The sequence below is a fragment of the Paenibacillus sp. FSL R5-0519 genome, from assembly GCF_037974275.1.
In the GTDB taxonomy this organism is placed as follows: domain Bacteria; phylum Bacillota; class Bacilli; order Paenibacillales; family Paenibacillaceae; genus Paenibacillus.
Genome location: NZ_CP150234.1, coordinates 3,746,887 through 3,804,557, shown reverse-complemented (window position 1 = coordinate 3,804,557; position 57,671 = coordinate 3,746,887). Strand labels below are relative to the sequence as shown.

Here is a 57,671-nt window from a genome sequence, read left to right as displayed (position 1 = left end):
AGGATATCCATATCGAAGAAAGCGGCTTTATGTTTACGGGAAAGGGCTTTGGCAAGGGTAGTCTTGCCACTACCGGCCCCGCCGAGAAAGAAGATTAGTTTGCTCATGAATGTAATGCCTCCTTAGTATGTTAAAAGAAACTTTTGAACGTAAGTGAATATTATTTTCTTTATCTTAGCACAGTCGACATTGCATTCTCACTTGATTTCCTGGGACGGAAACCAGATATGACGCAGGTTCACCCAGCCTTGGCTGTTGAAAGATAGACCACGCACCGAAGGCAGATAAGCCGTCTCTACCGGTTTTTCAGATAAATGGAACAGCAGGTTTTGGCCGACCAAGAATTGTTCAATTCGGTCTAATGCAGAAGTTCGATCTGCTGCCAATGGTGAGGCGGCAATGGTTTGCAACATCTCATGAATCGTCATTCGAGCAGAATCTTCCAGATGCTCGGATAAGGTGGAGTAGAGATCATACCTGCGCAGTTCTTCGTCCCTGTCCCGAATCAGCGAGAAGAGAATCAGATCGGACTCTAGCCGCAAATCTCCTTTGAACTGCTCTATCGTGCCTGTGCGGACGGTACAGGAGTAACCGCACTGCCCCAATATAGATGCCAGTTGTTGAGCATCCCTGCGGTATTGTGGAATGGTTGCAATGTGCAGGGAAGTGGGACGAGTGGCAGTGAGTCGTTGAGATCTATCGCTGCATCCCGCCGAATGGACCTGGACCATCTCCGTATTCACCTTACTAAAATCAGGTACCACGACCTCAGAGTCATCTGCATGTCGGTCATCTTTATGCATTTCAGCAAGGCATGACTGGATGTGTGCTCTTACTTCCGGATCGTTTAACGGTCCGGTTTTTTGCGTATTACATGTGAGTAATTTATGAACCATCACACCTGCACTAATCTGGGTCCAATCTGCACCCTCGGACGAAGATGGATTATGAACAAGATGGAAGAACGGAGTTTCGATCTCTTGACTATCGTCCATTTTGGCCGAGGCACTCCACGGAATTTGCAGAATATCTACCCGGTCCATATGTGCTCTACCCTGAAAATACGATGGAAAAGCTTCAAGTCTGCACAAGTGATCATCCCAGGCAGTGACCTTGAACGGCCCCGTCCCGACAGGTTTTTGCATCCCGTGCGCATCACCCGCATGCTTTATCTTCTGTTCGTTTTTTCCGGATGAGGGTACAATCGCCGCACGACTTGTTGTAAGAAAGGACAAAAACAATTCATGAGGTTTTTTAAGTAAGAAACACACGGTCAAGGGACTGACCGCTTCAATAGATAGAATCTGTTTACTCACATCACGGTACAGTGTTCGGCGATCTGTAGATTGCAGCCGTTCAAACGTATGCACAATATCATGGGACGTCAGCATCTGACCATTGTGAAATGTAATACCTTTTCGTAAATAAAACGTCCAGGTCTGTCGGTCTGCACTGACATCCCAAGTATGAGCGAGACAGGGGAGAATCTCGCCTTGATCACTACGCTGAACCAACCCGTCAAAGACATGGCTGGTCACAAAGGATTCAGCCAACAGATTAATGTACAGCGGATCAAGCGCATGAAGCTGTTGTCGCAGGGGTAGCCGTAGTGTATCAATCTGCTCATTATTGGTGCCGGCTTCTGTATGATGTCCCGAATACCCGAGCAACCACTGGTTTAGATGATCCTGCATGGTTGTTGAACTGGAGAATGCACTCACCTGCTCGGCAGCTTCCTGCAATTCCCGGCGATTCATGGCTTGCATCATGTATTCAGCCGCGATTTGATCGGCCGGAACAAGCAAAGTCAGTGATGAACGACGACCGCGGCCACGCTGGGAAACCCAACTAATCCAGTCATGAGCAACCATCTTTTTGACAATCGTTAATGTATTACGATGCGTGCAATCGAGCAATTCAGCGAGGTCGGCAAGCGTAAGTTCATGTTCTGTGTGGTGACCGTATTGGCGATGTAACAGCAGATATTGCTGATGTATTTTCAAAGTGATGATTCCCTCCTGGAGGTGAACTCTGACGTATTCCTCTAAAATAAGAAGTTTTATCGTTTTTAATTTCTATTTATATTCCTATTTTATCATCTAGAATATAGCATAGAAAGGTTAATGGAGGTTTTTCCCATGATTGATAAAATATTGGCTTCACCGCACCGTGCTCTAATCACACTACTGTCTGCATGGATACTTGCTATCATTCACCAGTATTTATTCTATGGTAATGATTTGGGCGTATCGTATCCGATCTTTGTCATTCTCTGATACGTGTTTATGTATCTGTTTGCACGGGATCGTATGAGGTCTTTCAAATGGATTGATGCTTTTGTGGCGGGTGTAGTGTTGTTGTTAACGCTAACGTTCCTGTTCTATGACAATGAACTGTTCCGTGTACTTAATTTTCTGGTTGTACCGGGCCTGATCATCTTACATATGACGTATCTAATGGGTAGAAAACAGAAGCAGTGGTGGGAGATCGGGTTGATTGGTACGGCGATTGACCATTTACTGCCTCAAGCCATACGTCATTGGGGGACTGTTGGGGCCCTTGCTGTGAGAGCAGGGGGGCGTGGAATAGGCAAATCACAGAAAACAGTTGTTTTTAAAGTGCTCATCGGTCTTGTGGCATCTTTGCCTATTCTTATTGTTGTGATCACGTTATTGTCATCCGCTGACGGGGTCTTCGATCAATATTTATCCGGTTTCCCGGAGTGGTTAAATCAACTGACCTTTACACCAGGACTGCCAAGAATCATCTGGATGTTCATCGGAGGTATATTGTTATTCGGTTATGTATGGGGATATGTCCAGCCGATGCAATATGAGGCTGAGAAGAGAGAGAATGCACATTGGAAAAATGGAGAACGCACTCCGGTTCTTCGAGGACCATTCAGATTGGACCCCATCATTGTGGGCACCATGCTGATCGTCATCAACTGTGTGTACGTTATGTTCGTACTTGTACAGTTTTCGTATCTGTTTGGCGCGGGAGAGGGGCATCTTCCGGTAGATCTGTCTTACGCTGAGTATGCGAGAAGTGGGTTTGCGGAGCTGATTCTCGTTACGGGTATTAATTTCTTTATTCTTATTGTTGCATTGCAATTCACACGTCCGAGTGGAAAAGTAGGCATGATCGTGCATCAGGCACTTCTCCTGATTCTGGTCAGCTGTTCAGCAATCATGTTGTATTCCGCGTTTATGCGGCTAAATCTGTATGAACAGGCATATGGATATACGTATATCCGGTTCCTGGTACACGCATTTATGATCTTCCTGGCACTTCTGTTGCTGATTGCCGGCCTTCGTATACGTTACACGTCGATTCCGTTGATCCGTTGGTATATTGTGCTCGCACTGACTGCATATGTTGCCGTCAATTATGTGGGCATGGATCGCAGGATTGCCGAATTGAACATAGAACGTTACCGTCAAACTGGCAATATTGATGCATCCTACTTGGCAAGTCTATCGGCAGATGCGACTCCGTTACTTCGAGAGTTTGCTTTGAACGAGTACCCGGATCTCAAGAGAGAAATGCTGGAACGTCAAGCCTATCTGGAGAGGGACACATCCAATCGTTCCTGGCCTTCTTATAACGTTGCAAAACACAGAGCTGAGCTAGAAATGTCCAAATTGAGAACGGAATAGTTGAATACTGGCTATTTTCACGAACGGATTTATGCAAAAACAATATGTAAGTGTTATAATATAAAAAACTAACCTATAAAGGGGGTGAATCCCTTGTTTGAACTGCACGAGTTATTACCATATTTATTCTCGATTGGACTCATCTTCACCGTCAGTTATGCCTATATTGCCCATCTTCATTGTGGCATGACGGAGTACTGGGTGGAAGGTGGCGTCGGTGGTGGACTTGAACCTGTACTTCCCGCCCTGTGTTTGGACAGACAGCACAGACAGGAAGACTGGAGCCGCATGATTAGACGAAGAGAAGCGCCCGATGAAGATGAACCAGATTGTCATTCCTCGTTGAACGATTGGTCAACAAATCAACGAGGAGGATATATATGGAACATAAGACGAACAAGGGATTCACTTTTACATCGGGCAAGGGACGGATCTATGGCCTGATTGCTATTTTGTTTGCAGTCATGCTGCTTGCCGGATGCAGCAACAACGTGTCGGAGATTACCTCATCGACACCGGGATTTTTTAACCATTACATTGTATTTCCACTGTCGTATCTGATTCAGCATATTGCCACCATATTTAATGGAAGCTATGGGGTGGCGATTATTGTGATCACGCTGGTCATTCGTCTAGCACTGTTGCCATTGATGATGCGTCAAGCGAAGTCCCAGCAGGGAACACGAGTCATCATGAACGCCATGAAACCCGAGATGGATGCCCTCAAGAAAAAATATGAAGGCAAAAATGACCCTGCTGATAAGCAAAAGCTGTCTCAGGAAACGATGGAGCTATACAAGAAACATAAGTTCAATCCGCTGAATATTGGTTGCTTGCCGATGCTCATTCAGTTGCCTATACTTTCAGGTATTTACACGGCTATCCGACTTACACCGGAGTTGTCCTCCCATTCGTTCCTGTGGTTCAAACTGGGTGCACCGGATTACGTGCTCGCTGTGGTGGTCGCGGTCATTTATCTGATTCAAGCGAAGGTATCCCAAGCTAATATGGCGCCTGAACAGCGAAAACAGTTTGCCATTATGGGATATCTCTCCCCATTAATGATGGCATTCTTTTCTCTAACAGCCCCTGCAGCCATGCCGCTCTACTGGACGATTGGGGGTTCATTCCTGGTACTACAGACGTTATTGTTCCGCAAAATGTACCCGGTAGAACACCCGCAGGAGCCTGTAATTGTGGAAGTGAGTCAGAAAAAGAATAAAAAATCTGGTTCCTCCAAATCTACTCGGAAACCTGCAAAGTCGTAGGGTAACATATGGACGTTAATTACGGCCGCTTTATGAATGTATGTAGTAATGAACGTGTTATACGTTGCAAAAGCCTAAGAAAGAAGAGGCTGTCTCAAAAGCCTTTAAAACAAACATCGGTGAAGTGAATGAACACCGAGATGCCAAACGGGACCAAGCAGAGGTTCATCCTGCTTGGTCCCGTTTGCGTTTTTCCGCTATTGTCGCTTTTTTGAGCAGATTGTGGGCAAGACAAAGCCACCCGACCTCAAGGCTTACTTTTTGCAAGCCACGAAGCAGGAATCTTCGGAATCCCCGATTATTTTTTATTTGCCCAAACACACTTTCCGGCTCAACCATGCGCCGAACCGATAGCATGTATCCTTCCTCGCTACGTAGGCGTTCTCGCATCTCGTTTTTTTGCCGCATGTAGGTCAAGCTGACCGCAATCTCCCGGTCACCTTGGGCCTTGGTGCACGTCGCTTTCAAGGGACACTGACTACAATCCTCACTTCGATAGTGACGTGTCTGAATCGTGTAGCCGCTTTCCGTCATCGTCCGGCTTTCATACCGAAAAGGTAACGTTTGTCCAGCCGCACAGGTCCACGTATCTGACGTTTCGTTGTAACTCCAGTTGTCCACTTTACCGATGGCTTGCCGAAAAGCACGAGTCTTTTCCTTGTGATATGTCCCATATTTGACGATAGCCTGAATGTTTTGTTCTTCTAAATAGCTGTAGTTTTCTTCGCTTCCATACCCGGCATCGGCAATGATGGTCTTCGGTCTTTGGCCAAGCGTTTCTTCCAGATGATTCAGATGGGGTTTCAGACATTTGGTATCCGTAGGTCGTTGGTGTACGCTGTAGCCCAAAACAAACTGATTTTCCGTTCCGATCTGCACATTGTATCCGGGCTTCAATTGACCATTTCGCATGTGATCCTCTTTCATTCGCATGAATGTCGCATCCGGGTCGGTTTTGCTGTAGCTGTTCCGCTCACCGGCGGTTTGAAGCTGATATTCATATTTTTGCAGCCGCGGCAGCAAGTCCTTCCGCAACTGGCACACAGCTTTCTTGAGCGTTTTGTCCTTGGGTTTTTCAAGCAGTTTTTTCTCCAATTGCTGGACGGCTTGCTCCAGCTTGTCTGCCGTGAGAGCCGAGGCTTCGCCAAGCTCCGGCAGGTCGGTTCTGGTGTGAAGGGCATCTTCGTCGTTTTCCGCCTCTTCGATGGCTTGAAACAGGGTATGTACTTTTTCTTGCAGCTTGGCCTGGTGCTTGACGACGGCTTTTTTCCACACAAAGGTGTAGCGATTGGCATTCGCTTCGAGCTTGGTTCCGTCTAGAAAATAGTGATCCAATGATACATATTGCTCCTGAACCAGCAACTCCAGTACATGGGTAAATACGGTTTCCAGTACCTCTTTCATCCGCTCGGAACGAAAGCGATTGATGGTACGGAAGTCCGGCTGTTGGCGCGCGGCGAGCCACATGAACATGATATTTTCGCGAACCGCCTTGGCGATTTGCCGGGAAGAATAGATGCGCTGGGTGTAGGCATAGATGATGATTTTGGTGAGCATTTTGGGATGATAGCTGTGACGGCCACCACCAGGGTATGCCGCGGAGAAAATGGAGTCGCTCAGGCGATGAACGGCCTCATTCACGACACGCACGAGGTGATTTTCGGGGATATCTGTCTCCAAATCCATTGGCAAGAAAAGTTGATCCATGGTATATTGAATGTACAAAAGAAGCCCTCCTTAAAAGTGGTAGCTCGACACTTCCATTTTACCAAGGAAAGGCTTCTTTTTGTTGTGTAAATTTGGAAAACAGGGCTATCCCGAGTCTTTTTACGACTTATGGGACAGCCCCTTCTTTGTATTCTAGAAACGAAGTAGATTAAATGTACTCGCATTCTATTGAGCAGCTATTCATCTGTTCCGTCACGTCATATTGCCGGTTCATTCGACAGTTGGAAACGGGAAACGAAATACCAGATGAGCTCGCGACGTGAGGATACCTTGGTTTTGGCGAAAATCGATTTCAAATGATCCTGAACGGTGTAGACAGAAATATGCATCGCTGCAGCAATCTCCTTGGACGAATAGCTGCGCAGCACATAACCGAGCAGTTCCCGCTCTCGACTGGATAATCCATGGCTCTCAGCGAGCAAGGGCAGCAAATCTTGTGGCATCGCCTGCTCCATACGAATAGCAATCTGATCTGGTCCTGTAATCTGTTGCATAAGACTGGCATGAAGGATGAGGTAACGCCCATCCGGAAGTTGAATGCAGACTTTGGATGGTGAGTTGATAGCGATCTGAGTATCTTCAGCCCGTTCTGCCCTATTCTTGCGCTGTAAGTGGGAACTGACTGCACGTACCGGACGGGGCAGAACATCCGGCCCTATATGTTCCAGCATACGCAATTGGGACAGCCAATACTCCGCCGGGGCGTTCAGGGATAAGAGCTGGAACGTATCCGAGGTGATCAACATCCCGGGTTCCTCAGGACTTCCACTCGTGATTTCCTCCACAAGGGTCAGACTTGTGGACCGCAGCATCGATGCAATCGAAGCAGTCCAGGTCTGAATTAGCAACCGTTCTTCTTCTGTAAAAAAAGAATTCTCAGTCTTGCGATACAGCGTCAGATATCCCCAACAAGCGTCTCCACTGACGAATACGGCGCGCAGTTCATCACCGAACCCCGCTGGCTGAAGAATGTTGATATAACGTTGGCTTTGTTCAGGCTGTACGTTTATGGCCGTGTGAAGTATAGCTGTATGTTCACCGCTGCGAATTAACTCAGCGTATTTATGTATATCTTCTTCCATGTATTCATTGATGAATAACCGATCATGAATAGCTTCAATGCCTTCTTCTGTCACAGCTCCAGTGGAGAGAAGAGTCAAAGGATCAACGGTGGTGAAACAGTATGCGTCGTACGGTACAACTGATTGGATCTGTTTGAGAACAGCTTCCCGGTAGGTACGTGAGGTCCAGGTTCCTTTTTCAAGAGAAGTAATAAGTCTGTGGCTCCGGTCAATACGTGATGTCAACAAAGTTTCTCCTCTCTCTATGCGCATATCCCAATGTTCTGGGATTGTAGGCTTGGCGTATCCTTCTATAATGAAATTAGACGAACAACGAGTCAAGTCTAACTTCAATTCAAGAGGAGCGCGGTGTCCATGAATCACAAGCCATCACCGATGAGCTGGGAAACAGCAGATGTTCATCGTTACGAACAATCGATAGCCCTGAAAATTCCGGGTTATTCTCATATGCATGATCTGATGGAACGGCTGCTTGCAGCATCATTTGCAGATAACAACGATATTCATATAATTGTAGCCGGAGCGGGAGGGGGAAAAGAATTAGCTCTGCTTGGTTCGCGCCATTCCAACTGGGTGTTCACGGGAGTAGATCCTTCGCTGCCGATGTTGCAGCTTGCTGAGAAACGAGTCGCGGAAGCAGGTATTGGCTCCAGAGTGACGCTGCAACCTGTCACGGTTGAAGAATTGCCGGAGGATATTTTATATGATGGGGCGACAAGCATGCTCATGTTGCATTTTCTTCAAGGGATGGAGGCCAAACGAGCATTCCTGACAAGTCTGGCAGCGAGACTTAAACCGGGTGCACCACTGATCATTGCGGCTGTAAATGCCGATCTTCGTTCTCCGGCACATTCAATCATGATGCAAGCTTGGCAGGATCACATGCTCAGTGTGGGTGTGCTTCCTGAAGAGTGGGAGCGGTTTGCTGCTTCCCTGGGCCGTGAATCCGATCCGATATGCTCTGAAGAGATGACTCAGCTGCTGACGGAATGCGGCTTCTCACATATTACACGTTACTTCGGGGCGTTCTGGGTGGAGGGGTATTATGCAATTCGAAACTAACGTGAAGCCTATGAAAGATCAAATCTGGGTCGTTGGCGGTTATGGTCAAGTGGGCCAGATGATATGTACTCAGTTGGGGAAATTGTTCCCGGGTAAAGTATGGGCTGCGGGTACACGCATGAACCGTGCGGAAGAATTCAGCAGGTCTACAGGTGGTGCGGTACTACCGCTACAACTGGATGTGACCAAACCTGTGGAGCCGTCCATGTTACGGTCTGTGAAGCTGGTCATCATGTGTGTCGATCAGAGTGATACCCGGTTTGTTGAATCCTGTGCACAAGCCGGAACCGATTATATTGATATTTCTGCAAAGTATGATTTTCTCGCTCAGGTTGAACAGCTGCACACCACAATGCAACATTCCAAATCGACCGCGATCCTAAGCGTTGGACTATCACCGGGAGTAACGAACTTGCTTGTACGCGAAGCGACCATGCATATGGATCAGGTGGAAGAAGCAGACATAACCGTGATGCTGGGACTTGGAGAGAAACACGGAAAAGCAGCCGTGGAGTGGACGGTTGATCAGATGAATGCCATCTACCAGGTGATGCAAAAGGGCAAGCCTACGGAGGTGCAAAGTTTCGGAGATGGCAAAAGGATCGATTTTGGAGCGGAATTGGGGAACCGGAAGGCGTATCGATTTAACTTTTCGGACCAACACGTGGTTGCTCGAACTTTACGTATTCCAACCGTATCGACCAGACTATGCCTGGATTCCCGCTGGATCACAACATCCATGGCAATCTCCAAACGTACAGGGCTGTTTTCCCTGCTGCGTATCCCGTCTATTCGGAATGGAACAGTGAGGGCCTTTAGTCTTATTCCTGGAGGAGAGCCGATGTATGCGGTCAAGGTCGATGCCATTGGGTGGGAAAATGGGGAACGAATCCGCGTCGAACAATTGCTTGTTGGCGATAAGGAAGCAGATGCAACAGCAGCCGTAGCAGCGGCTGTGGCCGAACATGTATATAAAATAGAGTCAGCTTTGCCGCATGGTGTGTTTCATATCGAACAGGTTCTCTCGTTGCAGGACATTCAGGATGCACTTCATACGCCACTAAAGGTGACGACCAGGATCACCTAGTTTCATAATCTTTTGCTGGCACCCTCCGATCTGCTATGATGTAACAATAATCATGGCATGAATGGAGGGAGATCATGAACTGCGTTGCTGTATTACCTTATTACAAAGTACAGAGAGAAGTGACGGGTCTCGCCCAAGAGATTGAAGTGAATGCCCGTTCGATGATTCTGTATTCAGATAAAATCGTGACCAAATACCGTGAGTTCAACATCACGGAAGTGTTTGATATGTCATTTCGCCGTATGGGTGATGAAGGTGGATTTTTCTATCTGCACACGAGCACTGGAGTATATCCATATATGGTCGAGATCGATCCTAAACCTTTTATACAAAGTTTCAGAAAGATGACGATTCAAAAATTAAAATGACTTGACCTTGCCGTTACGTGAAGGCTTAACCTCGGATATGGAAGGAACGATAACCAATTCAGAGGAGCTGTGAATGTAATGAGTATACTGATTCAGCAAGCTACGATTCTAACGATGAAAGATGCCGATGCCCCCTTTACGGGGGATATTCGTGTTGAAGGAGATCGCATTACGCAGATTGCTGACCACATTTTGCCTCAACCGCAGGATGAGATTATTGCTGGCCGCCATAAGATCGCCATGCCGGGTCTCATTAATGCCCACCAACATACACCAATGAGCCTGCTTCGGGGATTCTCGGATGATCTGAAGCTGATGGACTGGCTCGAACGCAAAATGCTGCCTGCGGAAGCGCAGATGAACCCGGAAGATATCTATTGGGGAGCCAAGTTATCCATCGCCGAGATGATCCGTTCGGGTACCACTGCCTTTGCGGATATGTACATTCATATGAACGAGATTGCCGAAGTGGTCAAGCAAACAGGTATCCGGGCATCGTTGACACGAGGAATGGTATTCATGGAGGACGATGGGGGACGCAGGTTGCAAGAGGCGATTGATCTTGTGCAACGCTGGTCTGGAGCCGCCGATGGGCGGATTACAACGATGTATGGACCGCACTCTCCCTACACATGTCCCATGGAGCCACTCCGAGAAGTCATTGCTATGGCTGTCACGGAGGATATCCCGCTTCATATTCATCTGGCTGAGACGAAGGAAGAAGTCGTGAAGATTCGAGAACGTTATGGCATGACACCGACAGAGTATTTGGAAGAAGCGGGGATGTTCGAACAGGCACATGTTCTACTTGCGCATGGCGTACACCTTAATCGAAGGGATATCAGCAGATTGAAGGGGATGCGTGGTGGTGTAGCACATAATCCGGTCAGCAATCTGAAGCTGGGGTGTGGAATTGCTCCGATTACCGAGATATTGGCCCAGGGGATTAACGTGGGGATCGGAACCGATGGAGCGGGAAGTGCCACAACCGTGGATATGTTCGAGGAGATCAAAGCGGCGACCTGGTTGCAAAAGCTGGACTATGGCGATCCCACACGCTTGCCAGCCAAGAACGTTCTACAGATGGCTACACGCGGAAGTGCTAGTCTGTTGGGCCTACAGGATGAAGTGGGTGTACTTGAGGTGGGGCGCAAGGCGGATCTGATCCTGATCGATCTGGCGAAACCACATCTTCAACCGGTACATGAAGTAGAATCGTTACTGGCTTATAGTGTAAACGGTGCGGATGTGGATACCACGATTGTGAACGGTCAGATCCTCATGCAAGGCAGGAAGTTGTTCACGATTGATGAGGATGAACTCTACCGTGAGGTGAAGGTTAGAGCCAAAAGGATTGTTGAGGGAATTTAATTTTTAGTGAATTTAATCCAAACTGGAAAAATAGTTGTGCTCAAAACGCTATGGAGGCTTACTCCATGGCGTTTTTTGTCGAATTACAACTGGGAATAGTTCCATGGTCCTGTTCAGAATTGGTTCAGAATGACTCGTTATACTGAGCGTGTAGTTGTTCAAATTAGAAATGTACACGAGGAGGAACATGAATTGAAGGGGAAACAAAACAAAAAACGGCTTAAGCCAATATTGAAAAAAAGCATGTTGACTGCGCTCGGATTGGGCATTGCATTGCCTATAGGTGGAACGCTTCCGCAGGCTGACGCAGGTGCAATTGGTCCGGTAATAAACATTTCACAACCTGTTCTTAATGATGGCATCAACTGGTTAAGTTATTCATCGAAACCAAATGATCCTTCTTTACGCGATGTGCCCATCGAGGTGACCATCAATAATATCATCAGAATCAATCTAAGTACACAATTTCGATCCGATGAGTATAGCCCGCCTACAGCCAGCTCAAGTGATAGCAGTATCGCTGAGGTGTATGTAGAAACCAGACAAGATGAGAATATGCCAACGCCTGAGAGCACATTGGTGGTTATTCCTCGCCAAAGCGGCAAAATCAGCATCGAATTAAAAGCGAATTATATGATCTCTGGTGCACCAGAGACTGTTACGGATAACATTGAACTTTACATTAGTAAAAAAGGGGATGTAAATGCAGACGGAAAAGTGAATTCCCTGGATGCATCTGACCTTTTCAATTATCTTCGTAACATGATGACTCGCCGCAGCTTTTCTTATGTAGAGATGAACCGAATGGATGTGGATCGTAATATGGAACCCACTCTGGGGGACATGGATGCTTTGTTAAAAGGATACAAAGGCAAAACACTTGGCGGAAAAAACAATGACTATGTGTTGACCTTCAAGCAAGTAGATGATGCGCCGTATGTACTAAATGGTGAATTGATGAATGCCATGTTAATTGGAAATGAAATTGGGGTTCGTCATTATATAATGGATATTGATTACAATGATTCCCTTAATACTCCTTCTTACCAGTGGTACCGCGCGACAGAAGCTACGGGAGAAGATATGCTGCCAATCGAAGGGGAAACAGGAGCACAGTATACCGTTAAAGAAGAGGACGAAGGTTATTATCTTGTGCTCGAAGTTATTACTCAGTCCACTTGGGACTCCAATACGGAGCCTAGAAAAGTATACATTGTTGGAAAAGAAAAAATACAACACCTTGATTAATTCATTTTTTTAATTTGGATAAGGACTAACAATACTTTTTCTATCTTTACCATACGATCTATTAATTGATACAGACATGGAGGCTATTACATGTTTCAACCGAAAAAGAAACGTCCCAGAATCAGAAAAACAATGTCGGGTCTCATCGCACTGACATTACTCTCTTCACTCATATTGCCAAATGTAGCTGGAGCAGAGCCGGTAGAAGCAGCTCAAGTACAATTCGCAAATGTAAGCGTACAGGCAGGGCAGAGCGTTCATGTACCTGTTGCATTGAAGAAATCCTATTTCGGAGTGAAAGCTTATAATATGCAGATTGATTATGATACGTCTGCACTGGAAATTGTTCGGATCACGCCTAAATCCATCAACGCCAACACCATATCCTCCAATGAAGAAGGTGTAGCAGATTTCCAGTATGAAATCAATAATGCAGAAGGCTGGGTACGGATCATTTGGGTTGATTTTTCTGGAGGGAACAATCCGATTGTAGATGAACAACAAATGTTTGATATCGAGATCAAAGCCAAAAACAATGCGACGCCTGGAACAAAACAGCTCTCTGTAGATCAAACGGATTCAGAGCATTGGCATTTTACGAATGTTGAACATCAGAGTTACACTGAATTGTCAGGTGGAACAATCACAATTACAGCAGCAAACTCAGGTGGTGACAATTCTGGTTCAACACCTACACCGAATCCTGGTAACTCTTCGGGTGGAGGAGGAGGAAGTGTGTCGCCAACTTCCCCCGTTGTGACCCCTGTTCCAGCAACTCCAGCGGTAACCAAAGGTGTAGACATCTATGTGAACGGACAGAAACAGGAACAATCTGCTACAGCTACCACATCAACGGTAAACAATCTGGTTACCACTACTATTCACGTGGATAATACCAAAGTCATCAATCAGATTGGAAGTGGACTAAGAACGCTTCTTCTGCCGATGACAGGTACTGGCAAGGGTACGGTCGTTGGTGAACTGAACGGCAAGCTGGTCAAAACGATGGAAGGAAGTAATGCCGAAGTTGTCATTCAGACAGACAGTGGTACGTACACTCTCCCGGCAAATCAGATTCAGATTGATCAGGTTCTGAACCAATTCGGAAGCACTGTTCCACTCGAAGATATTACCATTCAAATCGCTATTGCACCTAGTGCTGCATCCAAGCAATCAGCCATTCAGACCGCAGCGGACAAGATGCAGAATACTACGGTGGTTGCAGCTCCAGTTGATTTTGAAGTAAAAGCGATCTGGAATGGACAGCAAGTCAATGTGGACCGTTTCAACTCTTATGTAGAGCGCTCCATCACATTGCCAGAGGGAGTAGATGGTTCAAAGATTACGACTGGTGTTGTGCTTCAGCCAGATGGCAGCCTTCTGCATGTGCCGACGAAGGTTATCAAAGGAATTGGACAAGATTCTGCTATTATTAACAGCTTGACGAACAGTACTTACGCCCTGATCTATCATCCGGCAACATTCAGCGATGTATCAAGTCACTGGAGTCGTGATGACGTACAGGATCTGGCATCCCGTCTGATCGTGCAAGGTACTGGTGAGAACGAATTTGCGCCAGACCGGAGTATTACGCGAGCAGAGTTCACGGCTGTTCTGTTAAGAGGTTTGGGTCTGCACTCCCGGATTAGCACAGAAGCGACATCATTCACGGATGTGAAGACAGGCAGCTGGTATGAGGATGAGGTTCAAACTGCCGTGTCCTACGGCTTGATCTCAGGTTATGCTGATGATAGCTTCCGTCCTAACAGCGAAATTTCTCGTGCTGAAGCGTTGACGATTGTGTCACGTGCGATGAAACTGGTCGGTCTGGCACAGGCCGACGCGTCAGAGACAACAAGTCTGCTGAGCACATATAGTGATAGTGCTAAAGTACAGGCTTGGGCTGCAGAGCCGGTTGCTTCGGCAATTAAACAAGAACTGGTACAAGGTGCTGATGGCAAATTGATGTCAGAAGCAGATATTAGTCGTGCGCAATCCGCGGCGATTGTGAAAAGACTGCTGGCAAAAGCCGGATTAATCTAAACGATATAAGTTGAACTAAAGATTATTTACACAGACACTACGATGACAGAATAGTAACGAAATAAGACAACCCGAGTCCTTATATCTGAGGATTCGGGTTGTCTTGCATCTACACTTACTTAAAATGATTTATTTCAAGCAAAGCTGTAGGTGTTTTTTTTACATATCGTTCTTTTGAACCGCTCCTACAGGCCCATGGCCCAGTTCATTATCAGTTCATACAGATTTGGTACGATATGAACATCAAATAGATAGATATTGTGCTTGATCAGGAGAGGAAGAGACCATATGAAAATACTAGAAGTCAAAAATGTGAAGAAGTCATACACCTTATATGGAAAAGAAAGAGTTCCGGTCCTCCACGGTTTGAACCTGAGTTTTGAGACGGGGGAATTTGTCTCTATCCTTGGCGAATCTGGCTGCGGTAAGTCGACACTGATGAATATCATCGGTGGCATGGATTCCGATTATGAAGGGGACGTCGTTGTGCGTGGCAAGAACCTAATTGCCATGACAGAGAAGGAAATGGACGATTACCGAAAGAATAATATCGGCTTTGTCTTTCAAAATTTCAATCTGATCCCGCATCTGTCTGTCCTCGAAAATGTGACGATTGCAATGCAAATGACGGATACCAATGAAAAAGAGCGAAATCAACGTGCCGTTGATATATTAACAGAGGTTGGACTGAAGGATCATCTGAACAAACGTCCCAACCAGTTATCAGGAGGTCAGAAGCAACGGGTTTCCATTGCACGGGCTTTATCCAACAATCCGGACATTATTCTCGCAGATGAACCGACAGGCGCGCTGGATCGAGAAAACGGAGATCAAATCCTGGCCCTGCTCGACAGCATAGCCCAAAAGGGAATGCTGGTGATCGCCGTAACTCATTCGCAGAAAGTCGCTGACTCCGGTACACGTATTGTGAAGGTAGAGGAGGGGCGCATCAGTGATGATATTCATCTCAAAGATCCTTCTGCGACTGTCTACGAAAGTGGTCAAGGTTCTTCCCGGAGCCTGGGCTTGCTTGCTTCCTTCAAGATGGCACTCAAAAATATGAAACTCAACGCCAAGCGTAATGTCCTGGTCGCTTTGGGTGGATCTATAGGTATATTAAGTGTACTCCTGATGCTTTCCTTGGGGAATGGGATAACGACGTATATGAACGACGAAATCAATTCAAGTATGGACCCTTTGCTTGTGGATATAACCAAGCCGAGTGAAGAAGCCAAAGACATGCAAGGTCCCGAAGCCTTGATGGCAACAGGTGAACCGTTCACCGAAGCTGATATCGAGACGATTCGCAATTTTCCTAATGTGGATCATGTAGAGACAATTACGACCATTACAGGCCAATCAACAATGGTGAATGAAAAACAAAGTGTGGGACTTACGCAGTTAACGACATTAACGGATGCTTTTGATCCCGCACTGATGACAATGGGAGTTCTCCCGGCAGAAAATGAGATCTTGTTACCCCTCGATACGGCGAATAAATTAAGCGGAAATGACCAAGCTGATTCCATGATCGGCAAGTCCGTGCTTCTATATATCAATGAGATGGATAGCAATAATAAACCAGTGACTTTGGAGAAAGAAGTAACCATCTCAGGGATCTACGAAGCGGCAGATCAACGATCTCCAATGCAACAATCCCCGGGATACATCTCATCAGGGACGTTAGAGCAGATGTTCTCGGACAAAGGAATAACAATTGGACCGATTCAGGTTAATGCCTATGCCACCGATATGAAATATGTAAATGATATCAATGAAGCTGCTGTTGACGCTGGCTTCGCAGGCTCCCAGATGGCCAAGGTCATGGAGAATATCACGACTTACGTAAGTATGGCTTCCATTGTACTGGCGGGTATTGCAGGCATTTCGTTGATCGTATCCGGTATTATGATACTGGTTGTACTCTATATTAGTGTCGTGGAACGCACGAAAGAGATCGGAATACTACGGGCAATTGGAGCGAGGAAGAAGGATATCAAGCGAATATTCTTCTCGGAATCTGCCTTATTAGGCGTATTTAGTGGTATTATTGCGGTAATCTTTGCAGTTATCATAAGTTATGTGTTAAATATACTTCTGGACAATGCGTTTGGAGCAAAACTGATCCATCTCTCGGGATATTACATCTTGTTTGGTCTCGTGGTAAGTACAGCGATTAGTATCGTGGCTGGTTTGATGCCATCATCAAAAGCGGCGAAGCTGGACCCGATGGAATCCTTGCGATACGAATAAAACGAACGGCGGAAAGGATAATGGCTACATGAACATGATTCTGGTGGTGGACGACGATTCCCATATCCGCAAATTAATCCGAATCTATCTTGAAAAGAATCAATTTTCCGTGCTGGAAGCAGCGGACGGTCAAGAGGCGTTAGATCTTCTCTCTCATACGAAAGTTGATCTGGCGATTGTGGATGTCATGATGCCGCGAATCGACGGCATTGAATTGACAGAAGATATCCGATCCTATCTGGATATTCCGATCCTGATTGTCACCGCCAAGGGAGAATCCAAGGACAAGGTCAGAGGATTTAATGCCGGGTCAGACGATTACCTGGTTAAACCTTTTGATCCTGTGGAGTTAATCCTGCGTGTGAAATCATTATTGAAACGATATAACAAAAGTTCATCAAATATCATTCAGATCAGCGGTGTAACGATTGATTTGGGCAATCTGATGGTCGTTGCGGACGGACAAACGATTGAATTGAAAAAGAAGGAATGTGAATTGTTATTTTCTCTGGCGAGTTCGCCAGGGAAAATATTCACACGTACACAGCTTATCGATGATCTATGGGGCATCGATTATGAAGGCGATGAGCGTACGGTCGATGTGCACATCAAGCGGTTAAGGGAACGGCTTGAACCTGTACCTGAACTGGTGATCTCAACGATAAGAGGACTTGGATATCGACTGGAGCGGGCATGAAGATGCTGAGGAAGAGCCTGCGACTTCGAATTGTAGCTACGTTTATCGGGATTGTTCTGGTGAGTTTGATTCTCTCCTTTATGATCAATAACGGGTCCCGCGAAAAAGCGCCGAACCGTTTTATGGTTACCTTTGCTGAAGACATCGCTACAATGATTAACCTGATTGATGATCAGGAAAAAGTGAAATCAAGCTTCGATATCTTTGCCCGCTATGGCTTAAATATCACGCCCGTGAATGAACAAAGTGACGTGTTGTCTTCCTTGCCAGAGGATAAAGTTCATTCGTTATTTGAGGCGGGGACAACCGATGCCATGTTTATATCCAGTAAAGATGGCATTGCGACCGTAGGTGTTCCCGGAACAAACGAGGGGATCGGCACATTTCTGATACAAAGCGATTTCTCTTCTCTTTTTCACACACTGCGCAACACGCTCTTAACCTCACTATTAACGGTACTGGTCATTGGTAGCTTATTAATCCTGTTCATGTCCGGGTACATTGTGAAACCGATTAAGAGGTTAACGGTTGCTGCGAAGGAGATGTCATCAGGTGACCTGTCGGTTCGCTTGAAACATAATAATCAGGATGAGTTCGGGGAACTGATGGAGAGCTTTAATCATATGGCCAGTGAGTTGCAAAAAATCGATTCGGTTCGTGATGACTTTGTTAGCAACGTCTCTCATGAAATGCAGTCTCCGCTCACTTCGATCAGGGGATTTACCAGAGCACTACAGGATGGTGTTATTCCTTTGGAAGAGCAGAAAGAGCATCTGGATATTATCTATGAGGAAACGCTGCGCTTATCGAGGCTCAGTGATAATCTGCTTCGGCTAGCCTCGCTGGATTCGGAGCATCATCCGGTGCATTTCACCACGTTCCAGGTCGATGAACAATTAAGAAGGGCGATCTTATTGGCGGAGCCGCAGTGGTCGCAGAAGGATATACAGATCGAATTGGACTTGTTGCCCTGCGAGATCACCGTGGACAAAGATTTGTTTGATCAAGTCTGGCAGAATTTAATAAACAATGCAATCAAATACACCGGCCCTGAGGGTACCATTCATGTCGAGATTGAGACGTCATCTTCATTCGTGAAGGTATTGATTAGAGATTCTGGACAAGGAATACCTGCGGAAGCCCTCCCGTATATCTTTGATCGATTCTATATGGTGGACAAAGCGCGAAGCAGCTCACTTCGAGGCAATGGGTTAGGGTTGTCAATTGTGATTAAAATTTTGAAATTGCATCAATGTACCATTGATGTAGAGAGCGAAGTTGGAACAGGTACGCAGTTCATAGTCACGATTCCCAGATCGGTTATCACATCTTAGGCAAGCCAGAATTGAAAGCAGCAATATGAAAACAATCGGCTCCTGTACGTTCAGGATTCAGATTGCTTCATATTGCTTTTTTGATATTAAGATACTCAACAAAATTTCATATATAGTTTTGTTTAGCAGTGAATCATTTGATAAAATAGAAGAGACGTTATGTGAATCTATGAACTTAATCAATTTATCATACACAGAATGGAGCCATTCAATGAACTATCGCAATATGGAAGATTGTATTAACGATCTGGAGCAGCACGGTCATTTGATTCGGGTCAAAGAAGAAGTTGATCCTCATCTGGAAATGGCAGCCATCCATATGAAAGTGCACGAGGCTAAAGGCCCGGCATTGTTATTCGAAAATGTAAAAGGCTCGAAGTTCCAGGCCGTATCGAATCTCTTCGGCACGGTGGAGCGAAGCAAATTCATGTTCCGGGGGACGCTTGAAGGCGTACAACGGGTGATGGCTGTTCGTGACGATCCGATGAAGGCGCTTAAGACGCCGTTTCAGCATGTCCGCACTGGTCTTGCCGCATGGCAGGCGCTGCCGAAACAGAAGTCTATCAGCCTACCCGTGTCGGCACAAGAGATTCAAATCTCGGATCTGCCCCTAATCAAACACTGGCCCATGGACGGCGGGGCATTTGTGACACTGCCGCAAGTGTATTCCGAAGATCCAGATAAACCCGGCATCATGAATTCGAACTTGGGAATGTACCGGGTTCAACTGAATGGCAATGATTTTGAATTAAACCAAGAAATTGGATTACACTATCAGATTCATCGCGGAATTGGTATACATCAAGCCAAAGCGGTCAAAAAAGGAGAACCACTGAAAGTCAGCATTTTCATTGGGGGTCCACCAGCACATACACTTTCAGCCGTTATGCCTCTGCCAGAAGGACTTAGTGAGATGACATTTGCCGGTTTGCTCGCCGGACGTCGCTTCCGGTACAGTTACAAGGACGGGTATTGCATCAGCAATGATGCTGATTTTGTCATCACGGGTGATATCTACCCAGGTGAGACGAAGCCTGAAGGTCCATTCGGCGATCATTTGGGTTATTACAGTCTGACACATGAATTCCCGTTAATGCGTGTGCACAAAGTCTATGCCAAACCTAATGCCATCTGGCCATTTACGGTTGTTGGTCGTCCGCCTCAAGAGGATACGGCATTTGGTGATTTGATACATGAGATTACAGGAGATGCCATTAAACAGGAGATTCCGGGCGTCAAAGAAGTACATGCGGTCGATGCGGCAGGAGTCCATCCATTACTGTTCGCTATCGGCAGTGAACGGTATACGCCTTATCAGGTAGTAAAACAGCCAACAGAGCTGCTTACGATTGCCAACCGAATTTTGGGTACAGGTCAGCTCAGTCTGGCGAAGTACCTGTTTATAACTGCTGAGGATCAGCAGCCTCTGGATACCCATAAGGAAGTTGAATTCCTGACCTATATCTTGGAGCGTATGAACATGCAACGGGATATTCATTTCCACACCCATACGACGATTGATACATTGGATTACTCCGGTACAGGACTAAACAGCGGTAGCAAGGTCGTTTTTGCAGCATATGGCGATAAGATTCGGGATCTGTGTACGGAAGTTCCGGAGTCTTTGAAAAACATACGCGGATATGAAAATCCACAGCTCATCATGCCGGGTATCGTCGCAATCCAGACATCAGCCTTCACAAGTTACGCGGATACAGCGCAGGAGATGCTAGCATTCACGTCTCTATTGAAAGAACAGGGAGGTCTGGACTCATGTCCGATGATTATCCTATGTGATGACAGTTCGTTCCTGAGTGCTAATCTCAGTAACTTCTTGTGGGCCACGTTTACCCGGAGTAACCCTTCACATGACATGTATGGAGTTAATAGTGGATATGACCACAAGCATTGGGGCTGTGATCATGTGATTATTGATGCGCGGACCAAACCTCACCAGGCGCCGCCATTGATTCCCGATGCTTCGGTTGAGAAGAGCATTGAACGTTTATTTGTTAAAGGGGCAAGTCTGGGTTCAATCAAAATCTAATATGAGTTGTCTTAAAGAAGTTCAAACGGAGCGTTTGAACTTCTTTGGCTTGCTCTGATCCAGCGATAAGACACAAAAGTGTGAAAAAGTTAAAAACCGGGACTAATTTGGAATTTGGAGTGAGGATAAAGTCTTACATGTTCGTATTTACCTTTGTGATTAAGGTCGTTTGAACTATGTATGAAATGAAGAATTATAACGATATAAAGAAGTATAGGTATTTTTGTGGCCCCGTTCCATTGGGTGCTGTTACTATAATGAATTGTTCAGGGGGAATACCGATTTGAGAATCCATATTATGAACCTGCAAGACGGAGACCGTCTGACTGCGGATACATTCAGCGATGCAGGATTACACGTTCTCGGGAAGGGGACCGTAATCAGAAGTGAGGATATTTCCTTGCTTATGCAGCACCGTGTAGATTATGTAGATATTGAATCACGCGAAGAGGAAATCACTGAGGCAGAATTTTTTGCTGCAGCCGCCAAGCATGCTTCCGGGTTAAGTACAAGTACGAAGGAAGAGCCGCCAGAAGAAGAGATGAAGTCCCAATTTATTCAGACTGTACATAATTATCAAAATGCTTTTCTTGAAGCCCTGACTGTTGGCAAGTTTAACGCTACCATGGTGGATGATGCACTGCAACCGATGGTTGAGGGACTGGATGAGCAGAAAGATGTCGTTCATCTCCTGATGATGCTGGAGCGGGATGATGTCAATAACTATACACATTCAATTCAAGTCGGATTGTTATCCTTCTACCTCGCGAACTGGCTAGGATATTCTCAGAAGGAGAGTTATCAGATTAGTCGCGGTGGTTATCTGCATGACATTGGAAAGTGTAAAGTCTCCCACCGGATTCGGAACAAAACAGAACCGTTGACAGCGGATGAGCAGCTGGAAATGCAGCGTCACACGATATATGGGCATGAAATCATTAAAAATTCGATGACGGATGAAGCGACGGCCTTGGTTGCCCTGCAGCATCACGAGCGTGAAGATGGGTCGGGTTATCCGATGCAACTTGAGAAAAGTGAAATTCACCCCTATACCCAGATCGTATCTGTAGCTGATATCTATATTGGCATGAGATCAGGGAGTCATGGGGGAAGCAATCCAAACCTCATCAACAACCTTAGAGATATCTATGGAATGGGATTTGGTAAATTGAATGAAAAGCCAGTTCAGGCATTGATGCAGCATTTACTTCCTAATTTTATCGGAAAACAAGTCCTGCTCAGCAATGGAGAAAAAGGTGTTATTGTCATGAACAATACGTCTGATATTTTCAAACCGCTCATCAAAGTGGAGTCGGAAGAATATCGCGATCTTTCCAAAGAGCGTACGCTTGCTATTGATGAATTGCTTATTTAATATCGGCAGCCTTTGCCATTCTGGCAATGCATGAAAGACGGGCCTCCTGTACTAAGACAGGGAGCCCTTTTTTTGTTATATCCCCCTTTGTTGTGTTGTTCGACCAACGAAGCAAGGTTATACTTTGCAAAGACCTTATTTTTCCTGCCAAGGAGCGATCGTCATGATTGAAGTGACAACAGAGATTACGATACTTGCCTCGATTGAACGGTGCTTTGACTTTGCCCGGGATATTGACCTACATACACAGACTGTCTGGAAACATACGAGAGAACGAGCGGTCGCTGGAGTAACCACAGGAAAAATTGGAGCCGGGGATACCGTTACCTTTCAGGCTACCCACCTGGGTGTCAGACAGAAGTTGAAGTCCCGAATAGTGCAGTTTGAACGACCGTTTTTATTTGTGGATCAGATGGAGGAGGGGGCTTTCAAGAGCATGCGACATGAACATCATTTTAGCGCGATTGCAGAACAGATGACATGCATGAGAGACATGCTGCGGTTTGAAGCACCACTTGGATTGCTGGGATGGGCAACGGAGCGACTTGTGCTGAAGAGATACATGCTGGCATTTCTGGAGAGTCGTAACCGTAAACTCAAAGTGATCCTTGAGCAGTATCCGGAATTGAACGAATAAAGGAGAGAAGACGTTGGATGGATAATGAGTATTATGTAGGTTGGGGCACCCTTGCCTTGATTAATGCCGGACTTGCACAGGGAAAAAACAGAAGCGGTCGGAACTGGTTTCTGATTTCCCTGTTGTTGGGTCCTTTGGCAACCCTCTTTATTGTGGTGTGGAATAAACTGGACTAATTCAACGATCGAGATTCCGATGCATATGACGATCAATCATCCAGAACAGAAGTGCGGCTGCACTAACACCCGCGCCTAACCAGCAAACCGCTGTCCAACCCGCCCATGCATACACTTGGGTAGAAACGATGGAGCCGGTTGCACTGCCGATGGAGTAAAAGATCATATACGCTGCCGTCAGGCGGCTCTGTGCTTCGGGACGAACTTCGTAGATCAGGCTCTGGTTGGTAACATGTACGGCTTGCACGGCGAGATCGAGCAGGATAACGCCGAGGATCAGGAACCACAACGAGTGATGGACATAACCGATGGGCAGCCAGGATAAGAGCAGAATGACAAGAGAGATACCGGTTGTTTTTTGCCCAAGGCCACGATCAGCAAGTTTACCTGCGCGGGCAGCAGCCAGTGCTCCAGCCGCTCCTGCGAGACCGAATGCACCTATAAGCGTATGAGACAGGGACAATGGAGGGCTGCTTAGTGGCAGAACCATGGAAGTCCACAAGATGCTGAAGACTGTAAAAATCAGCATCGCCAGTACACCTCGTACTCGTAATACACGCAAATCACGATACAGTTGCAAGACAGAGCCGAGTAATTGGGCATAGCTTTGTTTTACTTGTGGGGATTGTTGCCTTGGGAGAACAAGAAATAAGGCGACAATTCCGAGTAAGGTAAGGCTGGCAGAGAAGAGATACACCGATCTCCACCCCAGCCAATCGTTCAGCGTACCTGCAACCGTTCGTGCAAGTAATATGCCAATGACGATTCCGCTGGTGACCTGCCCGACAATACGACCACGTTCGGTAGGGGCTGCCAAGTGTGCGGCAAAGGCAACTAATGTCTGTGTAATGACCGCGAGTAGACCTACGACAGCCATACCCGTGAATAATAGTGAGCTGGACTTTGCGGTTCCTACCAGAACCAGTGCAAGTACGGATAAGAGCATTTGGATAATTATCAACTTGCGGCGATTTAAGAGATCCCCGAGCGGAACGAGAAGGAACAGCCCCAGGGCATAACATATTTGAGTCACTGTGATGACGATCCCTATGGATGATGGAGAGAGGTTGAACTCTTGAGCAATGGAGTCTAGCAAAGGCTGAGCATAATAAATATTGGCGACCGCAAGTCCGCTGCACACGGCAAAGAGAAGAGCAACTAACCTTGACATGGCAGGACGATCCTTATTGGATAATTGTGCATCTGGAGAAGAAGTTAGCATGAGTTGTTGTCACCTTTCTATTATGTACTGATCGGTATGTTATGTTTTGGGATAACCATACTTTATTTGCTTGGATTCTGTCAACAGAGAATGGGATGTGATTTTCAATTTGGTTAAAAACGTTTTATGGAGGAGTTTATTTAATTTTTACTCATTTTAAGTGAGTGATTTTTGACTTATCCATTGGTATGAAGTTAAAATATATAAGCATACTGATCGATACATAAAGAGGTGAAATGTATGGTTAGACAACGGGAATTTGATACGGACAAAGCACTCGATGCAGCAATGCATACGTTTTGGGACAAGGGGTTCGAAGCGTCATCTTTGAGTGATTTGACGACTGCAATGGGCATTCAACGTCCCAGTCTGTACGCGGCTTTTGGCGATAAAAAGGAATTATTCGAAACCGCACTTCGCAGGTACACCACGCAGCATGCGGCCCAAGTCAGAGCCAGACTTCAACAGGGCTCCACGGTGCGAGAAGCCTTCCGTGGGCTGTTTGAACATATTGGAGCTGAAGGGAGTGTAACCGAGCCTAGTCATGGCTGTTTTTGCATTAATACGATGGTTGAGCTGGCTCCACATGACCCCAAATTCGCTGTCCTCACACGGGAGCATCAGATGTATCTGGGTGTTCTTTTCAAGGAAACGATTGAAAAAGGCCAACAGAGCGGGGAATTGTCCGCTGACTTGAATGCGAGTGCGGTAGCACAGTCTTTGGTTGTATCCATGATTGGACTAACTGTACTGATGAAATCAGGACCGGACCGCTTGTTTGTAGAGCAGAGCATCCAGGTTACGCTGTCTTTGCTGCAGTAATAGGGATTTATTCTGTTTAAAGTGATGCGGAGTTGCTACAATATGTTTAAGAAGTGAGCAGATCTAGGAGGAGATCAGGGATGGATAAGAAGTTGCGCTGTGCAATTTTGGATGATTATCAAAACGTTGCGCTGACGTCGGCAGACTGGAGTTCGTTGATGGATCGGGTGGAGATTCAGACATTCAACAACTATATGGGCTCGGAAGAAAAAGTCATTCAAGAATTGCAGGAATTCGATATTGTGGTCCTGATGCGGGAACGAACACCATTTCCGGAGAGGGTTATTTCGCAGCTCCCTAAGCTGAAACTTCTGATTACAAGTGGCATGCGTAATGCGTCCATAGACCTTAAGGCTGCGGAGCAAAAAGGGATCATTGTGTGTGGAACCGAGGGAAGCTCTAATCCACCTACGGAACTGACGTGGGCGCTAATACTGGGACTGTCCAGACAGCTGGTTACGGAGAATAATGCACTTCGCTCCAATCGAAACTGGCAGAGCACTGTAGGATTGGATCTGCATGGGAGAACACTTGGATTGCTCGGTTTGGGCAAGATAGGCACTCGCATGGCTGAGATCGCACAAGCATTTGGCATGAATGTGATGGCCTGGAGCGAGAATCTGACACGAGAGAAAGCCGAAAAACATGGTGTCATTTGGTCCGAGACCAAGGAGCAACTGCTTGCACAGAGCGACATCATATCCATTCATCTGGTATTAAGTGATCGTACGCGCAATCTGATTGGACAAGCCGAATTTCAACAAATGAAATCGAGTGCGCTATTCATTAATACGTCGCGAGCGGGTATTGTTGATCAGGAAGCTATGATAGATGCATTACAGCGTGGTTTGATTGCTGGCGCAGGTCTGGATGTGTATGATCAGGAACCGCTGCCGGTTAACCATATTATGCGAACATTGCCCAATGTCCTGGCCACACCGCATCTGGGTTATGTGACTCGTGGCAATTATGAGATCTATTATAGTCACACCGTAGAAAACATAGCGATGTTCCTGAACGGAACACCGATCAGGCAAATGCTTCCTTAGAATAAACGGTGCTGAATAAAGACGTAGCTTTAGATATATGGGATTATAGACAAATAAGGTGCTGCCAGGAAAGAGTTAGGCCTGAGCAACACCTTTTTTTGTATATCTGTGTAGCAAAACAAAGGAAGAGATAGCCGTAACATGTATTCTATCTTACTGACTGACACCACTTACCACATTTAATGGTGCGGTCCTCGCTGGGAAGAATGAATCATGGCGACGCTAGATTCACGAACGATTAAGCGCGGTTCGAATTGAATGTGTTCGTAATCGGTCGTGTTCATCTCCCGAATCCGTTTTAACAACAGTTCGGTAGCAAGTCTGGCAACCTCCTCACCCATAATGGAGACGGAACTAATCTGCGGGGACGAGACCGTGGTCCACTGATTGTTATCCACACCCACTACAGCCACATCTTCAGGTACACGAACCCCCAACTCCTTGAACCGATTAACCAATCCGATGGCAACCATATCATTAATGGCATAGACTGCATCTGGCATATGCGTAAGTCCGTAGAAATAATCTGCAGCATTGGCACCTGTATTCAATGAAAAGTCCTCACCAAAGTAGACAAGAGAAATGTCCACATGGCCTACAGCTTGCTCATAAGCACGGAAGCGCTCTTCAATAATGTCTTTGGGTGCGCCGGCATAGGCGATTCGCGTCCGCCCAATTTTGAACAGATGCTCCATGACCAGTTTGCCTTCGGGTTGAGACAGAGATACGATATCTGCCCTCATTCCCGGTTCCAGTTTCTTGCCGTAGTTAATCATAGAGATGGGGAGCGGGGCTTTATCAATCAGTCCGGGTAACGTTTTGGGATAGGCCAGAGGCATGAAGATCAATCCATCTACATGCAATTTTTTCACATTACGTATTGTCTCCAACTCGGTACGGGCATTGCCTGCCGTATTGATCTGCACGACATGGTACCCATGCTGCTTCGCCGTTTGCTCAACAGACCATGAAATCTCCGGAATAATGGCGTTACGTATGTCGGGTACAACGAGCGCGATCTGGTGCGTTTGTCGGATTTTCAGACTCTGTGCGGAGGTGTTGGGTACAAAACCCAGTTCTTCAATGGCCTTCATCACCTTATCTCGTGTTTTACTGCTTATGCCTTCTGAATTGTTGATGGCCCGGGATACGGTAGCTATGCCCACGCCGGCACGCTCAGCCACGTCCTTGATCGTCAGTTTCTGTTCTTTCTTCAATGTACGTTTACCTCACTTTATCGGAAACGATTCCGAATATTTAGGGATATGTATGCACTTCGCGATAAGTATATAACTTAATTATAACATTTGAGCTATGAAGTATCCCGTGATTGGACCACATTTATGCCGAAGTATGATTATATTTCATTCCGTCTGCAGTATTACTTGCCAGGATATATCTTAATAACTTGGATTAGAGCGGTTACACAATACCGCTAAAATAACTTTAATAAAAGTGTAAGCGTTCTTAATTAAAACTCGATATGATCACGAAATAGACATATTAGTGTAGAAATATGTTTGACAGCGTATCTAAAATGTGACATATTTAATTTACGGAAACGTTTCCGATTATACTATAAATTATGATCTGGGAGATGAAATGAATGAAAGCATTACGTTGGCACGGAGTCAAAGATTTACGTCTCGAAAATATTAACGAACCTCATCCTGAAGAAGGTAAGGTCAAAATAAAAGTGGAATGGTGCGGCATCTGTGGCAGTGACTTGCACGAGTACACAGCGGGTCCGATTTTTATTCCGGCTCAAGCACCACATCCCCTAACAGGGGAACAAGCGCCTATAGTCATGGGGCATGAATTCTCAGGACAGGTGGTTGAGGTAGGGGAAGGCGTTACACGTTTCAAGGCGGGCGATCGTGTAGTTGTAGAACCGATCTATGCATGTGGACACTGCGAAGCTTGTAAACAAGGCAAATACAATCTGTGCGATAAAATGGGTTTCCTTGGACTCGCTGGAGGCGGAGGCGGATTCTCCGAATATGTAACTGCTGAAGAATACATGGTCCATGCCATACCGGATTCAATCTCGTATGAGCAAGGTGCACTGGTTGAACCTTCGGCTGTAGCACTTCACGCTGTGCGCCAAAGCAAGCTGAAAGTGGGCGATACGGCGGCCGTGTTTGGTGCTGGCCCGATTGGATTATTGGTCATTGAAGCACTTAAGGCCTCGGGAGCTTCTGATATTTATGTTGTGGAATTATCGGACGAACGGAAAGCCAAAGCGGAAGAACTGGGTGCGATTGTGATTGACCCAACACAGTTCAATGTCGTAGAAGAAATCCATCAGCGTACACAAGGTGGCGTTAACGTTGCTTATGAAGTAACCGGTGTACCACGTGTGCTGCAACAAGCCATCGATTCCACACGTATTGGTGGAGAGTTGATGATCGTAAGTATTTTTGAACAGGAAGCACCGATTCATCCGAACTCTATTGTTATGAAAGAGCGTACGGTCAACGGCATTATTGGTTATCGCGATGTGTTCCCGGCAGTCATCAGTCTGATGGATAAAGGTTTCTTCCCCGCAGACAAGCTGGTAACCAAACGAATCTCGTTGGATGAAGTGGTGGAACATGGTTTTGAAGCACTACTAAAAGAGAAAAATCAGGTTAAGATTCTGGTTAAAGCAGAATAGAATCCACAGATAGTAAGAACGAGTAGACAACACATCAACAGATGTGGTTGTCTACTTTTTTTTGTCCAGATCGGGCGAAATTTGTTGCATGTACAGATGGTTTTACATAGTATGGAAAGATACAAAATGTATCATCTCGGTATGAAGGGAATCATTCTGAAAATATGAAGGAGGAAGCGGACATGCAGAGACACAAGAAATGGACAGCCGTAATTTTGACCATCGTTGCGGGAATGAGCTGGATGCTCATGGGCAATTCCAAACCGAGAAATAACACGTCAACTAGTCAACCACCTGCTACGGAACGTCAGCTTGCCAAGGTGTCGAATGCACCGATCATTTCAGCAGATGTAACATCCAAGATAGAACTGCTGGGAAGGCCTTTTACCAAAACACCATATGCCAATAACGTCTGGGATATGCAACTGTACAACGGCAAAATATATTTGGGTCACGGAAACAGCAGTAATCTGGGCGTAGCGCCGAATTCAGGCCCTATTCCGGTCATTTATTATGATACAGCGAACGCGAAATTCAAGACCCAGTCGGTGACCAACAGCAACCCTGGCATTTTGCCATCGACGAAGATGTATGTGGATGAGGAACAGATTGACATTTACAGAGTGCTTAACGACAAGTTATATATTCCTGGTAATGATTCGGATAGTGAGAAGTGGGAACTCGGCAATTTCTATCGTTTGGATGGAGAGGTTTGGACTAAATATCGTAATCTTCCACTCGGAGTACACGTATACGATTTGGCTTCCTATCAGGGCAAGATGTTTGCCGCGCTAGGTACAGAGTCCAAACCAACGATATTAATCTCTCATAATGAAGGTGAAACTTGGCAGAAATTTGCAACAATCAATACGTTTGGCTTCCGGGCTTATACCATGTTCCATCTTAATGGCAAATTATATGCATCTGGCATGATGTATCCGGCCAATAAAATATGGAATGACAAAACCAATATCCTGGAGATCAATGAAAAGCTTGAGAAACGGGACGTTGTCATCTATGGAAACAAAATGCTGCCAGGACTCACTTATCAAACGGGCACCATTCCCTATAATAAAATAGGCAAAAATATTAACTTTAATAATAAGTTGCTCTATATAGCGGGTGGGGTGTTCAATGATGGACAACTGCTGCCCAAATCCTTGAATGTTATGACAGATATTAACCAGGCCAAACGAGTTAATCTGCCAGATGCCAAGGCACTTCCTACGGATGTGCTGTTGCGTGATGGTAAGGTATATGTGCTTACGTACACGCGTCAAAGTGCCAATCTATATATCAATCGGGTCTACCAATCCACGGATCTGACAACATGGAATGAGATTTTACGTTTTAGTCAGGACACGTATGCCAAGTCATTTGAAGAGAACGAGGGCGACTTCTACTTTGGTCTGGGTACCGATCCCGATGTGTTATCGACTTCATCGGGGAAATTGCTTCGAGTGAATCGCAATGATATCCCCGTAAATGCTAATTAAATTGGAAGGAAGATTATGGATTATATACTATGCTACATCCACATTATTGGTGACCGGGAAAATCCGTTAAGATGCAGTATTGTGCAAGTCAGACCGCTTCGGTAGTGTGATCAAACAGAGGCTGCCGTTAAGGTAGCTTTCTTTTTTTATCTAAAAGATTAGTTCGAACGACTCACTTCGAAAATTTGAAAATAAAATTAAGAAACTATAAAATGGATAGAGAAATAATCCTAAACCAGTCAATGGAGTTACTAATGTTATGATATACAAAAGCATGTCGCATTTCACATGAATGCGAAAGTTCCATACTTCCAATTGCAAAGGAGTAATATACGATGAACGTACCTTCAGCATTATTTAAACCTTTTACCTCGGACAAGCTAACCTTGTCTAATCGAATCGTTATGGCCCCTATGACTCGCGGATTCTCACCAGAGGGCGTACCTGGACCGGAAGTTGCTGAATACTACCGTCGAAGAGCAGCAGGCGGAGTGGGACTTATCATTACGGAAGGTACAGGCATCAATCATCCTTCTTCGGTCAGCGGAGCGAGTATACCATTGTTCCATGGTGAAGATTCGTTGGAAGGATGGGCTAATGTAGTGAAAGCAGTGCATGAAGCGGGTGGCAAAATCATGCCACAATTGTGGCATGTGGGTACAGCACGTCGTTCCGGTGACTTGCCTAACGCAGAAGCTGAGCCTGTAAGTCCGTCAGGGGTTAGCATGGCAGGTGAGCCATCACGTGAACCATTAACGGAAGAGGAGATCCAAGGTCTTGTGAAAGCATATGCCCAAGCGGCAGCGGATGCACAGCGAATCGGGTTTGACGGAATTGAATTGCACGGAGCCCATGGATATCTGATTGACCAGTTCTTCTGGGCGCAGACGAATCGAAGAACCGACAAGTATGGTGGTGATTTGGTACGAAGAACCCAATTTGCGGTTGAAGTGATTGAAGCTTGTCGTGCTGTGGTTGGTCCTGATTTCCCAATTGTGCTCCGGTTCTCCCAATGGAAGATGGGGAATTATGAAGCACGTCTGGTGGAAACGCCGGAACAATTGGAGCAATTCCTGGCACCACTCAGTGCTGCTGGCGTGGATATATTCCATTGCTCTACACGGCGGTTCTGGTTACCTGAATTCGAAGGATCCGAGCTGAATCTCGCAGGTTGGACACAGAAAATCACAGGCAAACCAGCCATTTCGGTTGGATCGGTAGGGCTTGAAGCTGAATTTGTGGACAGAGCAACCGAGAACCAGGGAACAGGGGATGCCCATTTGGATCTAGTAAATGAGAAGCTGGAGAATCATGAGTTTGACCTGATCGCCTTGGGTCGCGTTCTGCTTAGTGATCCAGAATGGCCTGCCAAAGTTCGGGAAGGTCGCATATCCGAAATCATTCCATTTACAACGGAAGTATTGAAAACCCTCCATTAATCGAAGGCTAAGAACGTTTCGCAAAAAAAAAGTGAACCAACGCCGAATGGCGACAATTTACAACGGAAAATGAAAAAACAACGAAACAAAAACGAAACAAAAACAAAAACAAAAACGAAAACAAAAACGAACAAATAGGCCGCCTTTGGGCGGCTTTTTCACCTACCTATACTTATAATTTCAACATATGAAAAATTCACAATAGAAAAACATTTTCCACACCGTTGCACCTGTTTATTACTCCCATACATCCCACACGCGCGTAGTCACAACACCATTGAAGTTCCACATCTCAGCTTCTATAGCAACCATTTTTTTCGCTGCATATTATATCAGCACAACGATTCAATCCTCAGAAGCGCTCATTTTGAAAATCAATCACCTTGTGATAAGGTTACTCCTGAACCTTTGAATTACCAAGACGACATTACATAAGGAGGATGAATATCCTTGTACAACTATAGTTACACCTCGAACAAAAAATGGAGAAAACCACTGCATATGATATGTCTTCTGCTGGGGATCATTCTGCTTTTATCGGCATGTGGCCAAGCACAGAAACCTTCCTCCACAACGGACTCGAATACCGGCTCCAATGCTGGCTCTAACTCAGGGCAATCTTCCTCATCGCCGGAGCAGAATACCGCTCCACCGCAGGAAGAAGTACCAGAAGAAGTCGATCCGGTGCAGGAGCAGCTCAGTTCATTAACGTTAGAAGAGAAAATTGGACAGATGATACTCGCTGGTGTTCAGGGTACAACGCTGGATGATCAGGCCAAACAGATGATTGCGGATCAGAAGGTAGGAGGCATTATTTTCTACGCCAACAATGTAACGACGCTTGAGGGGACAGCCAAGTTTGTACAATCCATCAAGGAAACGAATCAGTCCAATCCGGTACCCATCTTCATGAGTGTGGATCAGGAGGGCGGCAAAGTCAGCCGCATGCCGGAGAACGTGGAATCCATTCCATCCAACAAAAAAGTAGGACAGACAAAAGATAGTGCGCTCGCTGAAACGATGGGAGAATTACTGGCCAGACAAGTCCAACTTGCAGGTTTTAATGTGGACTTCGCTCCTGTGCTGGATGTGAACAGTAATCCGAAGAACCCGGTGATCGGTGATCGTTCATTCGGCAGTTCGGCAGACCTGGTATCGCGTATGGGAATTGCGGAGATGAAAGGTCTGCGTAATGAAGGCATTATTCCGGTAGTGAAGCATTTTCCGGGTCATGGGGATACGTCCGTGGACTCCCATCTGGATCTGCCTGTTGTGAACAAAACGGAAAAACAACTGGCTGAGCTTGAATGGATTCCGTTCCAAGCCGCAGTGAAGGAGCAAGTGGAGGCTGTTATGGTGGCACATATTCTGTTTCCGAAGCTTGATCCCGATCATCCGGCTTCCTTATCTGATGTCATTATTGGTGAACATCTGCGCGGAAAGTTCAAGTATAACGGTGTCGTCATCACAGATGACTTGAGTATGGGAGCAATCGCGAAGAACTTTAAGTTGAATGAAGCTGCAATAGCAACTGTTAAGGCAGGTAGTGATATTCTTTTGGTAGCTCATAGTTATGAGAGTGCCAAGACGATTTTTCATACACTGATGAATGCAGTGAAGTCAGGCGACATCTCCGAATCCCGAATCGATGAAAGTGTATATCGTATCCTGGCATTGAAGCAACAATACAAGTTAACCGATAGACAGCAAGCCTCTGGAGACCTGAAGCAGCTGAACGCAGATATTGTGGACTGGCGTAATCAAGTCGATGCTCGATAATCCAACCTGTGTTATGATTTTGGCAGAGGTGAGATCCAACCATGTATACCATTATGATTATAGAAGACGACCCCAAAATTGCAGGGTTATTGAAATCACATATTGAACGTTATGGAGACCAGGCGGTTTTGGCTGAGAATTTCGAGCAGATTGTGCAGCAGTTTGAACAGGTACAACCGCATGTTGTGCTTCTAGATATCAATTTGCCCAGCTATGATGGTTTCTATTGGTGCCGCCAGATTCGTACATTATCTACATGCCCAATTCTGTTTATCTCCGCCCGGAGCGGAAAGATGGATCAGGTCATGGCACTGGAGAACGGAGCGGATGATTATATCACCAAGCCATTCGAACACGAGATTGTTATGGCCAAAATTCGGAGTCAGTTACGCCGGGTGTATGGGGACTATGCCGCACGTGATGAAGAACGCAAGGTGGAACTGGACGGTTTGGTCGTTTACTTGGAAAGACTGGAGATTCAACTGGGCGATCGCAAAGTGCAGCTGACGAAGAAAGAAACGATTCTGCTGGAAACGTTACTGCGTCGCAGTCCCAAGCTGGTAAGCAGGGAAACGATCCTGGAGAAGCTGTGGGATGACTCTTTTGTAGATGACAATACACTCAGCGTTAACGTTACCCGGGTTCGTAAGCGATTAGCCGAGCTTGGCATTACGGATGCACTGGAAACGGTCAGAGGTTCAGGTTACCGATTGAACAACAACTGGAAGGCTTCCTCTCCATCATGAGATTGTTTATTCGTGAACATCTCGCTTTAACTTGCTGGGTGGTTGCTATGTTGTTCACCGTGGTGGCGGTGTTCTGGTATGACGGTTATACTGATTGGATTACGGCTGCTTATGCTGTAGCGTTGGGATTATTTTTGTATGTTGGCTATTTGGTCTATCGTTATTATTCACATCGCTCGTTTTATGCCCGAATATCCAGATCGATGGATTCGTTGAAGGAATTTGTACCCTTGAACGAAACAAGTCCATTATCACAGGCATTGGAGAAGCTGCTGGATTCACAATACGGACAGTATCATGCTCACCTGCATCGACTGGAACAGCGACAGCAAGAATATCTGACGTTTATGAATCAGTGGGTACACCAGATGAAAACGCCGTTATCCGTCATTGAGTTGACCTTGGAAGATCAGGAGGATGACGATCCTCGGCTCATAAGCATTCGGGAGGAAGCGGACCAAATGAGACGTGGATTGGAGACTGTGTTGTATGTGGCCCGTTTGGATACCTTCGAACAGGATTTCACCGTTGAACCCGTAGCACTGAAAACTGCGGGTGAGGAGGCAATTCACGAGCTGAAGCGATTTTTCATTCGCAATCACGTCTATCCAGAGATGCATATCGATTCCTCACTGGTTGTGCAATCCGATGCCAAGTGGATTCGTTTTGTCTTAGTACAGCTACTATCTAATGCGATCAAGTATTCTGCGGGCAGCGGGCAAAAAATTCATATGCGGGCATATGAATCAGAACGCTCCATCCTACTGGAAGTGCAGGATCAAGGCATCGGGATTCCAAAGTCCGATCTGAACCGGGTATTTCAGCCTTTCTTCACTGGGGAGAACGGACGGCATTTCAAAGAGTCCACTGGCATGGGGCTGTATATTGCGAAAGAAGTACTGACCCGAATGAATCATCAGATCAATCTTGAATCCGTGTACGGTGAAGGAACAACTGTCCGAATTACATTCAGCTCCTGAAGTGGCAGGTGGAAGACGAGAGTGGAACGTGTGAATTCGGGCTGAAGCATGATGAGTATTAACATAATGATGTGTCAAATGGATATGAAGACGTCTATTGCCTGGTTGAGGCGAAGGCGTCTTTTTGGATTTTTACCATGCAACCTTACAACATTGTCATGTTGATGAAAGGTTAAACCATAGGAGAATGACCGAAACTTCGATAGACTGTAGTCATGAAGATCACAGGAAAGGCCGCACTTATTATGCAGACATACAGCATCAGCGTATCTTAATTTTCGAATTCACTTTCATTAGAGGAGTTGTAACTATGGAGATTTGTTCTGTCAATCAGATCAGTAAAATCTATAAAGGCATCGTGTCCTATGAAGCATTATCCGGCATCGATCTCAGTATTCAGAAAGGTGAGTTTGTCGGCATTATGGGACCATCCGGCAGTGGTAAAACAACGCTGCTGAACATGATCTCCACAATCGATCATCCGACATCAGGAGAACTGCGGATTGCAGGGAAGAATCCATTTGAATTGAACCAGGACGAACTCGCGCTCTTTCGGCGCAAAGAGCTAGGGTTTGTTTTTCAATCGTTTAATCTGTTAAATACCCTGACAGTCAAGGAAAACATCGTGCTGCCACTGACGCTTGACGGAGTTCCCATAGCAGAGATGAACACACGTGTGGAACGACTTGCAGGCAAGCTCGGCATTGAAAGTATTTTGAACAAACGAACCTATGAGATATCGGGTGGACAGGCACAACGTACGGCTATTGCGAGAGCACTGATTCATTCACCCAAGCTGATTCTGGCTGATGAGCCAACAGGTAATCTGGATTCGAAGGCGGCCAGAGATGTGATGGAGATCCTCGAAACCCGTAATCAGGAGGATCAGGCGACGATGCTGTTGGTCACTCATGATGCAGTAGCTGCAAGTTATTGCAGTAGAGTCGTCTTTATCAAAGATGGCAAGCTATACAATGAGATTCACTACGGCGATAATCGGGCAGCCTTTTACCAGAAGATTATTAATGTATTATCCCTAATGGGAGGGTCAGGACATGAATTTTCGCCAGTTCGCCATTAATAACGTTGTTCGCAATAAACGAATTTATCTGGCTCATTTTCTGAGCAGTACATTCTCTGTCATGATCTTTTTTACCTACGCATTGCTATTGTTCCATCCCGATTTGAAAGCGGGGTTAAAGGGATCAAGTGGTACGGTAACTTTGCTTGCGAATCAAGGGTTTATGATTGCGGAGATCATTATATTCATCTTTTCATTCCTGTTCCTGCTCTACTCAGTAGGTTCATTTCTGAAGACACGCAAGAAAGAATTTGGTATTTTTCTCATCATAGGCATGACACGTAAACAGATGAACCGGCTCCTGTTTATGGAGAATATGTGTATTGGATTAGCTTCGACCATTACCGGCATCGGACTCGGAATTGTTTTTGGCAAATTGATTCTGCTCATCTGTGGCTCCATGCTGGCTGTTGAGGACAGTCTTCGTTTCTATTTTCCACTGAAAGGCATTGCCCTGACGGCTGGCGCATTTCTACTGCTGTTTGTTATCATTGCGATGTCGTCATCCTTGCTCATACGCAAAGGTTCACTCATTGACCTTGTGAAATCAGAGGAAAAACCGAAACCCGAACCCAAAGCATCACGCTTTCTCGCCTTGCTGTCGGTGCTGTTCATTGGCGGGGGCTATGCAGGAGTATTCACTTTTGTATGGGTAAGCTTCTCTTTTCCGTTATTACTTGCAAGTGTCGTGGTTGTTATAGTAGGTACTTACTTTCTGTTCACACAGCTCAGTGTATACATCATTCGGGCACTGAAAAGAAATCCAAGGTTGTTTTTCCGTAAAACCAATCTGCTCTTCTTATCTGAACTTACCTATCGAATGAAAGATAACGCGATTATGTTTTTCATGGTAAGTATCATCTCGGCTTCTTCATTTACGGGAATTGGCACCATGCTTGCGATTGCTGACCCGGGTCTGTCATCCATGTCGAATCCGTACGCATTCAGTTATATGAATATGTGGGATACTCCCAACTCCGAGCGACATATTCGGCAGATTGAAGAAACGTTGATTGATCATCAAGTTCCCTACGTGAAGGGTAGTTATGCTCCTATATCTGAAAATAATAATGGGTATATTATTAAGCTAAGTGAATATAATCGTCTGGCTAAGGCACTCGGGTATGAGGAACGTACGTTGAAACAGGTTGATGAGTCATTTATGACACCAAGCAATTTGGCAGTTCGTAAGAAGTACCGTGATCAGGCTGAACAAGGATTCTCGGGAGGGGAGGTCTATCTGGAGGTGGAGAATCAGCGCGTACCTGTTCAGCTATCGACTCCAAATACCGAGATTGTTATCCCTTTTCAAGGTGAAATTAATATCTACATCGTAACCGACGTATTGTTCGATAAGATGAGACCGGCGTACAATGAGGAAGTCGGAATGCCTGAAGATTTTTATTCCATGCGAACGGTCCAATTTATCGTAAAAGATTGGATGGGCACACGCAGCTTTGCTCCTGAATTGATCGAATCCATTCAACAGAATCATTCCAATAGAGGTTACTTCCAGGTGAGTGCACTTGTGGTGGACTGGCTCAATTCGAAACAAACGAACGGAATTATCCTGATCTTGAGCGGCCTGATCGGCATTGTTTTCTTCACCTTTGCAGCAAGTTTTACGTATTTCAGACTTTACGCAGATCTCGAACGGGATGAAGCGCAGTATCGCATGATTGGCAAAATGGGACTGAGTCGTCCCGAACTTCGTAAGATCGTAACAAGGCAGCTATTGCTTATGTTCTTCCTGCCGATTCTGGTGGCGGTCATCCATAGTTCGGTTGCCTTTGTAGCGTTACAGCAACTGGTTGACTTCTCGGTCTTCGGTTACAGCCTGCGTATCTTCCTGGTGTTTGCTTCCATGCAGATCTTGTATTTTGCACTTGTGCGCTGGCGGTATCTGCGTCATATGTATTCCAAGTTAATCTAAAAATGAATGGCCCAACAGACACCGAACTCATGGCTCGGTGTCTGTTGACTTTTCCATCCAAGGCAAAGTACTATTTCATTAGATACAAAGTGTATCGTTACATAAATTCTAAGCAGTTGATTAGTTGTCAAAGAAGAATCACAGTTGAATAGCAGGCTGGTGCCTGAGAGGGAGGACATATCATGAGCATCACGATGTCTCGTGGACAAGCTTACATTCAACGTTTGAATGATGAGCGGAATGTATGGCTGGACGGAGAGCGTATCCGGGTAACCCAGCATCAGGCCTTTCAGGGAACACTTCAAACGATAGAAGGTTTGTTCAATCTGGTGGATGACCCGGATACAAGGGAAACCGTAGCCTATTGGGACGAACAGACGGGAAGTTACGTGCATCGCTCTTTTCTAGTGCCTCGTTCACTTCCTGACGTAAACAACAGAGCGGGGGCTTTTCGGCTTTGGTCTGAGCGGACGTACGGAGTGATGAGCCGATTGTCTGATTATGCGCGATCCCGGCTGACTGGCTGGTACGCAACACGACATGAGATGACAGCACATGATCCTGCATTTGCAGGTAAAATATCGGCTTATTTTGAACAAGCCAAACGAAACGATGCATTCCTGACGATTGTCCAGCGGGACCCTCAGATTAATCGTTCCTTGCCTGTTGGGGAAGATGAGGATGCCATGCTGCGAATTGTGCAAAGCAATACGGAGGGCGTGGTGATCCGCGGAGCCAAAATGGTTGCAACAGCTGCGCCTTATGCCGATGATATCATTGCGTATCCCGTTCAACGAATTCCAGGCCACCTGCCAGAGCTGGCCCATATGGTCATTGTAGCCGCGGACAGTCCGGGCTTGCACATGATGTGTCGAGAAACATTCGCGGCAAAAGATTCGGATAGATCACATCCACTAAGTGCCCAGTATGATGAGATGGATGCTGTGTTATTTTTTGACGATGTATTTGTGCCCTGGGAACGTGTATTGCTGCACAATAACCCTGAAGCTGTATGGCAGATTCGCTGTAATACAGCTTCGTCCAGTCTGGCTTATCATCAGAGCGTTATCCGATTACACTCGAAACTGGAGTTCATTACAGCCGTGACCTCAGCCATTGCCAAGGAGATCGGGGTGGACTCCTTCCTGAATGTGCAGGATCAACTTGGAGAGCTGATCAGTCAGATGCAGACCATCGAGGGACTGATTATTGCTGCTGAAGCACAGTCCAAGCCGGACACATTTGGCAATTGGCTGCCGGAATTCAAATATATTGAAACCGCACGTAATCTGGGCAATCGTTATTATCCCCGTGCTGTGGAGATTTTGAAGACCATTGCTGCGGGTGGTTTGATTCAGATCCCCTCAGGAACGTTTGAGTTGAATGGAACAATTGGCTCGATGATGAGTAAATATCTTGGTGGAGTGACGATGCAAGCCCCGGAGAAGATTCGTCTCTTTCAACTGGCATGGGAATTGACAGGAAGCCCACTCGGAGCAAGGCATGATCTGTATGAACGTTTCTACGCAGGTGATCCCGTGCGCAACCGGGCGAGCCAATATGTGCAATATGACAAGGAACGTTTATTGGCCAGAGTTGAACCGTGGCTTCGTTCGGGTAAGGCATGATCTGATAATTTAATACGGACAGTCTGAAAGAAGAATGAACAGCTAGAATACAGAAATGAGAACGGTCCTCTTTTAGTTAACCTGCTCCTAGAGCCTTGGCCTGTGTCAGGGCTCTATTTCTATTTATTTAGATTATCTTTAGAAATGATTTAGGTTGAATTAAGAGACGTAGTATATAGTAATAATGTAGAGATAGGCATAGAGTTTAGGAAATGAGAGGAATAACATGAGATACACCGTATTAATTGCAGATGACGAACCAGAGATTGTTGAACTGCTTCAGCTCTATCTGGAGAAGGATTATACCATTAAGACTGCCGTCAATGGAGCCGAGGCGCTACAATGTATACGTTCAACACAGATTGATCTGGTCATACTGGACATCATGATGCCTGTAATGGACGGATTGCAGTTAATTAAGCAGATCAGGGCTACGCATCACATGCCTGTGCTATTCCTGTCCGCCAAAAGTCAGGATCACGATAAAATCCTTGGACTCGGACTTGGGGCAGATGATTATATAGCGAAGCCGTTCAACCCGCTCGAGATTGTCGCCAGAGTAGAGGCACTGCTTAGAAGAGTCAATCAATTTGATGCAGCAGAGATCCCCGCTGCCAAAGAAGAGAATCTGGTATTGGGTGATCTGACACTGGATCGATCCCAATGTATTCTTTTTCGTTCAGGAACAGCTGTAACATTAACCTCTACAGAGTATAAAATTATGGAATTGTTGCTTGATCAACCTGGCCGAGTGTTCACCCGTAAAAAAATATACGAAGCGGTCTGGGGCGATTATTATGCGCACGAGGACAGCACCATCATGGTACATATCAGCAACATTCGGGAGAAGATCGAGCGTGATTCCAGACAACCGGAATATCTCAAAACGATAAGGGGACTGGGATACAAAATTGAAGCGCCCATGGAAAGCTAGAGAAAAGCGACTGTTGCAGACATCCCTGACACTGGATTTCTTGCTGTTCAACTTCTTTTTGCTGTTACTGGTATTGATTGTGTACCTTATCGTGTCACTGGATGTCGTGGATTTCCGCATTTCGGATCAGGTCGTTGATCCAGAGCTGAATGTTGAAGCCCACGTGTATGTGGCAGAGCTGGAGAACGAGTTTTACTCCGGTGGAGGTTCGGTGTCGAGAGGGAAAGATACAGAGATTCAACGTCTCAAGGACAGCGGGGGTTGGATTGAGATTCTGGATGCGAATCGTAACGTCATTCATTATGTGGGAGACAAGCAGGATTCGTTCACCCAATACAGTGAAGCCGAGCTGTATGCAGGACTGGAGAACCGAAGCGACCAACCGTACTATTACTCCATCACTTCGTTTTCGGCAGAAGGACCGCCAACGTATGTGTTGCTCAAGATCCCGCGTGATCTGGTCAGCGTAAGGATTAATGATAATCAGTTGATTACCAATCTGAAGCACCCTTTATCCTTTTACATTATGATTGGTATTGGTTTAGTTTTGTTGTTGATCTTTGTATATAGCTATTGGGTCGCACGGAGAATCAAAAAGCCATTGGGTATTCTCTCCTCGGGTCTTACGCAGATGATTCAGGGAAATTATAGTACACGGATGTCGATCTCTGCCGAGAGGGAGTTTGTCCAGATTGGTGAGACCTTTAACTACATGGCGGACGTCATTGAGAACACCTCTGCGGAGAAACGTTATGCGGAAGAGAGCAAGCAACGACTGATTGTAGACTTATCCCATGATCTGAAGACACCGATAACATCTATACAGGGATATGCTCAGGCTTTGGTGGAAGGACGTGGAGAGGACAAGGACAGGCAGCAAAGATATTTGGGATACATTTATAATAAATCTGTTCAAGTTGCACGCATGATACAGAATATGCTGGAGCTGCTCAAGGTGGATTCGCCTGATTTCCACATGCAGATTGAGAGAAGAGAAATTGGAGAGTTCGTGCGCGAGATTATGGCAGATACGTATGGGGAGATTGAGCAGAAACAGTTTGTCCTTCATGTGCTTGTTCCTGATGAGGAGATCTACGCAAGGTATGATCCGGAGCTGCTATCCAGAGTCATTCAGAATCTAATCACCAATGCCTTATCGTATAATCCGCTCGGGACAGAACTGCGTGTGGAACTCATTCCGCTGGATACCCATGTCGTAATAGAAGTGGCAGATACCGGGGTGGGCATACCCCAAGAACTGTGGTCAACGATCTTTGACCCGTTTGTACGAGGGGATGAGGCACGTACAGCGACCGGAGGCACCGGGCTGGGGTTGTCCATCGCACGACGTAATACGGAGAAAATGGGTGGGCGTCTGATCCTTTCCCGGCGTGGGCGAGAGACCACTGTGTTTACCATTCAGATTCCAAATTAAATTAGAGAAGAAATGTCCATGTGGAGGGGAAAATTTTGTTCAAAGCAAATACGTTTGTCCGGTTCAGTATTGCACTGGCGCTGATATTGGTTAATATCTATTTATTATCACGTGTGAGCTTCATCTTTCAGCCGCTTGTCACCATGATCACGGTCATTACCGTACCAATGATGTTGTCCGTGTTCTTTTATTATCTGCTAAGGCCGCTTGTGAATTATATGGAGAAAAAGAAAATAAATCGTACGCTAAGTATTTTGCTAATCTATCTGGTTATTGCTATTCTGGGAGTGTTCTTCATCATTGGCTTATGGCCATCGTTACGTGAGCAACTGGTCAACTTGGTCGATAACGCACCGAATCTAATCAATTCATTAAGTGAGCAGCTGAGAGAGCTGGAGCAAAACGGTGCCATTCAAGCCTTGTTCCCCGAGGGCTCAACACCTTTCTCTCAGATTACGGAGTATATCAACAAAGGATTTAACTTTGTGACCAACTATGTAAGTGGATTTTTCTCACTCGTTTCCAGTTTTGCGATCATCTTGTTTACATTACCGATCCTATTGTTCTACATGCTGTTACAAGGTGAGAAATTTGGCCGTAAACTGGCACATATCGCTCCCAAACGTTTTCAAAATGACAGCCGTGAAGTTGTGCTTGAGATTGATCAGGCGCTGAGTGGTTTTATTGTGGGTAGAGTCTTGGTAAATCTGGCGCTGGGTGTACTGATGTATATTGGTTTCCTGATTATTGGACTGCCGTACGCATTACTGCTCACAGTAATCGCGGTCATCATGAACTTTGTTCCGTTTATCGGAGCGATTGTGTCGTCTGTCCCTATTGTGATCATGGGTCTCGTTGTATCGCCATCCGTTGCCATCTGGTCTCTGATTATTATTCTCGTCGCTCAGCAGATTCAGGACAACCTGGTTGCACCGTACGTATTTGGCAAAAAGCTCGATATTCACCCGCTTACGACGATTATTCTGGTCTTGGGTGCAGGGGACCTGGGTGGAATTATTGCCATCCTGATTATTATCCCGGTGTATATGATCGTTAAAATTCTTTTGGTTCGAATCTATACTATGTTCTTCAAGGACAAATGGCAGAATGCCTAGCATGTAAATTATTCGAAGGAGTGGAGCACATGTCTGAAATTATCGAAAAACCATATAACGAACCTGAATATATCGCACCTCAATCTGTACAAATGGGTACCATTCACATCTCGAACGATGTGCTGTCCAAGATCGTGGGGATGGCCGCGCAGAGCACGAATGGCGTATCCTCCATGTCCGTTGGACTGACTGAAGGCATTGCCAAGAGTATCAGCGGCAAGAGTCTGCAAAAAGGGATTGATGTGCACGTCAAAGACGATCAGGCCACCATCCAACTGCGCATCAACATTCAATATGGCAACAAGATGCAAGAGGTTTGCCGTGAACTTCAACATAATGTTCAACAGGCTGTAGAACAATTAGCTGGCGTTATGGTCAATGAAATTAAAGTACAAGTCGTTGGTGTATCCATGCCGGAGACGGTATAAACGAATGGCAAAAAACAGCACCTTCCCATTAGCAGCTTAACTGGGAGGGTGCTGTTTTATGTTTGCGATAATAAGTGGGCGCTTCGCCCATCACTTTTTTGAACATTTTGGAGAAAAGCAATGCATCAGTGTAGCCCACAGACCGGGCAATATCACCAATGCTCAGACCGGGATCAAGGGTCAATTCGGCTGCCCTGCGCATCCGGTAATGGACCAGATACGATTGGATACTGCTTCCCATCTGGTCTTTGAAGAGAGAACACAGGTAACTGCGCTGCAAGCCCACATGGGCCGCGATGGACTGAACGGTAATAGCATTGGCGTAGTTCATTTCAATAAAGTCCATGACCTGCGTTACGTATGTTTCCTTCGAATAATCCTGCATGGGTTGAAGATGCTCTGAGTTGGCCTGATCAATCAAAATGGAGAAAAATTGATACAGCAAACCAGTCATACTAATCTCCCAGCCTTTGTGGGTGTGGCGGGAATTAATCATTCGATGCAGACAGGATCGCATCTCGTCATCCTCATTGCCCAGCTCAAAAATCGGGTGATGCTCAGACAGACAAGCCTGCTGTAAAAAGGTTTGGCTATTGCTGCCTTGAAAAGCAACCCAGCTGTATTCCCAAGGGTCATCCTGATCTGCTTCGTAATGAACAACAGAATGCGGAACAATTAGAAAACCTTGACCTTTGTGCAGGGTGTATGTTCTGCCTCCCACTTCGAATGTGCCTTTGCCATTCAAAATATAATGAATTTTGTAATAGTCTCTCATGGCAGGGCCAAAGTGATGACCTGGTGTACAGGCTTCCGTACCATAATGCAGGAGCTGAAGCTCCTGAAAATGATTGCTTTTAAACATATATGTAATCAAGGTTATTCACTCCTGTATGATTTCGTCTCATCTTGCATTTTAACATATTAATTCGATTAAAAGATTAATGATTTAACATTCGTTGGTATAGATAACAGTCATTTTTCCATATGGTTATAGTGAAATGCCATATCGTTTTGCTCGAGAAATGACTAAGATTAGAAGCAGCAAGGCAAACCTTACAGGAAAGTGAGAATAACGATGCCCTATACTGCGAGTGAACAACGATATGATGAGATGAAATATGTACGTTCCGGTAAATCCGGAATCAGACTGCCGCAAATTGCGCTGGGTCTATGGCAGAACTTTGGTGGCAACCGTACGTTGGATATTCAGGAAGAGATGATTTTGCGTGCCTTTGACCTCGGAATTAACCATTTCGATCTGGCGAATAACTATGGTCCACCTCCAGGATCAGCGGAAGAGAACTTTGGTGTGATATATAAAAAACATCTGCGTCCTTATCGGGATGAGCTGCTCATCTCGACAAAAGCTGGCTATCACATGTGGAATGGACCTTATGGCGAATGGGGTTCCCGCAAAAACCTCATTGCGAGCCTGGATCAAAGCCTTGACCGGATGGGACTGGATTATGTAGACATTTTCTATCATCACCGTCCAGATCCGGATACACCTTTGGAAGAGACCATGACAGCGCTGGATCATATTGTGCGGCAAGGTAAAGCACTGTATGTGGGGTTATCCAATTATAATGCAGAACAGACGCAAAAAGCGGTGACCATTCTTCGTCGTCTGAGTACGCCATGTCTGGTTCATCAGCCAAACTACTCGATGCTCAATCGCTGGATCGAAGACGGTTTGCAGGACGTACTGGATGAGCAGGGCGTAGGTTCAATAGCATTCTGTCCACTTGGTCGCGGTCAGTTAACGAATAAATATGTCGACAAGATTAAGGAAGAAAGAGCCAATCCAACAGGCAATTTGAAAAAAGAAGCTTATACGGACGAACGGATTGCCAAGTTCGATGCGCTTCAGGCGGTTGCAGAAAGAAGAGGTCAGACGATCTCTCAACTGGCTCTGAACTGGATCTTGCGCGGTAACCGTGTAACCTCCGCACTGATTGGTGCAAGCCGTGTGTCCCAGATCGAAGAAAACGTAGCTGCGCTCAAGGCACCAGACCTGACAACGGAAGAGTTGAATGAGATCGAAATCATTCTTGACGGAATGGGTAATTATCCGTGGTAACTGAATAAAAAATTAATATGAAATGGCGCCGTCCTGATAACCAGGAAGGTGCCATTTTTTTATATGTCATTTTCTTTATAGGATAAGATCAATTATAATAGTTCATTAATTGACCTATGTTTATTTTTTTGGAATGAGCCTAGTTCATAGCACCTGGTCCTAGGATTTAGGGTATAATATATAGAAGCTTTACATTTGAACTACGAAGGAGAGGCTCCATTTGAACTTTGAACAGTGGATTTCGCCTGAAAGCTATAACCTGACATCCGAGATGGAGAATCATCCATCAGACCGGATTGCACTTAGATGGCTCAGCGATCAACGAGAATTGGAAGAGATCACGTATGGTGATTTGTTCAAGCAGGCGAATCGTCTTGCTGGAGGTCTGCGTGAACTAGGACTGGAGAAGGGTGATCGGGTGCTGGTCATGGTACCACGCCGTATCATTGCCTATGTCATTTACATTGCTTGTCTGAAATTGGGGATTGCCGTTATTCCGTCCTCCGAGATGTTACGGGCTAAAGATCTCGAATATCGTCTGCGTCACTCTGAGGCGCGGGCTGTTATTGTATGGTCCGAGACGACTTCGGAAGTGGAAAAGATGGATGCGGATCTGCCATCACTGGCATATCGCATCGTGGCATCACCGAATGGTGAAGTTGGCGTACCTGCTGAAGGTTGGGTCAATGTGCATGAGTTAATGCAAAATCAACCTGAAGAGATGGCTGCGGTGGAAACTCACCGTGATGATACAGCTATTCTTGCCTATACTTCGGGCACAACAGGTAATCCCAAAGGAGTTGTACATAGCCACGGTTGGGGATATGCCCACCTGCGGATCGCTTCTTCATTATGGCTGGATATTCAGCCTTCAGATACCGTATGGGCAACAGCGGCACCTGGCTGGCAAAAATGGATCTGGAGTCCGTTCCTGTCGGTACTCGGAAGAGGCGCGACCGGACTGGTATACAATGGATCATTCCAGCCCAAGCGTTACCTGGAACTGATGCAGGAACATCAAATTAATGTTCTATGCTGTACACCAACCGAATATCGGTTAATGGCCAAAGCCGATGATCTTGGACATTATGATCTGTCCCATCTGCGCAGTGCTGTTTCAGCGGGTGAACCGCTCAATCAGGAAGTCATTGAAATCTTTAAGCGTCACTTTGACCTCACTATTCGAGACGGATATGGACAGACCGAGAGTACGTTGTTGATCGGCAGTCTCAAAGATGCGCCTGTACGTATTGGCTCGATGGGTCAGTCGATTACACCTGGGTTGATTGAGATCATCGATGAAGAGGGACAACCTGTACCTGCGGGTGAAGTTGGAGATATCGCGGTACACAAAGAGATGCCGGCTTTGTTCCGGTCCTACTATCAGGATGAGGGACGGAAGGAAGCGAGTCAGCGTGGCGATTACTTTGTGACGGGGGATCGTGCACGTAAAGACGAAGAAGGTTACTTCTGGTTTGAAGGTCGCAGTGACGATATCATCATCAGTTCGGGTTACACGATCGGACCATTTGAAGTGGAAGAAGCACTTATGAAACACGCCAGTGTGAAGGAATGCGCGGTGGTTGCGAGTCCGGATGAGATCCGTGGCAATGTGGTGAAAGCTTTTATTGTACTGCGAGATGATTCACTGGCTTCACCAGAACTGATGCGTGAATTGCAGCACCATGTCAAAGAAATTACAGCACCTTACAAGTATCCACGCAAGATCGAATTTGTTACGGATCTGCCGAAGACCAACTCTGGTAAAATCCGCCGGATCGAACTGCGTGAACAAGAAAAACGAAATAACTAAATCATTTTGTATAGATGAAATTTTGCAAATTGATCATGCGTAGTGAAAGAGAAGGAATCGATTCTGAAGAAGCGAAAGTGGTCGTATAATATATGAAACAGGAGTGAACACAACCATGAGTCAATTTGAACAAACCTTTGAAAAGTCATTGGAACAATACGCAGAACTGGTTGTCAAAGTCGGCGTAAATATTCAAAAAGGGCAGGACTTGCTCGTTACCGCACCCATCGAAACGCTTGAATTCACACGTTTGATTGTTCAAAAAGCGTATGCAGCCGGAGCGAAGTACGTGCAAGTGGAATTCGATGATGATAACATTACCCGCAGTCGTTTTGAACATGGCTCCAATGACAGCTTTGACTACTATCCGGCCTGGAAAGGCGACATGATGGAGAAGTTCGCTGAAGCCGGAGGAGCAACATTGACGATCAAAGTACCTGACCCGGATCTGTACAATGGGATTAATTCGGACAACGTCTCCCGTGCGACTAAGGCTGCTGCTCAAGCACGTAAAGGATATTCCAAATATACACGTAATCATGAAATTAGCTGGTGTTTGATCAAAGCACCGACCAAGGCTTGGGCGAACAAAGTGTTTGCCGACATCCCGGAAGAAGATCGTATCAACGTGATGTGGGAAACCATCTTCAAAATGAACCGTGTGGATGGCGGAGACGCCGTACAAAATTGGAGAGAGCATCTGGATACCCTGAATACCATGAGTGATCTCCTGAACCAAAAGAACTATAAGAGCTTACATTACCGTGCGCCAGGTACAGACCTGAAAATCGAATTGGTTAACAATCATATCTGGGGCGGTGGTGGCAGCGAAAATAAACAAGGCGTATACACGGTTGCCAATATGCCGACTGAAGAAGTATTCACCATGCCTAAGCGCAGTGGGGTAAACGGTTATGTTAGCAGCACCATGCCTCTGAACCTGAACGGGCAACTGGTTGACCAGATGAGAATCACCTTCAAGGACGGACAAGTTGTTGCCTTTACGGCAGCATCAGGCGAAGAGCATCTGAAGAACCTCTTTGCCACGGATGAAGGAGCACGTTATCTGGGTGAGGTCGCACTCGTGCCTCATGACTCCCCGATCTCCAACTTGAATCGTATTTTCTATAATACGGGCATTGATGAAAATGCATCTTGCCATTTGGCTGTGGGAAGTGCGTATCCATTCAACATGAAAGATGGCACAACGATGTCTAACGATGAATTGTTGAAGCATGAGTGCAATGTGAGTCTGACCCACGTCGATTTCATGATCGGTTCCGCAGAGCTGGATATCGATGGTGAGTTACAGGATGGCACAATCGAGCCGGTATTCCGTAAAGGCAACTGGGCATATTAATTTTCTAATCTAGCTAGTCATAGTAGTAGTGTTTAACGAGAAAGTGACTTCAACCTGAAGTCACTTTCTTCGTTTCTTCGTAACATGGATTATACAGGTCTCACAGGCACACATATCTCGCACCAATGCTGATGAAGCAGTTCCCAACGATATCGTTCTATAACCGGCTTACTGTCCATCCGATAACCACTTGTTTGTAAATGAGGAATGATCACACGCCATGCCTGTTGAATAGCTTCTGCCGTATGTCTCACCTTACAGATAAGATAGTCTCCGCTTGATAACTCGCCAATCTCAACTATGTCATCTTCCAGATGTTTAGATTCCGTGATAACAATACAGGCATCATATCTACATTCCTCGGGTGGTGTGGTAGTCGGGTCATCTTGGGGGATGCCCAGTAATGTTGCTGATTCATGAAGCAATTGGTTTTTGTCTGCCCATTGTTTGAGCGTATCCATCGCTTGGGCATTGGCTGGACCGTAAGGCCCCACTTGTCGAACATAGGCAAGGCGACACGACGGGAGGTTTTCGATATACATTTGCATGGAAATCTTCCTCTCAATATGGTTTTCTCTTACATATTGGATGCTAACATGGTATAAAAAATATTGCATAATGAATTGATTCCCCGTACCCAAACTCGTAGAATAGGAAGGATATGTTAAAGGATGTTTTAAGAGAACAGGAGGGGAAGAGTGAGATATGGATATCACCAATGCTTTTACGGATGAACGTTTCAGGCAAGTTGTGTTGGATCGTTTTTGTAATGAGAGGGGACTTATTCAGGAGAGTGACGTTCGTGAGGTTGAGACATTGCAGCTTTCAAATCACGATATTAGTAATCTGGACGGGATTGAGTATTTCAAAGGTCTTCAAGAGTTAGATTGTGCCTATAACCAATTGACGGGTCTGGATCTTGCTCAGAATCACATGCTCAGGACGTTACGTTGCAGAGAGAATCAGCTTCTTACTCTGGACCTCCATTCCAATTCAGAATTGCATGTACTCGATTGCAGCTTTAATCGACTTCGCCAATTGCATCTTTCTCATAATTCCAAACTTGTCACGCTAGAGTGCCATTGGAATATGTTGTCGGAGTTGGCTTTGGAGCACCTTGAGCAGTTGGAGGAACTGAGTTGCAGTTATAATGCTCTTTTCACGCTTGAGCTTGAACACAATATACACTTGCGGCGACTGGATTGCGCTAACAATTACATGTTGGATCTCGATGTATCCGGCTGTCCAAACTTGCTTGAACTTCGATGTAATCACAACCATATCAAACAGCTGGATCTTACTTCAAATCTGGCTCTGGAGAGTATCCGTTGTTTTAACAACCATATTAGCAAGTTGGATCTTCGTCATAACGTGCAATTAAGAGAGCTTTATTGTTCCGAGAACAAATTAACCGAGTTGGATTATAGCGCTAATCCCAAGCTGGAGAGACTGCAGTATGCGGACAATCTGATTTTTGAATCCAATCATGAAGTTCAGGGGATGGGTGTGTTTCAGTATGACGCATCGATGTCCAACTATCAGATGCGCTTACATATTCAGGATAAAGAACTGGTAGTCACTGCACAGGTTTCAACCAAGGCGGAGATGGAGGTATTGTCCCCATATATGGAAGCGACATGGAATCGATGGGACATGCTTGGTGAGCAGGCGCTTAAAACAATCGCCGAGGCCCATCCGGACGAGGATATCAGTGAATTGGTTTTGGCTGATGCAGAATTTCAGGGAGATCGGTATTTCCGATTGGGTTATGATGCGGGGGATACACCTGCTGGCCGACTGTACATATATGCGGAGTTTGACGATGAATTTCAAATGTTGGATACATTGATTTATGAAACGTATTAAAGCCACGAAAACGTGGCTTTTTTTGCTTTGTTATTGTATTAGGTTATATATTATTCAGCGTGCATTTTGTTGAAGCTAACATATTCATTAATCGGTTTACGGTAACCGCGTGGGCGCTGTTTGGCTTCCGACTTTTTGCCGATGGTAATCAACATAACCGGTACGTAATGATTAGGGATATCCAAGCTTTGTTGTAATTCTTCTGCGTCAAAACCAATCATTGGACAGGTGTCCCAACCGCGATCTTGAGCGATCAGCATAAACTGCATGGCAGACAGGCTGGCATTGCGAATCGCATCCTCACGTTGGAAGAATCTGCCGCGAGATTCGTAAAATTCGGTTACACTTTGGGATTCTTGCTCATATTGGAACGGAGTGAGGGCGCCCAGATTCAGCAAACCTTCGTTAATGGTGCGGATATGATGGTGTGCGTTGACATCGCCCAGAACCACGATGACCGCAGAAGCTGTTTTTACTTTATATTGCTGGGAAGCTTCATAAACTTTCTCTTTCTGTTCCTCGTCTTTGATCACAAGATAGTGGGTGTGTTGCAGGTTAAAGGCAGATGGTGCAAATTTGTTCAGGGCAAACATCTCTTGTAGTTCAGACTCCGAAATCTCAATTCCTTCTTCAAAAATAACAGCCGACCTGCGGTTTTTAACCAGATTCTCGAACTCACTCATGATGGTTTCCCTCGCTTATGTATGATTTATAAAATTACTATAACACACTTAGTTACTTTATGTAAGTATTATTTTTGAATAAGACAAGGATTGCCTGCCATACGCTAAAATAAAACACTAGAGGTGATCCATGAAAGCTCTCATCACAAGATTTAAGGGAGGGCATAACCCGCATGAATTTCGGGTATATGTGATCCAATCTTCGACGTTAAAACGTTTTGTCATTATGGAGATTATTTTGGGTTCAATCGTGTACAATGTCGCACTGTATTTGTGCCATAATACACTACTTGCTGGCGCAGGCTCTTGGGCAGGAACTGAAAGTCTGAAGAGATTGCCACTGGTCTTTAGGAGAATCGTTGGGACGTGATGATGTGTTCAAAATGAAAAAGATTGAAGCAGAAGAGGGCCACTAGCGGCCCTATCTTCAATTTCAGCCTTGATATCTATATTCATCCTTCTTTTATCTAATCGAATAGCTGACTAGAGATAAGGTAGATATCTACCTTATTTGGCTCGTTCCAAATATTGCTCCAGTGTAAGTTTCTGATTGGTAATTTCACCAGCAATATAGACTCCGACATAACGTACATGCCATGGCTCATAGGAATAACCCGTTAATTTCTCTTGGTCTTTGCCGTAACGAATGATGAATCCGTATTTGTGGGCATTGGCTTTTAGCCATTTGCCTTCTTTGGTGTTGCCGAAGCTTTGCTGAAGATCATAACCGGCGGAAGCGCTGGAGATATCCATTGCAAGACCCGTTTGATGTTCGCTTTGTCCTGGACGAGCACTTGTTTTGTTGGCAACAGCTTCACCTTTGATGCTGGCATTCCGGTCAAAGATCGATTTCTGAGTCGCATAAGAGCGATAACCAGACACGGCTTTGATATCAATGCCGTCTTTTTTGGCAGCGGCAAATAATTTCTCAATCGCGGTTGCAGCCACTTTACGCATCTGTTTCTTCGGACTTGAGCCTGAGAAGCTAAAAGGAATATTAGGTACAACCAAATCTTGAGGTGCGTAAGTCGAAGGCAGATTTCTCTTTTTATTGACAAGCACAACCGTACTGGACACATTGGTCACAGTTGCCACATTTTTAATCGTTTTGATCGTACGACCAGGTGCATTATCATGCAGAAATTGAGTGAAGCTGGAGCTTGCAGCAGACGCGACTGGATTCAGGCTTGAAGTGATGGGAAACGTAGTAAAAGCAGAACCTGCTACAACAGAACCTATGAGAATGGTTGATATGATGGATTTACGAGTAAAAGGTTTCATGATGTGTGTTCCTCCTCGGAATATATGAATCTATATACCGAGTATACTAGAGGATTATATCCATAGGTTCTCCAATTGTTTCCGAGTTGTAAACAAAGTTTGCTATACAAGTTGAACTAAAGATATTTACACTGGACACTCCGATGACAGAACAACCTTCCGATCGCTGTTATCCCCTGATTTTTTGAATTCCCCTTATAAGGGGAAAATCCGGTGATAAAGGCGAACGCTTCGCTTCTTCAGGTTTTTTCTTTCCTCTCCGTTTCGTGTAAATGTTTAGTTATTCCATCTTTTATAGAGTCTTTTTTGCAACTCTGATAGAGGCATTCAAAGAAAAGAAGATTAAAAGCCGTTGCATATGCAACGGCTTTTGTTGTGAAGAGACTATTGTTAAGTCGTGTTAGAGACTGTGTTACAACATGCAGGCGTCGGATCCACCAGAGCTTCCCACCGTTACGGCACGTGTATCGCGCACACGAACATTACCGCTGAGCACACCGGAGTCACTGCTTAATTTGAAGGATGGATAATTTTCTTCTGTATCCAGTTTCATGTGTTGTTCCAGGTTCAGTTGCTGTTTCGGATCAACATAGAACGGAACCAGATTGGTTTCAATCTGAGCGTCAAGAGCCGCGAGTTCATCAACAATGATGATCGCAATAACTCCGTTACATCCGCAGCCTTCCAGATCATAAATTACTTTGAAGTAACCAGGTTGGTCATTCAGGCTTTCTGTCAGACGTTTTGCAGCCAGGTCTGTAATTTGAATATACATATAGGTACACTCCTTAATATGTGGTCATGGTTGTGAGTGGTAAAAGAATTCATTCAACTTCTATTCTCATTATACCACTTTGTGAAAAATCAAAGCATTTATTTTCTTGACTGATCAGTCTGGAAAAGGTATTCTTTATTTAATGAATAGGGAGGTGAGGTCTGAAATTGGGAAGAGCCAAGGAGTTTGACACGGAGACCGTTCTAAGAAAAGCAACGTCTGTATTTGGAGCGTATGGTTATGAAGGTACATCTTTGAACTTGCTGCTGAGTGAACTTGGCATTGCGCGGCAAAGCCTGTATGACACATATGGAACGAAACATGATTTATTTGTCTCTGCGCTTAAATTCTATATTCAGAAGAAGACAGAAGCAGGGATAAGACTATTAAATGAATGCACAAGTGTGAGGCATGGCGTGACACAGTTGTTCAACGAAGTGATTAACGTGCTCACAGACGATGAACGTCGTAATGAATGTTTCATCATTAATAGCGCGGTTGAACAGGCACCACAAAATCACGAAATCGCAGACTTTATTCAAGCCACCAACCAACAAATGGAAGATGTTTTTCATACGGCGTTGTTACGAGGACAGAGGAATGGCGAATTGAAGCACGCAGAGGAAGATTTGTCTGGGCTTGCCCGTTTTCTGAATTATTCCCGACTCTCATTAACCTTTACGGCGAAGAGCGGTGCAAGTGCAGAAGCGTTGCGAGATTTTGTACAGATGACCCTAAGGGCTATGGATTAACGATTTACATGATTGGAGCATAAATTCGTAATGATTTTTGAAAATGAACGCGTAGCGCGTTTATTTTTTAACTATTATAGACTGAACAGTCTGGAAAAAAGATAAAAAAACTAAGGAGGAAATAAGGATGATACCATCTCGGCAGTTGGAAGCAGGCAATAGTATACCGCATCAGATCATGCAAGGATTTACTCAATTGCTACTGGAAGGAAAACTGGAACAGTGGTTGGAGCTATATACACCTGAAGCTATTTTCGAATTCCCATATGCACCAGCAGGATATCCACAGAAACTGGAAGGCAAAGCGGAAATTACGAATCATCTTCATAATCTGCTGGAGATGATTGAAATTCAGCAGTTCTCTGAACCGGTAATCTTGGTCGATTCCACGAAACAACAGTTTGTGGCTGAATTCACTTGTAAAGGGCGCTCATTAGTAACAGGCAAGCCGTACAACCAAACTTACATCTCTGTGGTGAATCACCGGAATGGAAAAATTACACATTATAAAGACTATTGGAATCCGTTGATCGTACTTGAATCGAACTTAGGGGGAAGTGAACATGAATAATGATAAACCGTTTACATTGATTACAGGGGCTAATGGAAAGACAGGAAGCCGTGTTGCGGCTATACTTCAAAAGCAACAATATCCGGTGCGCTTGGCAGGAAGAACTAAAGCATCTCTTTCTGCTTCTGGTGAGAACTATGTCTATTTCGATTGGTATGATTCCGAGACGTATGCTCGGGCATTGAAAAATGTGAACCAAGTGTACCTTGTTGTGCCAGTCATGGACATGAATCCAGAAAGTGTCATGATTCCGTTCATCAAGGAAGCATTGTGGAGCGGCGTTAAGCGATTTGTCTTGCTTGGCAGTGCTTCAGTTAATGAAGGTGGTCCTATATTTGGCGAAGTACATCAGTATTTAAAAGCGCATGCTCCCGAGTGGGCTGTACTCCAACCATCTTATTTTATGGAGAATTTTACGGAGGGACCACATCGGGAGACGATGAGGCAACTCGGTAAAATATACAGTGCTGCGGGTGAGGGCAGAATCGGTTTTGTCAGCGCAGATGATATTGCAGCGGTTGCCTTCCGAGCCCTGACAGATGTTATTTCTCATAATACAGAGCATATGATTACTGGGCCAGAGACATTGTCCTATGGGCAGGTTGCCAACATCGTAAGTCGTCTACTGGACCACACCATCCAGCATGAATCTTTGTCCGACGATGAATTGAAGAGTAGCATGATTCAAGCCGGGATGCCAGAAGACTATGCAACAGCTCTGGCAGGGTTGGATATTGCCATACGTGAAGAAGGCCGAGAAGATCAAGTAACGGATACCGTGCTGAAATTGACGGGGAATAGCCCGATTTCATTGGAGCAATTTGTTCAAAATCATATGGAAGTATGGAAATAATGAAAGAATCATAATGTATTGAATGAGAAGACGGTGCCTAGTGCCCGTCTTTTTGCATGTCTACCAGCATGTTGACATGGTTGATTGGAATACGGATCTCTGCCTGACCATAGGCACGACGGACAACAGTGATTATATGAACACACTTTTGGGGAAATAGATGAGGATGAAAGTTAGGGCGTGTTTTGAGACACGTCCTAGATAAAGGGGCGAAGAGAGCGGATGATTCAGTTCGAAAATGTATCAAAACAATATCCTGATGGAACTACGGCTTTGCGTCAGGTTAACCTCAACATCAACAAGGGAGAATTGTTTGTCATGATTGGTCCGAGTGGATGTGGCAAAACCACCATGCTCAAAATGATCAATCGCCTGATTGAGCGAACAGATGGAGCAGTGCTCATTAATGAACGCTCAATTGATGAATACAACATTCACGAATTGCGCTGGAATATCGGATATGTGCTGCAACAGATTGCACTATTCCCGCACATGACGATTGCCGAAAATATTGCGGTTGTTCCTGAACTGCGAAAATGGAAGTCAGATCAAATCAAGGAGCGCGTACATACGTTGCTGGACATGGTTGGTTTGCACGGAGATACGTACAGTGAGCGCAAACCTGCCGAGCTATCAGGTGGACAACAGCAGAGAATTGGTGTGTTGCGTGCACTCGCTGCCGATCCCGAGATTGTATTGATGGATGAACCATTCAGTGCTCTCGATCCGATGAGCCGTGAGAAATTGCAGGACGATATTCTGGATATCCAGCGCCAGATGAAAAAAACAATTGTGTTTGTCACCCATGATATTCAGGAAGCAATGAAGCTGGGTGATCGCATCTGCATTATGAAGGATGGAGAAGTATTGCAGGTAGGTACCCCGGAAGAGCTCATCCAGCAGCCAGCTAATGACTTCGTGCGTGAGTTTGTCGGAAGTCCTGATGCGGACACGAGTCCACCATTCGTATTTGATCTGGAAACCATCATGTCACCACTCTCACCTGGTCATGTGCCCAAATCTGTCAAAACTGCCGTTCCCGTATCAACTACCTTACCGGAGTTGGTTGAGATTATGAGTTCTAACGACCATTTGCTAGTGGAACGCAACCGACAGATTATTGGCGAGATCAATCGGGCAGATCTGATGAAATACTGGTCTGAACAGTTACAGGAACGAGGTGAGGGACATGAGTAGATTCACGGAGGTGTTCAGCGAGCGTAAAGGCCAATTATTGTCTGCTCTCCTGGAACATATTCAGATCTCTTTTATCGCATTGTTCTTCGCTGTCCTTATCGCTATTCCGCTTGGTATATACCTTACACGTAAACCAAGAGTGGCTGAACCCATTATTGGGGTTACGGCTGTGTTGCAGACTATACCATCCCTGGCGCTTCTCGGATTACTCATCCCATTGTTTGGTATAGGAACACTTCCTGCAATTATCGCATTGGTGGTG

Annotated in this window: 53 protein-coding genes (2 of these 53 only partly in view); 42 read left to right on the top strand and 11 right to left on the bottom strand. The window is 45.5% G+C overall.

What is annotated here, in order from left to right; all coding sequences use genetic code 11:
* Together MKY73_RS16950 and MKY73_RS16945 are read right to left on the bottom strand one after the other, a co-directional pair.
* Window positions 1-107, bottom strand: partial view of an AAA family ATPase gene (locus MKY73_RS16950; protein WP_339302740.1) — the 5' portion only. Its footprint begins 478 nt before the window's first position; only the first 107 of its 585 coding nucleotides appear in the window; its start codon is at window positions 105-107; its stop codon lies beyond the left edge, outside the window.
* A 90-nt stretch (window positions 108-197) separates the two neighbouring features.
* Window positions 198-2,003: an ABC transporter substrate-binding protein gene (locus MKY73_RS16945; protein ID WP_339302739.1), complete on the bottom strand. Its 1,806-nt coding sequence runs from the start codon at window positions 2,001-2,003 to the stop codon at window positions 198-200.
* Window positions 2,004-2,138: 135 nt separating this feature from the next.
* On the opposite strand from MKY73_RS16945, the gene MKY73_RS16940 reads away from it, so the two are divergent.
* The 4 genes from MKY73_RS16940 to yidC all read left to right on the top strand — a co-directional run bounded on the left by MKY73_RS16940 (window position 2,139) and on the right by yidC (window position 4,927).
* Window positions 2,139-2,276: a hypothetical protein gene (locus MKY73_RS16940; protein WP_339302738.1), complete on the top strand. Its 138-nt coding sequence runs from the start codon at window positions 2,139-2,141 to the stop codon at window positions 2,274-2,276.
* A 33-nt stretch (window positions 2,277-2,309) separates the two neighbouring features.
* Window positions 2,310-3,659 carry a DUF4173 domain-containing protein gene (locus tag MKY73_RS16935; protein ID WP_339302737.1) on the top strand — a complete coding sequence of 450 codons (1,350 nt, stop codon included), beginning with the start codon at window positions 2,310-2,312 and terminating at the stop codon, window positions 3,657-3,659.
* A gap of 93 nt (window positions 3,660-3,752) precedes the next feature.
* Window positions 3,753-4,103: a hypothetical protein gene (locus MKY73_RS16930; protein ID WP_339302736.1), complete on the top strand. Its 351-nt coding sequence runs from the start codon at window positions 3,753-3,755 to the stop codon at window positions 4,101-4,103.
* Window positions 4,040-4,927: a membrane protein insertase YidC gene (yidC, locus tag MKY73_RS16925; RefSeq protein WP_339302735.1), complete on the top strand. Its 888-nt coding sequence runs from the start codon at window positions 4,040-4,042 to the stop codon at window positions 4,925-4,927. Before MKY73_RS16930 ends, yidC begins: the two co-directional genes overlap by 64 nt.
* A 165-nt stretch (window positions 4,928-5,092) precedes the next feature.
* On the opposite strand, the gene MKY73_RS16920 is transcribed toward yidC, so the two are convergent.
* Window positions 5,093-6,652, bottom strand: a complete 1,560-nt coding sequence (locus tag MKY73_RS16920; RefSeq protein ID WP_339302734.1) for an IS1182 family transposase — start codon at window positions 6,650-6,652, stop codon at window positions 5,093-5,095.
* A 200-nt stretch (window positions 6,653-6,852) separates the two neighbouring features.
* Window positions 6,853-7,962 carry a helix-turn-helix transcriptional regulator gene (locus MKY73_RS16915; RefSeq protein WP_339302733.1) on the bottom strand — a complete coding sequence of 370 codons (1,110 nt, stop codon included), beginning with the start codon at window positions 7,960-7,962 and terminating at the stop codon, window positions 6,853-6,855.
* A gap of 129 nt (window positions 7,963-8,091) precedes the next feature.
* Here MKY73_RS16915 and MKY73_RS16910 point away from each other — a divergent pair, with 129 nt between their 5' ends.
* The 13 genes from MKY73_RS16910 (at window position 8,092) to MKY73_RS16850 (ending at window position 23,435) form a co-directional block, all read left to right on the top strand.
* Window positions 8,092-8,799 carry a class I SAM-dependent methyltransferase gene (locus MKY73_RS16910; RefSeq protein ID WP_339302732.1) on the top strand — a complete coding sequence of 236 codons (708 nt, stop codon included), beginning with the start codon at window positions 8,092-8,094 and terminating at the stop codon, window positions 8,797-8,799.
* Window positions 8,783-9,886, top strand: a complete 1,104-nt coding sequence (locus MKY73_RS16905) for a saccharopine dehydrogenase NADP-binding domain-containing protein (protein WP_339302731.1) — start codon at window positions 8,783-8,785, stop codon at window positions 9,884-9,886. The genes MKY73_RS16910 and MKY73_RS16905 overlap by 17 nt, the downstream gene beginning before the upstream one ends.
* Before the next feature lie 74 nt (window positions 9,887-9,960).
* Entirely contained in the window at window positions 9,961-10,254 is a 294-nt protein-coding gene (locus MKY73_RS16900) for a hypothetical protein (RefSeq protein ID WP_339260778.1), read from the top strand.
* Between the two features lie 78 nt (window positions 10,255-10,332).
* Window positions 10,333-11,625, top strand: coding sequence for an amidohydrolase (locus MKY73_RS16895; RefSeq protein WP_339302730.1), 1,293 nt, complete (start codon window positions 10,333-10,335; stop codon window positions 11,623-11,625).
* A gap of 192 nt (window positions 11,626-11,817) precedes the next feature.
* On the top strand, window positions 11,818-12,873 hold the full coding sequence (locus tag MKY73_RS16890; protein WP_339302729.1) for a dockerin type I domain-containing protein: 1,056 nt from the start codon (window positions 11,818-11,820) through the stop codon (window positions 12,871-12,873).
* A gap of 90 nt (window positions 12,874-12,963) precedes the next feature.
* A complete protein-coding gene (locus MKY73_RS16885) occupies window positions 12,964-14,916 on the top strand; it encodes an S-layer homology domain-containing protein (RefSeq protein ID WP_339302728.1) in 1,953 nt (650 codons plus the stop codon).
* Window positions 14,917-15,204: 288 nt separating this feature from the next.
* Window positions 15,205-17,169, top strand: coding sequence for an ATP-binding cassette domain-containing protein (locus tag MKY73_RS16880; RefSeq protein WP_339302727.1), 1,965 nt, complete (start codon window positions 15,205-15,207; stop codon window positions 17,167-17,169).
* Window positions 17,170-17,197: 28 nt separating this feature from the next.
* Window positions 17,198-17,866, top strand: coding sequence for a response regulator transcription factor (locus tag MKY73_RS16875; protein ID WP_339302726.1), 669 nt, complete (start codon window positions 17,198-17,200; stop codon window positions 17,864-17,866).
* A 2-nt stretch (window positions 17,867-17,868) separates the two neighbouring features.
* Window positions 17,869-19,200: a HAMP domain-containing sensor histidine kinase gene (locus tag MKY73_RS16870; RefSeq protein WP_339302725.1), complete on the top strand. Its 1,332-nt coding sequence runs from the start codon at window positions 17,869-17,871 to the stop codon at window positions 19,198-19,200.
* Between the two features lie 211 nt (window positions 19,201-19,411).
* On the top strand, window positions 19,412-21,247 hold the full coding sequence (locus tag MKY73_RS16865) for a UbiD family decarboxylase (RefSeq protein ID WP_339302723.1): 1,836 nt from the start codon (window positions 19,412-19,414) through the stop codon (window positions 21,245-21,247).
* 283 nt (window positions 21,248-21,530) lie between these two features.
* The gene (locus MKY73_RS16860) at window positions 21,531-22,622 is read left to right on the top strand and encodes an HD domain-containing phosphohydrolase (protein ID WP_339260786.1); all 1,092 of its coding nucleotides are present in this window, start codon (window positions 21,531-21,533) and stop codon (window positions 22,620-22,622) included.
* 163 nt (window positions 22,623-22,785) lie between these two features.
* Window positions 22,786-23,259 (top strand): SRPBCC family protein, encoded by a 474-nt coding sequence (locus MKY73_RS16855; RefSeq protein ID WP_339302722.1) that lies wholly within the window; start codon window positions 22,786-22,788, stop codon window positions 23,257-23,259.
* A gap of 17 nt (window positions 23,260-23,276) precedes the next feature.
* Window positions 23,277-23,435 carry a hypothetical protein gene (locus MKY73_RS16850; protein WP_339302721.1) on the top strand — a complete coding sequence of 53 codons (159 nt, stop codon included), beginning with the start codon at window positions 23,277-23,279 and terminating at the stop codon, window positions 23,433-23,435.
* A 1-nt stretch (window position 23,436) separates the two neighbouring features.
* On the opposite strand, the gene MKY73_RS16845 is transcribed toward MKY73_RS16850, so the two are convergent.
* Complete coding sequence (locus MKY73_RS16845; RefSeq protein ID WP_339302720.1) at window positions 23,437-24,657, bottom strand: MFS transporter; 1,221 nt, start codon at window positions 24,655-24,657, stop codon at window positions 23,437-23,439.
* 240 nt (window positions 24,658-24,897) lie between these two features.
* Here MKY73_RS16845 and MKY73_RS16840 point away from each other — a divergent pair, with 240 nt between their 5' ends.
* The gene (locus MKY73_RS16840) at window positions 24,898-25,479 is read left to right on the top strand and encodes a TetR/AcrR family transcriptional regulator (RefSeq protein WP_339242142.1); all 582 of its coding nucleotides are present in this window, start codon (window positions 24,898-24,900) and stop codon (window positions 25,477-25,479) included.
* A gap of 80 nt (window positions 25,480-25,559) precedes the next feature.
* Window positions 25,560-26,528: a D-2-hydroxyacid dehydrogenase family protein gene (locus MKY73_RS16835; protein WP_339302719.1), complete on the top strand. Its 969-nt coding sequence runs from the start codon at window positions 25,560-25,562 to the stop codon at window positions 26,526-26,528.
* A gap of 179 nt (window positions 26,529-26,707) precedes the next feature.
* Here MKY73_RS16835 and MKY73_RS16830 read toward each other — a convergent pair whose 3' ends face one another.
* Entirely contained in the window at window positions 26,708-27,745 is a 1,038-nt protein-coding gene (locus tag MKY73_RS16830; RefSeq protein ID WP_339302718.1) for a LacI family DNA-binding transcriptional regulator, read from the bottom strand.
* 389 nt (window positions 27,746-28,134) lie between these two features.
* Here MKY73_RS16830 and MKY73_RS16825 point away from each other — a divergent pair, with 389 nt between their 5' ends.
* The 13 genes from MKY73_RS16825 to MKY73_RS16765 all read left to right on the top strand — a co-directional run bounded on the left by MKY73_RS16825 (window position 28,135) and on the right by MKY73_RS16765 (window position 44,178).
* Window positions 28,135-29,184 carry a 2,3-butanediol dehydrogenase gene (locus MKY73_RS16825; RefSeq protein WP_339302717.1) on the top strand — a complete coding sequence of 350 codons (1,050 nt, stop codon included), beginning with the start codon at window positions 28,135-28,137 and terminating at the stop codon, window positions 29,182-29,184.
* A 182-nt stretch (window positions 29,185-29,366) separates the two neighbouring features.
* Window positions 29,367-30,680 (top strand): hypothetical protein, encoded by a 1,314-nt coding sequence (locus MKY73_RS16820; protein WP_339302716.1) that lies wholly within the window; start codon window positions 29,367-29,369, stop codon window positions 30,678-30,680.
* A 335-nt stretch (window positions 30,681-31,015) separates the two neighbouring features.
* Entirely contained in the window at window positions 31,016-32,119 is a 1,104-nt protein-coding gene (locus MKY73_RS16815; RefSeq protein ID WP_339302715.1) for an NADH:flavin oxidoreductase, read from the top strand.
* A 450-nt stretch (window positions 32,120-32,569) separates the two neighbouring features.
* Window positions 32,570-33,898 (top strand): beta-N-acetylhexosaminidase, encoded by a 1,329-nt coding sequence (gene nagZ / locus MKY73_RS16810; RefSeq protein ID WP_339302714.1) that lies wholly within the window; start codon window positions 32,570-32,572, stop codon window positions 33,896-33,898.
* A gap of 41 nt (window positions 33,899-33,939) precedes the next feature.
* Window positions 33,940-34,644, top strand: a complete 705-nt coding sequence (locus MKY73_RS16805; RefSeq protein WP_339302713.1) for a response regulator transcription factor — start codon at window positions 33,940-33,942, stop codon at window positions 34,642-34,644.
* Window positions 34,641-35,624, top strand: a complete 984-nt coding sequence (locus MKY73_RS16800) for a sensor histidine kinase (protein ID WP_339302712.1) — start codon at window positions 34,641-34,643, stop codon at window positions 35,622-35,624. The genes MKY73_RS16805 and MKY73_RS16800 overlap by 4 nt, the downstream gene beginning before the upstream one ends.
* 310 nt (window positions 35,625-35,934) lie before the next feature.
* Window positions 35,935-36,705: an ABC transporter ATP-binding protein gene (locus MKY73_RS16795; RefSeq protein WP_339302711.1), complete on the top strand. Its 771-nt coding sequence runs from the start codon at window positions 35,935-35,937 to the stop codon at window positions 36,703-36,705.
* Window positions 36,680-38,638: an ABC transporter permease gene (locus MKY73_RS16790; RefSeq protein ID WP_339302710.1), complete on the top strand. Its 1,959-nt coding sequence runs from the start codon at window positions 36,680-36,682 to the stop codon at window positions 38,636-38,638. Before MKY73_RS16795 ends, MKY73_RS16790 begins: the two co-directional genes overlap by 26 nt.
* 182 nt (window positions 38,639-38,820) lie before the next feature.
* Window positions 38,821-40,266, top strand: coding sequence for a 4-hydroxyphenylacetate 3-hydroxylase N-terminal domain-containing protein (locus MKY73_RS16785; RefSeq protein ID WP_339302709.1), 1,446 nt, complete (start codon window positions 38,821-38,823; stop codon window positions 40,264-40,266).
* Between the two features lie 226 nt (window positions 40,267-40,492).
* A complete protein-coding gene (locus MKY73_RS16780; protein WP_339260804.1) occupies window positions 40,493-41,200 on the top strand; it encodes a response regulator transcription factor in 708 nt (235 codons plus the stop codon).
* Window positions 41,178-42,635 carry a HAMP domain-containing sensor histidine kinase gene (locus MKY73_RS16775; protein WP_339302708.1) on the top strand — a complete coding sequence of 486 codons (1,458 nt, stop codon included), beginning with the start codon at window positions 41,178-41,180 and terminating at the stop codon, window positions 42,633-42,635. Before MKY73_RS16780 ends, MKY73_RS16775 begins: the two co-directional genes overlap by 23 nt.
* Before the next feature lie 35 nt (window positions 42,636-42,670).
* Complete coding sequence (locus MKY73_RS16770) at window positions 42,671-43,750, top strand: AI-2E family transporter (protein ID WP_339302707.1); 1,080 nt, start codon at window positions 42,671-42,673, stop codon at window positions 43,748-43,750.
* A 29-nt stretch (window positions 43,751-43,779) separates the two neighbouring features.
* On the top strand, window positions 43,780-44,178 hold the full coding sequence (locus MKY73_RS16765) for an Asp23/Gls24 family envelope stress response protein (RefSeq protein WP_339302706.1): 399 nt from the start codon (window positions 43,780-43,782) through the stop codon (window positions 44,176-44,178).
* A 28-nt stretch (window positions 44,179-44,206) separates the two neighbouring features.
* Here MKY73_RS16765 and MKY73_RS16760 read toward each other — a convergent pair whose 3' ends face one another.
* The gene (locus tag MKY73_RS16760) at window positions 44,207-45,052 is read right to left on the bottom strand and encodes an AraC family transcriptional regulator (RefSeq protein ID WP_339302705.1); all 846 of its coding nucleotides are present in this window, start codon (window positions 45,050-45,052) and stop codon (window positions 44,207-44,209) included.
* A 201-nt stretch (window positions 45,053-45,253) separates the two neighbouring features.
* Between MKY73_RS16760 and MKY73_RS16755 the strand changes: the two genes are divergently transcribed.
* The 3 genes from MKY73_RS16755 (at window position 45,254) to MKY73_RS16745 (ending at window position 49,431) form a co-directional block, all read left to right on the top strand.
* On the top strand, window positions 45,254-46,258 hold the full coding sequence (locus tag MKY73_RS16755; RefSeq protein WP_339302704.1) for an aldo/keto reductase: 1,005 nt from the start codon (window positions 45,254-45,256) through the stop codon (window positions 46,256-46,258).
* 271 nt (window positions 46,259-46,529) lie between these two features.
* Window positions 46,530-48,071 (top strand): acyl--CoA ligase, encoded by a 1,542-nt coding sequence (locus MKY73_RS16750; RefSeq protein ID WP_339308642.1) that lies wholly within the window; start codon window positions 46,530-46,532, stop codon window positions 48,069-48,071.
* A 115-nt stretch (window positions 48,072-48,186) separates the two neighbouring features.
* Window positions 48,187-49,431, top strand: a complete 1,245-nt coding sequence (locus MKY73_RS16745; protein ID WP_339302703.1) for an aminopeptidase — start codon at window positions 48,187-48,189, stop codon at window positions 49,429-49,431.
* A gap of 89 nt (window positions 49,432-49,520) precedes the next feature.
* On the opposite strand, the gene MKY73_RS16740 is transcribed toward MKY73_RS16745, so the two are convergent.
* Complete coding sequence (locus tag MKY73_RS16740; RefSeq protein ID WP_339302702.1) at window positions 49,521-49,979, bottom strand: GyrI-like domain-containing protein; 459 nt, start codon at window positions 49,977-49,979, stop codon at window positions 49,521-49,523.
* Window positions 49,980-50,136: 157 nt separating this feature from the next.
* On the opposite strand from MKY73_RS16740, the gene MKY73_RS16735 reads away from it, so the two are divergent.
* On the top strand, window positions 50,137-51,297 hold the full coding sequence (locus tag MKY73_RS16735) for a leucine-rich repeat domain-containing protein (RefSeq protein WP_339302701.1): 1,161 nt from the start codon (window positions 50,137-50,139) through the stop codon (window positions 51,295-51,297).
* Between the two features lie 50 nt (window positions 51,298-51,347).
* Here MKY73_RS16735 and MKY73_RS16730 read toward each other — a convergent pair whose 3' ends face one another.
* Window positions 51,348-51,980: a nitroreductase family protein gene (locus MKY73_RS16730; RefSeq protein ID WP_339302700.1), complete on the bottom strand. Its 633-nt coding sequence runs from the start codon at window positions 51,978-51,980 to the stop codon at window positions 51,348-51,350.
* Between the two features lie 130 nt (window positions 51,981-52,110).
* On the opposite strand from MKY73_RS16730, the gene MKY73_RS16725 reads away from it, so the two are divergent.
* Entirely contained in the window at window positions 52,111-52,350 is a 240-nt protein-coding gene (locus MKY73_RS16725; protein ID WP_339302699.1) for a hypothetical protein, read from the top strand.
* A 137-nt stretch (window positions 52,351-52,487) separates the two neighbouring features.
* Here the strand turns inward: MKY73_RS16725 and MKY73_RS16720 are convergent, their stop codons facing one another.
* Entirely contained in the window at window positions 52,488-53,261 is a 774-nt protein-coding gene (locus tag MKY73_RS16720) for a M15 family metallopeptidase (RefSeq protein ID WP_076214769.1), read from the bottom strand.
* Window positions 53,262-53,673: 412 nt separating this feature from the next.
* Window positions 53,674-54,036, bottom strand: coding sequence for an iron-sulfur cluster biosynthesis family protein (locus MKY73_RS16715; RefSeq protein ID WP_338594318.1), 363 nt, complete (start codon window positions 54,034-54,036; stop codon window positions 53,674-53,676).
* A 167-nt stretch (window positions 54,037-54,203) separates the two neighbouring features.
* On the opposite strand from MKY73_RS16715, the gene MKY73_RS16710 reads away from it, so the two are divergent.
* From MKY73_RS16710 to opuFB, 5 genes are all read left to right on the top strand, one after another.
* The gene (locus MKY73_RS16710) at window positions 54,204-54,788 is read left to right on the top strand and encodes a TetR/AcrR family transcriptional regulator (protein ID WP_339302698.1); all 585 of its coding nucleotides are present in this window, start codon (window positions 54,204-54,206) and stop codon (window positions 54,786-54,788) included.
* A gap of 127 nt (window positions 54,789-54,915) precedes the next feature.
* Window positions 54,916-55,359, top strand: coding sequence for a nuclear transport factor 2 family protein (locus tag MKY73_RS16705; protein WP_339302697.1), 444 nt, complete (start codon window positions 54,916-54,918; stop codon window positions 55,357-55,359).
* Complete coding sequence (locus tag MKY73_RS16700) at window positions 55,352-56,212, top strand: ergot alkaloid biosynthesis protein (RefSeq protein ID WP_339302696.1); 861 nt, start codon at window positions 55,352-55,354, stop codon at window positions 56,210-56,212. The genes MKY73_RS16705 and MKY73_RS16700 overlap by 8 nt, the downstream gene beginning before the upstream one ends.
* A gap of 222 nt (window positions 56,213-56,434) precedes the next feature.
* Window positions 56,435-57,409, top strand: coding sequence for an ABC transporter ATP-binding protein (locus tag MKY73_RS16695; protein WP_339302695.1), 975 nt, complete (start codon window positions 56,435-56,437; stop codon window positions 57,407-57,409).
* Window positions 57,402-57,671 carry the start of an osmoprotectant update ABC transporter permease/substrate-binding subunit OpuFB gene (gene opuFB / locus MKY73_RS16690; protein WP_339302694.1) on the top strand. Its footprint extends 1,245 nt past the window's final position, so only the first 270 of its 1,515 coding nucleotides appear in the window; it begins with the start codon at window positions 57,402-57,404; its stop codon lies off the right edge, out of view. Before MKY73_RS16695 ends, opuFB begins: the two co-directional genes overlap by 8 nt.

Bases quoted from the DNA above. Each gene is read 5' to 3' on its own strand.
- MKY73_RS16800 (WP_339302712.1), top strand. From the start codon at position 34,641: ATGAGATTGTTTATTCGTGAACATCTCGCTTTAACTTGCTGGGTGGTT.
- MKY73_RS16825 (WP_339302717.1), top strand. From the start codon at position 28,135: ATGAAAGCATTACGTTGGCACGGAGTCAAAGATTTACGTCTCGAAAAT.
- MKY73_RS16740 (WP_339302702.1), bottom strand. From the start codon at position 49,979: ATGCAAATGTATATCGAAAACCTCCCGTCGTGTCGCCTTGCCTATGTT.
- MKY73_RS16870 (WP_339302725.1), top strand. From the start codon at position 17,869: ATGCTGAGGAAGAGCCTGCGACTTCGAATTGTAGCTACGTTTATCGGG.
- MKY73_RS16850 (WP_339302721.1), top strand. From the start codon at position 23,277: ATGGATAATGAGTATTATGTAGGTTGGGGCACCCTTGCCTTGATTAAT.
- MKY73_RS16725 (WP_339302699.1), top strand. From the start codon at position 52,111: ATGAAAGCTCTCATCACAAGATTTAAGGGAGGGCATAACCCGCATGAA.
- MKY73_RS16855 (WP_339302722.1), top strand. From the start codon at position 22,786: ATGATTGAAGTGACAACAGAGATTACGATACTTGCCTCGATTGAACGG.
- MKY73_RS16840 (WP_339242142.1), top strand. From the start codon at position 24,898: ATGGTTAGACAACGGGAATTTGATACGGACAAAGCACTCGATGCAGCA.
- MKY73_RS16715 (WP_338594318.1), bottom strand. From the start codon at position 54,036: ATGTATATTCAAATTACAGACCTGGCTGCAAAACGTCTGACAGAAAGC.
- MKY73_RS16875 (WP_339302726.1), top strand. From the start codon at position 17,198: ATGAACATGATTCTGGTGGTGGACGACGATTCCCATATCCGCAAATTA.
- MKY73_RS16750 (WP_339308642.1), top strand. From the start codon at position 46,530: ATGGAGAATCATCCATCAGACCGGATTGCACTTAGATGGCTCAGCGAT.
- MKY73_RS16755 (WP_339302704.1), top strand. From the start codon at position 45,254: ATGCCCTATACTGCGAGTGAACAACGATATGATGAGATGAAATATGTA.
- MKY73_RS16820 (WP_339302716.1), top strand. From the start codon at position 29,367: ATGCAGAGACACAAGAAATGGACAGCCGTAATTTTGACCATCGTTGCG.
- MKY73_RS16730 (WP_339302700.1), bottom strand. From the start codon at position 51,980: ATGAGTGAGTTCGAGAATCTGGTTAAAAACCGCAGGTCGGCTGTTATT.
- MKY73_RS16895 (WP_339302730.1), top strand. From the start codon at position 10,333: ATGAGTATACTGATTCAGCAAGCTACGATTCTAACGATGAAAGATGCC.
- MKY73_RS16865 (WP_339302723.1), top strand. From the start codon at position 19,412: ATGAACTATCGCAATATGGAAGATTGTATTAACGATCTGGAGCAGCAC.
- MKY73_RS16720 (WP_076214769.1), bottom strand. From the start codon at position 53,261: ATGAAACCTTTTACTCGTAAATCCATCATATCAACCATTCTCATAGGT.
- MKY73_RS16705 (WP_339302697.1), top strand. From the start codon at position 54,916: ATGATACCATCTCGGCAGTTGGAAGCAGGCAATAGTATACCGCATCAG.
- MKY73_RS16815 (WP_339302715.1), top strand. From the start codon at position 31,016: ATGAACGTACCTTCAGCATTATTTAAACCTTTTACCTCGGACAAGCTA.
- MKY73_RS16795 (WP_339302711.1), top strand. From the start codon at position 35,935: ATGGAGATTTGTTCTGTCAATCAGATCAGTAAAATCTATAAAGGCATC.
- MKY73_RS16745 (WP_339302703.1), top strand. From the start codon at position 48,187: ATGAGTCAATTTGAACAAACCTTTGAAAAGTCATTGGAACAATACGCA.
- MKY73_RS16805 (WP_339302713.1), top strand. From the start codon at position 33,940: ATGTATACCATTATGATTATAGAAGACGACCCCAAAATTGCAGGGTTA.
- yidC (WP_339302735.1), top strand. From the start codon at position 4,040: ATGGAACATAAGACGAACAAGGGATTCACTTTTACATCGGGCAAGGGA.
- MKY73_RS16905 (WP_339302731.1), top strand. From the start codon at position 8,783: ATGCAATTCGAAACTAACGTGAAGCCTATGAAAGATCAAATCTGGGTC.
- MKY73_RS16765 (WP_339302706.1), top strand. From the start codon at position 43,780: ATGTCTGAAATTATCGAAAAACCATATAACGAACCTGAATATATCGCA.
- MKY73_RS16700 (WP_339302696.1), top strand. From the start codon at position 55,352: ATGAATAATGATAAACCGTTTACATTGATTACAGGGGCTAATGGAAAG.
- MKY73_RS16845 (WP_339302720.1), bottom strand. From the start codon at position 24,657: ATGCTAACTTCTTCTCCAGATGCACAATTATCCAATAAGGATCGTCCT.
- MKY73_RS16785 (WP_339302709.1), top strand. From the start codon at position 38,821: ATGAGCATCACGATGTCTCGTGGACAAGCTTACATTCAACGTTTGAAT.
- MKY73_RS16880 (WP_339302727.1), top strand. From the start codon at position 15,205: ATGAAAATACTAGAAGTCAAAAATGTGAAGAAGTCATACACCTTATAT.
- MKY73_RS16695 (WP_339302695.1), top strand. From the start codon at position 56,435: ATGATTCAGTTCGAAAATGTATCAAAACAATATCCTGATGGAACTACG.
- MKY73_RS16885 (WP_339302728.1), top strand. From the start codon at position 12,964: ATGTTTCAACCGAAAAAGAAACGTCCCAGAATCAGAAAAACAATGTCG.
- MKY73_RS16790 (WP_339302710.1), top strand. From the start codon at position 36,680: ATGAATTTTCGCCAGTTCGCCATTAATAACGTTGTTCGCAATAAACGA.
- MKY73_RS16735 (WP_339302701.1), top strand. From the start codon at position 50,137: ATGGATATCACCAATGCTTTTACGGATGAACGTTTCAGGCAAGTTGTG.
- MKY73_RS16940 (WP_339302738.1), top strand. From the start codon at position 2,139: ATGATTGATAAAATATTGGCTTCACCGCACCGTGCTCTAATCACACTA.
- MKY73_RS16835 (WP_339302719.1), top strand. From the start codon at position 25,560: ATGGATAAGAAGTTGCGCTGTGCAATTTTGGATGATTATCAAAACGTT.
- MKY73_RS16910 (WP_339302732.1), top strand. From the start codon at position 8,092: ATGAATCACAAGCCATCACCGATGAGCTGGGAAACAGCAGATGTTCAT.
- MKY73_RS16935 (WP_339302737.1), top strand. From the start codon at position 2,310: ATGAGGTCTTTCAAATGGATTGATGCTTTTGTGGCGGGTGTAGTGTTG.
- MKY73_RS16780 (WP_339260804.1), top strand. From the start codon at position 40,493: ATGAGATACACCGTATTAATTGCAGATGACGAACCAGAGATTGTTGAA.
- MKY73_RS16900 (WP_339260778.1), top strand. From the start codon at position 9,961: ATGAACTGCGTTGCTGTATTACCTTATTACAAAGTACAGAGAGAAGTG.